The sequence below is a fragment of the Coriobacteriia bacterium genome, assembly GCA_041658765.1.
Taxonomy (GTDB): domain Bacteria; phylum Actinomycetota; class Coriobacteriia; order Anaerosomatales; family JBAZZO01; genus JBAZZO01.
In genome coordinates this window covers 1-57,671 of record JBAZZO010000015.1, presented here as the reverse complement: position 1 = coordinate 57,671, position 57,671 = coordinate 1, and the positions used below count along the sequence as shown (strand labels likewise).

Annotated in this window: 48 protein-coding genes and 1 tRNA gene (1 of these 49 running past the window's edge); 45 read left to right on the top strand and 4 right to left on the bottom strand. The window is 67.4% G+C overall.

The window, feature by feature from the left end; all coding sequences use genetic code 11:
• The 21 genes from WC971_09140 to WC971_09040 all read left to right on the top strand — a co-directional run.
• On the top strand, positions 1-145 hold the 3' portion of the coding sequence (locus WC971_09140) for a glycosyltransferase family 4 protein (GenBank protein ID MFA5844976.1). 977 nt of this gene lie to the left of the window's left edge; the window shows 145 of its 1,122 coding nt (coding positions 978-1,122); the start codon falls outside the window, past its left edge; the stop codon is at positions 143-145.
• Between the two features lie 96 nt (positions 146-241).
• Positions 242-1,645 carry a phosphoglucomutase/phosphomannomutase family protein gene (locus WC971_09135; GenBank protein ID MFA5844975.1) on the top strand — a complete coding sequence of 468 codons (1,404 nt, stop codon included), beginning with the start codon at positions 242-244 and terminating at the stop codon, positions 1,643-1,645.
• On the top strand, positions 1,646-2,779 hold the full coding sequence (locus WC971_09130; protein MFA5844974.1) for a glycosyltransferase: 1,134 nt from the start codon (positions 1,646-1,648) through the stop codon (positions 2,777-2,779). It abuts the gene before it with no gap.
• A 1-nt stretch (position 2,780) separates the two neighbouring features.
• Positions 2,781-4,145: a sugar transferase gene (locus tag WC971_09125; GenBank protein MFA5844973.1), complete on the top strand. Its 1,365-nt coding sequence runs from the start codon at positions 2,781-2,783 to the stop codon at positions 4,143-4,145.
• Positions 4,146-4,154: 9 nt separating this feature from the next.
• Entirely contained in the window at positions 4,155-6,320 is a 2,166-nt protein-coding gene (locus WC971_09120; GenBank protein ID MFA5844972.1) for an O-antigen ligase family protein, read from the top strand.
• A gap of 13 nt (positions 6,321-6,333) precedes the next feature.
• Positions 6,334-6,972: a redox-sensing transcriptional repressor Rex gene (locus tag WC971_09115; protein ID MFA5844971.1), complete on the top strand. Its 639-nt coding sequence runs from the start codon at positions 6,334-6,336 to the stop codon at positions 6,970-6,972.
• Positions 6,973-7,818 carry a tetratricopeptide repeat protein gene (locus WC971_09110; protein ID MFA5844970.1) on the top strand — a complete coding sequence of 282 codons (846 nt, stop codon included), beginning with the start codon at positions 6,973-6,975 and terminating at the stop codon, positions 7,816-7,818.
• Positions 7,819-7,840: 22 nt separating this feature from the next.
• Complete coding sequence (locus WC971_09105; protein ID MFA5844969.1) at positions 7,841-8,938, top strand: hypothetical protein; 1,098 nt, start codon at positions 7,841-7,843, stop codon at positions 8,936-8,938.
• An 11-nt stretch (positions 8,939-8,949) separates the two neighbouring features.
• On the top strand, positions 8,950-9,984 hold the full coding sequence (locus WC971_09100) for a hypothetical protein (protein MFA5844968.1): 1,035 nt from the start codon (positions 8,950-8,952) through the stop codon (positions 9,982-9,984).
• A gap of 41 nt (positions 9,985-10,025) precedes the next feature.
• On the top strand, positions 10,026-10,541 hold the full coding sequence (locus tag WC971_09095; protein ID MFA5844967.1) for a hypothetical protein: 516 nt from the start codon (positions 10,026-10,028) through the stop codon (positions 10,539-10,541).
• Positions 10,542-10,575: 34 nt separating this feature from the next.
• A complete protein-coding gene (locus WC971_09090) occupies positions 10,576-11,973 on the top strand; it encodes a cytochrome c biogenesis protein ResB (GenBank protein MFA5844966.1) in 1,398 nt (465 codons plus the stop codon).
• Positions 11,970-12,803: a cytochrome c biogenesis protein CcsA gene (ccsA, locus tag WC971_09085; GenBank protein MFA5844965.1), complete on the top strand. Its 834-nt coding sequence runs from the start codon at positions 11,970-11,972 to the stop codon at positions 12,801-12,803. The genes WC971_09090 and ccsA overlap by 4 nt, the downstream gene beginning before the upstream one ends.
• 367 nt (positions 12,804-13,170) lie before the next feature.
• A complete protein-coding gene (locus WC971_09080) occupies positions 13,171-21,198 on the top strand; it encodes a hypothetical protein (GenBank protein ID MFA5844964.1) in 8,028 nt (2,675 codons plus the stop codon).
• A gap of 154 nt (positions 21,199-21,352) precedes the next feature.
• On the top strand, positions 21,353-22,999 hold the full coding sequence (locus WC971_09075) for a fused MFS/spermidine synthase (GenBank protein ID MFA5844963.1): 1,647 nt from the start codon (positions 21,353-21,355) through the stop codon (positions 22,997-22,999).
• A gap of 128 nt (positions 23,000-23,127) precedes the next feature.
• A complete protein-coding gene (locus tag WC971_09070) occupies positions 23,128-24,555 on the top strand; it encodes a cytochrome c3 family protein (protein ID MFA5844962.1) in 1,428 nt (475 codons plus the stop codon).
• An 18-nt stretch (positions 24,556-24,573) separates the two neighbouring features.
• Entirely contained in the window at positions 24,574-25,617 is a 1,044-nt protein-coding gene (locus tag WC971_09065) for a NapC/NirT family cytochrome c (GenBank protein ID MFA5844961.1), read from the top strand.
• A 45-nt stretch (positions 25,618-25,662) separates the two neighbouring features.
• The gene (locus tag WC971_09060; GenBank protein ID MFA5844960.1) at positions 25,663-26,430 is read left to right on the top strand and encodes a tetratricopeptide repeat protein; all 768 of its coding nucleotides are present in this window, start codon (positions 25,663-25,665) and stop codon (positions 26,428-26,430) included.
• Between the two features lie 8 nt (positions 26,431-26,438).
• Positions 26,439-27,614: a hypothetical protein gene (locus tag WC971_09055; GenBank protein ID MFA5844959.1), complete on the top strand. Its 1,176-nt coding sequence runs from the start codon at positions 26,439-26,441 to the stop codon at positions 27,612-27,614.
• A 162-nt stretch (positions 27,615-27,776) separates the two neighbouring features.
• A complete protein-coding gene (locus WC971_09050) occupies positions 27,777-28,658 on the top strand; it encodes a hypothetical protein (protein MFA5844958.1) in 882 nt (293 codons plus the stop codon).
• A 298-nt stretch (positions 28,659-28,956) separates the two neighbouring features.
• On the top strand, positions 28,957-29,841 hold the full coding sequence (locus WC971_09045) for a hypothetical protein (protein MFA5844957.1): 885 nt from the start codon (positions 28,957-28,959) through the stop codon (positions 29,839-29,841).
• 72 nt (positions 29,842-29,913) lie between these two features.
• Positions 29,914-30,804 (top strand): hypothetical protein, encoded by an 891-nt coding sequence (locus WC971_09040; protein MFA5844956.1) that lies wholly within the window; start codon positions 29,914-29,916, stop codon positions 30,802-30,804.
• A gap of 229 nt (positions 30,805-31,033) precedes the next feature.
• Here WC971_09040 and WC971_09035 read toward each other — a convergent pair whose 3' ends face one another.
• The 3 genes from WC971_09035 to WC971_09025 form a co-directional block, all read right to left on the bottom strand.
• On the bottom strand, positions 31,034-32,131 hold the full coding sequence (locus WC971_09035; GenBank protein ID MFA5844955.1) for a NapC/NirT family cytochrome c: 1,098 nt from the start codon (positions 32,129-32,131) through the stop codon (positions 31,034-31,036).
• On the bottom strand, positions 32,131-33,099 hold the full coding sequence (locus tag WC971_09030; GenBank protein ID MFA5844954.1) for a hypothetical protein: 969 nt from the start codon (positions 33,097-33,099) through the stop codon (positions 32,131-32,133). Before WC971_09030 ends, WC971_09035 begins: the two co-directional genes overlap by 1 nt.
• Before the next feature lie 272 nt (positions 33,100-33,371).
• The gene (locus WC971_09025; GenBank protein MFA5844953.1) at positions 33,372-35,234 is read right to left on the bottom strand and encodes an O-antigen ligase family protein; all 1,863 of its coding nucleotides are present in this window, start codon (positions 35,232-35,234) and stop codon (positions 33,372-33,374) included.
• Between the two features lie 134 nt (positions 35,235-35,368).
• On the opposite strand from WC971_09025, the gene WC971_09020 reads away from it, so the two are divergent.
• The 7 genes from WC971_09020 to WC971_08990 all read left to right on the top strand — a co-directional run bounded on the left by WC971_09020 (position 35,369) and on the right by WC971_08990 (position 42,195).
• A complete protein-coding gene (locus WC971_09020) occupies positions 35,369-36,451 on the top strand; it encodes a hypothetical protein (GenBank protein MFA5844952.1) in 1,083 nt (360 codons plus the stop codon).
• Positions 36,452-36,483: 32 nt separating this feature from the next.
• On the top strand, positions 36,484-36,891 hold the full coding sequence (locus WC971_09015) for a hypothetical protein (GenBank protein MFA5844951.1): 408 nt from the start codon (positions 36,484-36,486) through the stop codon (positions 36,889-36,891).
• Between the two features lie 118 nt (positions 36,892-37,009).
• Entirely contained in the window at positions 37,010-38,791 is a 1,782-nt protein-coding gene (locus tag WC971_09010; GenBank protein ID MFA5844950.1) for a TIGR04190 family B12-binding domain/radical SAM domain protein, read from the top strand.
• A 2-nt stretch (positions 38,792-38,793) separates the two neighbouring features.
• Complete coding sequence (gene ubiE / locus WC971_09005) at positions 38,794-39,531, top strand: bifunctional demethylmenaquinone methyltransferase/2-methoxy-6-polyprenyl-1,4-benzoquinol methylase UbiE (GenBank protein MFA5844949.1); 738 nt, start codon at positions 38,794-38,796, stop codon at positions 39,529-39,531.
• Between the two features lie 67 nt (positions 39,532-39,598).
• Positions 39,599-40,948 (top strand): amidohydrolase family protein, encoded by a 1,350-nt coding sequence (locus tag WC971_09000; GenBank protein ID MFA5844948.1) that lies wholly within the window; start codon positions 39,599-39,601, stop codon positions 40,946-40,948.
• 149 nt (positions 40,949-41,097) lie between these two features.
• Positions 41,098-41,517: a hypothetical protein gene (locus WC971_08995; protein MFA5844947.1), complete on the top strand. Its 420-nt coding sequence runs from the start codon at positions 41,098-41,100 to the stop codon at positions 41,515-41,517.
• A gap of 42 nt (positions 41,518-41,559) precedes the next feature.
• Positions 41,560-42,195, top strand: a complete 636-nt coding sequence (locus WC971_08990) for a hypothetical protein (GenBank protein ID MFA5844946.1) — start codon at positions 41,560-41,562, stop codon at positions 42,193-42,195.
• A 15-nt stretch (positions 42,196-42,210) separates the two neighbouring features.
• Here WC971_08990 and WC971_08985 read toward each other — a convergent pair whose 3' ends face one another.
• Positions 42,211-42,567: an STAS domain-containing protein gene (locus tag WC971_08985; protein ID MFA5844945.1), complete on the bottom strand. Its 357-nt coding sequence runs from the start codon at positions 42,565-42,567 to the stop codon at positions 42,211-42,213.
• A gap of 147 nt (positions 42,568-42,714) precedes the next feature.
• Between WC971_08985 and WC971_08980 the strand changes: the two genes are divergently transcribed.
• The 17 genes from WC971_08980 to WC971_08900 all read left to right on the top strand — a co-directional run.
• Positions 42,715-43,050, top strand: a complete 336-nt coding sequence (locus tag WC971_08980) for an STAS domain-containing protein (protein ID MFA5844944.1) — start codon at positions 42,715-42,717, stop codon at positions 43,048-43,050.
• 21 nt (positions 43,051-43,071) lie between these two features.
• On the top strand, positions 43,072-43,329 hold the full coding sequence (locus WC971_08975) for a twin-arginine translocase TatA/TatE family subunit (GenBank protein ID MFA5844943.1): 258 nt from the start codon (positions 43,072-43,074) through the stop codon (positions 43,327-43,329).
• Between the two features lie 47 nt (positions 43,330-43,376).
• Complete coding sequence (gene tatC / locus WC971_08970; GenBank protein ID MFA5844942.1) at positions 43,377-44,099, top strand: twin-arginine translocase subunit TatC; 723 nt, start codon at positions 43,377-43,379, stop codon at positions 44,097-44,099.
• Between the two features lie 3 nt (positions 44,100-44,102).
• A complete protein-coding gene (hypA, locus tag WC971_08965; GenBank protein MFA5844941.1) occupies positions 44,103-44,450 on the top strand; it encodes a hydrogenase maturation nickel metallochaperone HypA in 348 nt (115 codons plus the stop codon).
• Positions 44,451-44,478: 28 nt separating this feature from the next.
• Positions 44,479-45,144 (top strand): hydrogenase nickel incorporation protein HypB, encoded by a 666-nt coding sequence (gene hypB, locus WC971_08960; protein MFA5844940.1) that lies wholly within the window; start codon positions 44,479-44,481, stop codon positions 45,142-45,144.
• Positions 45,145-45,155: 11 nt separating this feature from the next.
• Positions 45,156-45,707 carry an HD domain-containing protein gene (locus WC971_08955; protein ID MFA5844939.1) on the top strand — a complete coding sequence of 184 codons (552 nt, stop codon included), beginning with the start codon at positions 45,156-45,158 and terminating at the stop codon, positions 45,705-45,707.
• Between the two features lie 46 nt (positions 45,708-45,753).
• Positions 45,754-48,126, top strand: coding sequence for a DNA topoisomerase I (locus WC971_08950; protein ID MFA5844938.1), 2,373 nt, complete (start codon positions 45,754-45,756; stop codon positions 48,124-48,126).
• 48 nt (positions 48,127-48,174) lie between these two features.
• Positions 48,175-48,816: a hypothetical protein gene (locus WC971_08945; protein ID MFA5844937.1), complete on the top strand. Its 642-nt coding sequence runs from the start codon at positions 48,175-48,177 to the stop codon at positions 48,814-48,816.
• Between the two features lie 64 nt (positions 48,817-48,880).
• Entirely contained in the window at positions 48,881-49,816 is a 936-nt protein-coding gene (gene mdh, locus WC971_08940) for a malate dehydrogenase (protein ID MFA5844936.1), read from the top strand.
• 1 nt (position 49,817) lies between these two features.
• Positions 49,818-50,654: a fumarate hydratase gene (locus WC971_08935; protein MFA5844935.1), complete on the top strand. Its 837-nt coding sequence runs from the start codon at positions 49,818-49,820 to the stop codon at positions 50,652-50,654.
• The gene (locus WC971_08930; GenBank protein MFA5844934.1) at positions 50,615-52,105 is read left to right on the top strand and encodes an MFS transporter; all 1,491 of its coding nucleotides are present in this window, start codon (positions 50,615-50,617) and stop codon (positions 52,103-52,105) included. Before WC971_08935 ends, WC971_08930 begins: the two co-directional genes overlap by 40 nt.
• A complete protein-coding gene (locus WC971_08925; protein MFA5844933.1) occupies positions 52,098-52,661 on the top strand; it encodes a FumA C-terminus/TtdB family hydratase beta subunit in 564 nt (187 codons plus the stop codon). The genes WC971_08930 and WC971_08925 overlap by 8 nt, the downstream gene beginning before the upstream one ends.
• Positions 52,662-52,666: 5 nt before the next feature.
• Positions 52,667-53,302: a dTMP kinase gene (tmk, locus tag WC971_08920; GenBank protein MFA5844932.1), complete on the top strand. Its 636-nt coding sequence runs from the start codon at positions 52,667-52,669 to the stop codon at positions 53,300-53,302.
• A 4-nt stretch (positions 53,303-53,306) separates the two neighbouring features.
• Positions 53,307-54,431, top strand: coding sequence for a DNA polymerase III subunit delta' (gene holB, locus WC971_08915; GenBank protein MFA5844931.1), 1,125 nt, complete (start codon positions 53,307-53,309; stop codon positions 54,429-54,431).
• Complete coding sequence (locus WC971_08910) at positions 54,410-55,531, top strand: stage 0 sporulation family protein (GenBank protein ID MFA5844930.1); 1,122 nt, start codon at positions 54,410-54,412, stop codon at positions 55,529-55,531. The genes holB and WC971_08910 overlap by 22 nt, the downstream gene beginning before the upstream one ends.
• A tRNA-Thr gene (locus WC971_08905) sits at positions 55,522-55,598 on the top strand. Before WC971_08910 ends, WC971_08905 begins: the two co-directional genes overlap by 10 nt.
• 189 nt (positions 55,599-55,787) lie before the next feature.
• On the top strand, positions 55,788-57,671 hold a 1,884-nt coding region (locus WC971_08900; protein MFA5844929.1), incomplete at its 3' end, for a YCF48-related protein.

The window sequence follows — 57,671 nt, the reverse complement described above, 5'->3', positions numbered from 1 at the left end:
CAACGCGGTCGCTTCGCTTCTCGACGACCCCGAACGCGCCGCTCGCATGGGGGCGGCCGCTCGTCATCGCACTATCGACGAGTACTCCTCGACCGCGGCGGTCGCGCGCCACATCGCGCTCTATCGGCGTCTGGTCGCGTCGTGACGATGGCGGCCGTCGGACTTGGTGACGTGTCGGCATCGGCCGTGTCCCCGTCACTCGCCGATGTGCGAGAATACGACCGGCGCTAGGAGGTCGGAAGTGACGCACGACGAGACGATCCGGTTCGGCACCGACGGCTGGCGGGCCGTCATCGCACAGGACTTCACGTTCGCCGATCTCCGCCGCGTCGCGGACGCGGCGGGCAGAGTGCTCGCCGCCGACCATCCGGCGGGGACGGTCATCGTCGGGTACGATACCCGGTTCGAGGCGCCCGCCTTCGCAGCAGCGGCGGCGGAGGTGCTCGCGGGCCACGGACTACGGGTCCGTGTCAGCGACGCATACTGCCCGACCCCCGCGCTGTGCTGGTCCGTCGCGCACGACGAGGAAGCGATCGGCGGGGTCATGCTGACCGCGAGCCACAATCCCTCGAATTGGCTAGGGTTCAAGTTGAGGATGAGTGATGGTGGAGCCTCCCCGGTAGCCTTCACGGACCGTGTCGAAGCCGAGCTGCACGACGGGGCGCCTTCGGTCCTCGGCGACTTCGAGACCACGGACCTCATGGGTCCTTACCTGGCCGCTCTCCGTTCTTCGGTCGACGCGGACGCATTGCGCGCCGCGGGTCTGCGCGTCGCCGTGGATCCTCTCTACGGCGCGGGTCGCGCTCATCTCGCGGGGGTGCTGCGCGATCTCGGCGTCGACGTCACGGAGATCCACGGCGATGCGAATCCGGGCTTCGGCGGTCTGCATCCCGAGCCCATCCCGCCGCACATCGACGAGGTGCGGGCCCTCGTTCGCGGAGCCGGTCTCGATGCGGCGTTCGTCACCGACGGCGACGCGGATCGCATCGGCGCCGTCGACGGACGCGGCGCCTTCGTGAATCCCCATCGCATAATCTGCCTGGTCGCACGCCACCTGTTCGAGGACAAAGGCCGGACCGGGCGCATCGTGAAGACGCTCTCCACCTCGGTGCTCGTCGACCGGCTGGCGGAGCGGCTCGGCCTCGAGGTCGTCACCACGCCGATCGGCTTCAAGTGGATCTACGAGGAGATGGTCGCGGGAGACGTGCTGGTCGGCGGCGAGGAGTCGGGCGGCATCGGCGTCCCGTGGCACGTGCGCGAACGCGACGGGCTGCTCATGTCCCTGTTGCTCGCCGAGATGATGGCGCAGCGCGGGAAGGGCCTGGGCGAACTCGTGGACGACCTGCTGGAACTCACCGGGCCCATGGAGTACAGGCGTGTAGACCTTCACCTTGAACCTGAGGTCAAGGCATCGTTCCTCGCCAGGATCCCCGATCTGGCTCCAGCATCGGCCGGAGGTCTTCCCGTCATCGGGACCGTGCGCTCCGACGGGCTGAAGCTGCTCTTCCCGGACGATGCGTGGCTGCTGCTGCGCCCCTCGGGCACGGAGCCTCTCGTCCGCGTCTACGCCGAGGCGTCGACCGGTGGCGTCGTCGACGACCTTCTCGCGGCGGGCAAGGCCCTCGTGACCGGCGAGGGCGCTTAGATGCGCGTGACGATGGTCAACAAGTACTACCCGCCCCATCTCGGCGGCATCGAGCATCATCTGCGCGACCTCTCCGTCGCGCTCGCGGCTCGCCCGGGTGTCCACGTTCGCGCGCTCGTGTCGAACGAGGGGCGTGGAAAGGTGCTGGAGACGCTCGACGGGGTCGACGTCGTTCGTCTGTCTCGGGCGTTCGCATACGCTTCGACTCCCGTGGCGCTCGGGATGCCCGCCGCTATCAGGCGGCAGGCCGCAGGCGCGGAGCCCGCCGATCTGCTCCACCTCCATTCCCCTTATCCATGGGGTGAGACGTCCTGGCAGATGGCCCGGGCCGGTCTTCCGACCGTGCTCTCGTACCACAGCGACATCGTCCGGCAGAAGGCGCTGCTCGCGGTCTACGGACCGCTTCTGAGACGTCTCCTGGATCGCGTCGATCTCATCATCGCGGCCTCTCCGGACATGGTCGAGCACAGCGAGTTCCTCGCGCCCGTAGCGTCGAAGTGCCGCGTGGTGCCCTACGGTATCGACGTCGGATCGTTCGCGACGCCCGAGGTCCTCGAGCGTGCCGCGCGATTGCGCGACGATCGGCGACGCCCGGTCGTGCTCTTCGCCGGCCGGCTCGTCTACTACAAGGGCGTCGACATCCTGGTCCGCGCGATGGCCGATGTGGACGCGGATCTCGTGCTGCTCGGTCGCGGGCCGCTCGAGTCGGAGTTGCGCGCCGCCGCCGAGCGGCTGGGGATCGCCGATCGCGTGACCTTCCTTCCGCCGCAGCCCGACGGCGAGTTGAGGGCGTGGTACGCGGCTGCCGACGTGCTGTGCCTGCCGTCCGTCGCGCGCTCGGAGGCGTTCGGCATCGTCCAGATCGAGGCTCATGCCGCCGGAACCCCGGTCGTCTCGACCGCGCTTCCCACGGGAGTGCCGTTCGCGAACAAGGACGGCGAGACCGGCATCGTCGTGCCCGTGGGCGATGCGGGAGCCCTCGCGGAGGCGTTGCGCGCGATCGTCGGCGACGCGGGTCTTCGCGAACGCCTCGGCCGCGGGGCGCAAGCCCGCGCGCGGGAGATGTTCGGCACCGAGCGTATGGTGGAAGGCGTTCTGTCGGTCTACCGCGAGGCGCGCGGAGAGGCGGCCTGAAGTGTCCCGCTCCCGCTTCATAGCGCTCTCCGTGGTGCTCGATACGCTACTGGTCAACGTCGGCATCGTCGCCGCGTTCTGGGTGCGGTTCTTCGGGCGTCTTCCATCCTTCAACTTCAGCGCGTACCTCGCTCTATGGCCTCTTCTGACCCTCGTCTACCTCGCCTCGGGATACGTCTACGGTCTCTACGAGCCGGAGCGGACCGAAGGCGCGTGGGGTGTCGCGCAGGCGGCGTTCAAGGCCGTGACCCTCGGAACGGTGCTCACCGTGGCGATCGCGTTCTTCGCCGGCCCGCGGTTCTTCTCCTTCAGCCGTCTCGTGATCCTGATCGCGTGGGTCTTCCACATCGCCCTGCTCGTGGGGTGGAGGGTCGCGCTCCTCGGCGTCATGCACGTCAGCCGCCCGGAGCAGCGGGTGCTCGTCGTCGGCACCGGCCCGCTCGCTCTCGAACTCGCGAGCGAGCTGCAGCGGCTGAAGGGATGGGGGTACCGTGTCGTCGGGCTGCTCGCGCGCGACGAGGAGGAGGCGCGCCGCGACACAGGCGAGTTCCCCGTGCTGGGCACTGCCGCCGAAGCCACCCGGGTGGTGCGCGAGCAGTCCGTCGAGCGCGTCATCGTGGCCTCGCCGGTCGCCCTGCGCGAACTCGTCGAGGACCTCGCGCTCTCCGATGAGACCGACGTGCGTGTCGACGTCATCCCGGGGCTCTACGAGATATTCATCGGGACCGTGGACCACATCGTCAGCGATATCCCGCTCATGGAGCTCACGAAGCCTCCGGCGCCGGGCTGGTACACTTCGGCGAAACGCGCGATCGACGTCATCGGGGCGCTCGCGTTCATGGTGCTCGCGAGTCCGGTCCTGGCCGTCGCCGACCTCGCGATCGTGCTCACGATGGGGCGGCCCGTCCTCTACTCACAGGAGAGGGTCGGCAAGGATCTCGTGCCGTTCCGGGTCTACAAGTTCCGGACGATGGTCCGCGACGCCGAGTCCTCGACGGGACCGGTGCTCGCCGTCGCCGACGACGCTCGTATCACCCCGGTCGGACGGTTCCTGCGAAGGTTCCGCATTGACGAGTTGCCTCAACTGGCTAATATCCTCAGAGGCGACATGAGCTTCGTCGGCCCGCGGCCGGAGAGGCCGTTCTTCGTGGAACGGTTCCTGACGGAGATCCCCGGTTACCGGGAGCGCTACAAGGTCAAGCCGGGTGTGACGGGCCTCGCACAGGTCTCCGGCTCGTACGCCACCACGCCCGAACGCAAGCTGAAGTACGACCTCATATACATGTACCATCAGAACCTGCTCATGGATGTGCAGATCCTCGTCGAGACGTTGCGCGTGGTCCTCACGGGCCGTGGCGCGCGATAGGGAGGCCACGTGGCCGCGAAGTCGAAGAAGCCCGACCCGAAGAAGCAGGCGGCCGCGAAGGCCGCCGCGCGCGCGGCCGAGTCCCCGACGGCGGGGATGGACCGCGGCGAGAAGGCGGTCTGGTTCTGCCTCCATCTGCTCGTGATCCTCGTGCCCGTCGCCATCTCGAACCTGACCTGGCTCGGCATCGGCGGTCGCATGCCGCTCACCTACGACCAGTTCGACATCGCGAAGGTCTTCACGATGCGAGTGATCACCCTCGTCGCGGCGGGTCTGTGGGGCTGGCGTGTCTTCACGCGCGGCGGGACCCTGCGCAGGACGAAGGTGGACTGGCTCGTACTCATCTTCCTGGCGTGGGTAGCGCTCACCACGGTGACGTCGATCCATCCGCCGACGGCGATCTTCGGCAAGTACCGCCGGTTCGAGGGACTCATCTCGTTCGTCAACTACGCGGTCGTCTTCTTCCTCGTCGTGCAGATGGTCGACCGCCCGTCGAGGATCCGATCGCTTGCGCGCAGCCTCGTCTTCGGCGGGCTTCTCGTCTCGCTCTACGGCGTCGCCCAGTACTTCGGCAAGGACATCATCCCGTGGGGCTCGCTGCCCTTCGAGGTCAACCGCTCCTTCGCCTCGTACGGGAACCCCGACCTTCTCGGCGGGTACCTGATGTTCCCGCTGCCCATCGCGCTCGCCCTCGCGCTCTCGGAGCCGCGCGAGGGCTGGCGTATCTTCTACTGGTGCACGTTCCTTCTGGTCATGATGTCCTGGCTCACGGCGTTCGTGCGCGGAGCATGGATCGGCGGGGCCGTCTCCATCGTCATCGTCGCTTTCGCCGCGTTCAGGGCCCGCAGCAAGCCGAACGCGATCGACTGGGGCTTCATGGCGTTCATCGGCGCCGCGGGGATCGGCATCGTCACGCGCAGCGCCGGATCGAGCAACAGCGTCACGAACGTCGTCTCCCGCCTCAAGTCCATCGGCGACGTCAAGGGCGGCAGCGCGCTGACGCGTTTCCAGATCTGGCAGGCGGCGTGGGACGCCGTCAAGGCGCGCCCGATCGTGGGGTGGGGGGCGGACACCTTCCGCCTCATCTTCCCGCGCTTCAAGCCGGTGGAGTACACCGGGACGGCCGGGTTCCTCTCGGTCGCCGACAACGTCCACGACTATCCGCTCCAGATCATGTCCGCGCTCGGCATCCCCGGCTTCGTCCTCCTGTACGGGTTGTTCGGCTGGGCACTGTGGATCTCCGCTCCTGCGGCGTTCGCCAAGGGCAAGGGAGGCGACCGTCTCCTGCTCGCGGGGTTCTGGGCGTCGGCGGTCGGCTACCTCGCCCACCTCATGTTCGGTCTGTCCGTGACGGGGTCGACCATATTCCTGTGGATCGTCCTCGCGGTCGTCCTCACGCCTTTCGCGACCTCGCGCAACGTGCGCGCGCCCTCGTGGGGCGGTCTGGCCGCCATAGTGCTCGTCGTCGTGGTGGTCCTCGGTCAGATCGGCAACCTGGTCTACGTGGTCGCGGACCGGTACTACCTCATCGGGCGCATCGGTTCGAACGGACAGGCGCGTATCGACGCGATCAAACGTTCCATCGAGCTGAACCCGTACAACGACATGTACCTCGCAGAACTGGGCCTCGCGCACCAGGACCTCGCCATCAACTACCTGAATGCGGCGCAGACCGAGCAGTCCGCCGGACGCGATGGATCCCAGTACCTCGCGCAAGGGAAGCAGGAGTTCCTCCTCGGCGAGCAGGCGCTCAAGCGCACGATCGACTTCGTGCCGTCCGAATACGACAACTACGTCTTCCTCTCGAACCTGTACAACATGGCCGCCGACTACTTCGATCCCATCTATCGCCCGATGGCTCTCGACATCGCGATGAAGGGCGAGAAGGTCGAGCCGTTCGGTCCGGCCATCCGGTTCCAGGCCGCCGTCGCGTACGAGCGGCTCGGCCAGCGCGACAAGGCCATAGCCGAGCTACAGACCGCATTCAGCCAGGACACGAACTACGCCGAGGTGCGCGGCATGCTGGTGAACCTGTACACGCAGACCGGCCAGACCGAGAAGGCGAAACAGGTCTACATCGACGCTCTCAAGCGCGACCCGGCGAACGGTACCCTTCTCTCGGGGCTCGCTTCGCTCGAGGGCTCGGGCTCGAAGCCTGCCACGGCGACGAAGTGAGGTCGGCTCCTAGATGACCCAGGCACCGATCCCGCAGACGACGATCCAGCGTCTTCCGGTCTACCTGCGCTGCCTGCTGCAGGCCCAGTCGATGCACATGCCCGTGATCAACTCCATCGGCATAGCCGAGATGGCGGGATCGAACGCTGCGCAGGTGCGCAAGGACCTGTCGTACCTCGGCGAGTTCGGGATCCGCGGCATCGGCTACGACGTGGAGGACCTCATCGGTCACGTCTCTCGGTGGCTCGGGGTCTCGGTGAGTCGTCACGCCGCGATCATCGGCGTGGGGCGCCTCGGTGGCGCACTGCGTTCGTACGGGGGTTTCGAGGACCGCGGCTTCCGCATCGTCGCGCTCTTCGATACCGATCCGGAGAAGGTCCGCTCGGATGTCGGCGGGCTGCCTGTCGACCCGATCGAGGATCTCGAGGAGGTCATCGCGCAGCGCGGAGTGGAGGTCGTCATCCTGACCACCCCGCCGGAGGCGGCGCAGGCCCTCCTGGGTCGGCTCGTGTCCTCGGGAGTGAAGGCGATCCTGAACTTCGCCCCTGTGCGGCTCGACGTTCCCGCCGACGTCATGGTGCGACAGGTGGACTTGGCCGTGGAATTGCAGGTACTCTCATTCCACCTGGCGAACAGGGATGAGGAGCGGTAGATGGACGTCTTGGGCTTCCGCGAAAAGGGCGGCATGGAAGAGCCGATCCCCGACACGGGGCTTCTGGCGGGTGCTCACGCGAACGTGCTCTCCCCGGATCCGATACCCGCAGCCGTGTCGCACGCCGTCGCCTCGCGGGCGGAGGGAGTCGAGTCTCAGCGGTCGCTCCCGGCTGTCGACGCGGTCGAAGACTCCCCTGATGCCCCCGCCGACGGTGAGCGGGAGCTCGTCCCGCTGTGGCTCGCCGGTCTCGTCCTCCTCCTGCTGCTCGGAGTGCTCGGGGCAGCGGGCTTTGTCGTGAACTCGATACTCTCGGGCGACGGCAGCGCGTCGGCTTCCGAGGCGCGCACCAGGGCCGCTCAAGGCAAGGTCCGCCAGGACCCGGCGAGCGCCGAGACCCACGTCGAGCTCGGATTCAGCTATCAGCGCGAGGGCAAGTTCGACAAGGCCCTCGACGAGTACGAACTCGCCATGAAGATCGACCCCCGCAACACGGCCGCCCTCTACAACAAGGGCATGACGTACATGCAGATGCATCGCTGGCGCGAGGCGGAGCAGACCCTGTGGCAGGTGCTCGACATCGAACCCGAGCACGCCCTCGCCGCGAAGGCGCTCGGCGAGTACTACGCGGCGAAGCGCCAGTACCGTTCGATGGTCATAGCGCTGACGCCCGCCGCGAACGCGAATCCCTCGATGGCCGACATCCAGTACCTTCTGGGATTCTCGTACGAGAAGCAGGGCAAGCGCACGCTTGCGATCTACGGGTACCGCGCCGCGCTCAAGTACGTCCCGGACATGAAGGAGGCCCGCGACGGCCTCCTCCGTCTCGGCGTGCAGCCCGACTGACCTTAAGCGACGGGATGACGCCATGAGTCCCGCCCGCCCTCCGCGGCGGCCTTCACCGCGCACCGTCTTCCTGGGGCTCGCGGTCGCGCTCACGTTCGTCCTCACCGTCCTCGTACTCGCGCTCCTGGGCTACCTGCGGATCCCGGGCTTGTCCGGCCGGGCGCACGAGCTCGCCGGACTGCGTTCGATACTCGAGATACGGGGTCCCGGAGTGGGCCCCCGGCCGCTCTTCAAACGTCCGATGGGTGTCGCGGTGAGTCCTCGCAGGCGCATCTACGTGACCGACACGGGCAACGATCGCGTGTGCGTCTTCTCGCTAGACGGCAAGTTCCTCTTCGAGTTCGGCGGGTCCGGCGTCGCGAAGATCTTGCCGGGCGGGATCAAGACCTGGCGCCCGGGCAGACTGAACTACCCGGTCGGGATCGACTGCGACGAGGAGGGCAACGTCTACGTCGCCGATTTCCGCAACGACCAGATACAGGTGTTCGACGCGGACGGGCGGTACTTGCGCGTCTTCCCCGACCGCGACTCCATCGTCGGACGTGGCGGCTCGGGGCAGGACGGTACGGGCATCGCTGTCACCGACGTCGCGGTGAGGGATGGCAAGGTCTATGCTACCGACACCTATCAGGTCTTAGAGTTCTCGACCGACGGGAACCTGATCCGTCAGTTCGGCAGACCCGGGCGCGGCCCAGGTGATCTCGACCACCCGAACGGGGTCGCGGTCGGGCGTGACGGTACCGTGTACGTTTCGGACTCGAACCACGCTCGGATAGTCGCCTTCTCGGAGGAGGGCGAAGTGCTCTGGGAGCTCGGCCGCATCCCGCGCGATCTCTCCGACGGCGCCATCGGCGATTTCAGCCTCCCGCGCGGGCTGACGGTGCTCAACGACGGGTCCCTCGTCGTCGCGGACGCGTTCGACTTCTCGTTGGTGATGGCTTCCCAGCACGGCCGGCTTCTCCAGCGGTTCGGGCAGAGGGGCGAGACGGCCGGCGAGTTGAACTTCCCCAACGACGTCGACCGGTCGGGACGTTACTTCGTGGTCGCCGACAAGGAGAACGACCGTGTGCAGGTGGTCGAGCTGCTCCGGTCCGCGGTAGAATCGCAGCAGCCGAAGTAGTGCGAGGAGCGATGAAGACGGCGAAGAGGATCATGCTCGCGGGCTTCCTGGCGGCGCTTCTGGCGACCGCCACGCCGGCGTTCGCGTTCAACGAGAGCGGCACCGTCGACCCGTTGTGCGTGGTGTGCGCGGATTGCCACGACGGCGACTATTCCTCGGGCCCGCATCGCGGGTATCTCACAACCACGCGCCGGTGCGGCACGTGCCACAGCATGCACAACGCCCCTGGGACATCGATCAGGCTTCTCCCGGGCACGACGATCACAGATTCGTGCGAGGTATGCCACGACGGGACCGGAGGCCAGGGCGTCTACGGTGCCCTCGCGGCGCGCGGCCTCACGGTCATCTCGCGTCATCGCACGGAGGCCACGCGTGTCGTCCCGGGCGGCGACGTGGGCTCCGGCGGCTCCTCGGTCGCCACGTTCACGGGATTGAACTACACGCTGTCTTGTGACGACTGCCACAGTCCGCACGGCGCGAACACGGTGGCATCCTTCACGGGCGACCGTGTGAGGACCGCTTCGGACACGGTGTACGTCAGCGACAGGTTGCTCAAGAAGCGCCCGACGAGTTCGAACATGACGGTGGCCGTCTACGGGTCCGACTGGTGCGGTGGTTGCCACCAGGGCCGGACTTCGCAGACGCAGATCATCCACAACCATCCCGTCGATACCCTCAACGTGACCGCGACGCCGTACTACTACAACTACGTGCCGGTCTTAACGACGGACACCAATCCGACGCAGACCGCGATGGGGCCGCTTGGCCGCACGAACCGTGGCTACCTGATGATCTGGCCGCGAACGCCGCAGCAGTCCGGGCACAACCCCATCTGCATGCAGTGCCACGAGGACCCCCGGCAGGTCGGAACATCGCTCACGATCGACCCGTTCCAGGTCACCACGCTGACGCCGAACGGCGTGGTGTCGACGGATAATCCGCGGTTCCAGGTCTTCCCGCATGAGGCGACGACTACGCGCATGCTCTTGCAGACAGGCGAGGACCTCTGCACGAACTGCCATCCGAACGGTTCGTCGATGTGGTGATGCACGCTGCCGGGCCGACAGAGAGACCTGACAGGGGAGTCATGAGAGCGATCTGCCGTGCGATGGGTGTCGTCGTCCTGTTGGTGGCGGTGACGCTACCGGCCTCGGGCTGCGGCCGTGCGTCCGCCTCGCGTACTCCCGAGCCGGTCAAGCCGACCATGCGCGACCAGTCCGCGCCGGCGAGCGCGACCGTCACTTATCTCCAGTGGGTGAGCTACTCGTATCTCGTCAGAGATTCCGAGGTATCGTCCTTCACCTACACGCCGAACCACTCCGTGCGCATCAACTCCTACATCGAGGCGAACCGCGAGCAGGCTCGGGGGATCGACGAGCGGCTTCAGCGCTTCGTGATCAAGGGGACGCAGATATCCGGTGATCACGCGCGGATCACTGCGCGCGAGGACTGGAAATACAGGTACTTCGACCTGGCGGGCGGCAAGTATCGGTCATCCTGGTACACGGTCTCATACGATTCGAACTACTACCTGGAGCTTACGCCGGACCGGCGCTGGGTCGTCGATGTCGTCGACGCGCAGGCGCGCGGCACGGTGAAGTGACGTGCCCTCTGGGCGCTCCCGAGTCCGCCGGGTATTGCGTTCGCCGAGGCTCGTCGCGTGGCTCATCGCCGGCATCGGGGTCTACATCGTTCTAGCCACTCTCGTCCCGCACGGTTCGGCGACCGAACCCAAGGTCGCCGCGTGGGCCGTGCGCCATCCTGTCGCGGAGCGATACGTCGCCTCGCTGGGGCTTCACCGTCCGTACACCAATCCGGTGTTCCTGCTGCTCGTCGTGCTCCTCGAGGCCTCGACTATCGTGTGTGCCTGGGAGCGGACCGTGTCGGCCGCGCGGGGATCGAGGGCCGTGGGTGTGGTGACCCCCGAGTTGCTGGCGCGTTTGCGCGAAGCCGATGGACGGATCCTTCTTCCGGCCGGCAAGTCGCGTGAAGAGGCCGCCGACGCCGCAGAACGCGTTCTGCGGCGGTTCCGGATGCGGGTTCGCCGGGGTCCAGTGTTGCTCGAGGCGGACTCCTTTCGTTTCGCAGCTTTCGGCAGTCCCGCGTTCCACTGGGCGCTCGCCGCCATCCTGGCGCTGATCATGGCCGGACAACTGACACGCGCCGAGGGGAAGATCGGGATCCGCGTCGGCGAGGCCTCTCGCGAGACGCATGCGTCCTACGGCCACGTCGAGGAGGGCCCCCTCTTCCTCGAGCGTCATACGGGGCTCGATCTCGCGGTCAGCGATCTCGATTCCGAACATCGCGCCGGAGGCCATGACCGTGGTCCTTCACCGTTCGTGTCTCTCCTGCGCGAAGGACGGGTCTTACGTCGGCAGTGGGTCTACCCGAACAACCCGTTGCGTCTCGGACGTCTGTTCGTCCACTACGACGATTACGGGCTGTCTCCGGCAGTGACGGTCTTGGCGCCGGATGGTTCGGTCGTGGCGACGGGGGCGTTCTTCGCCGATTTCGCCAACATGCGTCAAGACGGTCTCGTGCCGGTCGAGGTCACCCTTGCCCAAGGTGCGAGCGACGAGCTTTTCCTCCGTCTCGCCATAAGACTCGACCCCGGTGAGAAGCCGGGGTCGTTCATCCGGGCGATGCCCTCCGGTCAGGCGGTGGATCTCTCCTGCAGGCTTGGGACCTCGCCGACGTTCACGGCTCCCGCGCGCCTCGAGCCGGGCCGGGACGTCGTTCTGTCCTCGGGGTTGCGGGTCCGCTACGATGGGACCAGGTATTACGCTCGGCTCGTTGTGGTCGACGACTGGTCGATACCGTACCTGTACGTTGCGTTCGCCGGGGCATGCATCGCGACGGTGTTCACGCTGATCCTGCCGCCACGGACCGTGTGGGTGCTCGCGGAGGAGTCACCCGAGCGACGGCTGCTGGTGCGCGTACGCGCCGGACGCAGCGACCCGGCGTTCAGAGGACTCGTGGCGCGGAGGCTCGCCGAAGCCGTCGGCTCCGGACCCGACGGGGAGGTCCCTTCATGACGCTCATTGTCGAGGTCGTCATCATGTCCGGCGCCGTGCTCGTCTACGCGATCGCGTCGATGGGGTTCGTCGTCGCTCTCATGTTCGGGAAGAAACAGGCTCGCCTCGCCGGGATCGCGTCCGCGTGCGCCGGTCTCGTCCTGCATGCCGTCGCGATACTCGGAAGGTGGGTGCGCGTCGGTCACGGACCGGCGGTCGGGTTCTACGAAGTCGCCTCGCTCCTCGGCTTCCTCACGGTCGCGTTCTTCCTGCCGCTCTTGTGGCGCCAGCGAGGGCTGTGGGTGGTCGGAGTCGGCGTGATGCCCTTGGCGTTCTTGCTCCTCGGCGGCGCGATGCTCGCCGGCAAGGAGGCGCAGGGGATAGAGGGCAGCCTCGTGAGCTACTGGCTCGGCATCCACGTGGCTTTTGCCAACCTCGCGTACGGTGCCTATGCGGCCTCGTTCGCGCTCGCCATCGCCTTCCTGTTGCGAGAGAAGGGGAGCACCCGGTTCGCGACCGTTCTGGCGAAGCTCCCCGACCAGTTGGTCATCGACGGCCTCATGTTCAAGTTTGTCGGCGCGGGCTTCCTCTTCCAGGGCATCATGATCGTCTCGGGCGCCATCTGGGCGAATGAGGCGTGGGGGCGGTATTGGGCCTGGGATCCGATGGAGACATGGTCGCTCATCGCCTGGATGATCTACGCAGGATACCTGCACGTCAGGCTCACGCTTGGCTGGAGCGGCAGCCGCGCCGCATGGATAGCGGTCTTCTCCCTCCCGGTCATCGTCTTCACGCTGCTCGGGGTCCCGAATGTCTACAAGACCATCCACGGGGCGTATCTCCAGCGCTGACGGCTTGTCGCTCGCTCGCCCGACCGTCCATCCATCGCCTGTTAAGTGACGTTCATCACTGAGGTGTTCAAGTCACCCGGGAAGGTGACGATATACGGGGTGGAGGTCCCTTGAAAGCGGCAGGGCGTGTCCCCCAAGTGATGGACTTCACTATTGACCGGGCACGCTGCTGGCGCATATAGTCTAGTGTGACTATACCTGTGGGCGTAGTGTGCCGTGCGCCAGGGGACAGGTACCAGGTCTGCGTACCGATGCCGGCGGCGACCGACAAACACTGCGCTCGTCCGCGCGGTCCGCAGACAGCTCCTGCTGGGGGAGCGGTTAGTCATATGGCCTGGGAATGACGGACCGAGGAAGTGGACGGGCGATGAACAGACGAACGCTTGTGCTGATGGCGATCGCCGTGCTCACGTTGACGCTGGCAGCGTCGACCGTTGCATGGGGCAATCCCGGGGATCCGACCGATCCCTACGCGAACACGAGTTGTCGCTACTGTCACGAGGACACGGCTGACCGTGTCTCCGCGACGAACACGGTGAACTTCCACGTGCCCGCGGTGGACTATGCGACCGCGTGCAAGAAGTGTCACTGGGTCCAGCCGTCCAGTCACCCGTACCACAAGTCCAACTACAAGTGCGCCAGTTGCCACTTCGGTTTCGAGAACGGCAACCGTGCGATGTTCCCGTCCGTCGTCAGCAGCTCGGGCGCCTACTTCGCCTCTGCGGGTTCCGTGACCACCACGGACTACGCTCTCCTGCACACGATCCACGGGACCAGCCGCTGGCCGACGAACGCGCGAGCCACGAACAGCAAGTGCGCAAGCTGCCACGCCCGTGCAGCCTGCCGCGTCTGCCACGCCGGCGTCATCCCCCAGACGCATGGCGACCACACTTGGGACCAGGTCTCCCAGTCGTACAACTCGTCGTTCACCCCGCCCGCCACTCGCGTGTGCACCGGTACCCAGGTCGGTGTCGAGAACCAGATCTCCTCGGCGGTCATCACCGAGACCTGCTACATGGCCGACTGTCACAACGTCTCCACCTCGACCCCCGATGCCGAGCGGGTCGAGGAGAACGACGGTTCCGTCGCCTACGCGCCCGCCCTTGGGGCCGACACCCGGTACAACTGGGTCCAGCGGTCCGACTACCGCATGACCAACAGGCTCGACGCATCGGCTACGTTGACCTTCTACGGGATGAAGGCCAGCGTCATCGGTTGGAAGGGCCCCCTTTGCAGCGCCATACAGGTATACGTCGACGGCGTCTCCCAGGGGACCTTCGACAACTTCCAGTCGGGCGCGACCGTGAAGGGCCAGATCCTCTACACCACACCGACGCTCTCGAAGGCCACCCATACCCTCACGCTCGTGGTGAGACAGGGCGTTTCCGGTTCGAGCAGCCACTACACGATGCTCGATTACTTCACCGTCTACCCCGCCCTCGCGACGCTGAAGGGCAATTGTTCCGATCCGTGTCACGTCGTCAAGCTCTACAACCACGATCCGAACTCGTTCGACCACGTTTCCGGAAGCGGTCCGTCGGTCGAGACGACCGTCAGCGGCGGCTCCAAGAACTTCACTTGCGCTGACTGCCACAACATGCAGGTCTCGTCGATCGGCGGCGAGCACGGACGTGCTAGTTCAGTGTCATCCCCCGGCGCCTTGCCGATGGACTGCACGACCTGCCACCCCGCCTACGCCGACAACACGTCGATCCCGCTGAGCGTCAACGCGTGGAACTCGACGACCCCGAGTCGCACTTGCTACTTCCTTGCATGCCATTCCCCGTCGTCTCCGCGCGCCGCCCACAAGCAGATGGCGTCCGATCACGCGACCCCGACGGCGTCGAACGCACGGTTGTGCATGGGCAGGTGCCATGCTTCTAGTATCGCCACCATGCACGCCAACGCCGTGAAGATCGGCGACGCGACGCGCACAAGCTGCAAGGTCTGCCATACCTCGAACCAGATGCCCGTCGCGGGCAACAATTGCATCGACTGCCACTACGTGATGGAAGGTCATTACTACACAGGCTCCGAACCGACACACACCATCACGAACGCCGAGGCCACCTCCACCTACCTCGGTTTCGCCTGCAACAAGTGCCACCTCACCCAGCTCAATCCCGAGCACCAGAAGGCGAGCTCGCTCGCGACCACCGGAGCGACGCCGGGCTGCACGTACTGCCACGAGCGGTCGTGGTTCCCGACGACCGCGTGGAACAAGACGTGCGGCGCCTGTCACGCTGGCGGTGGCAAGGCTCCGGCCTCGCATACCGCCACACTGACGAAGCATGACTACACCTCGTCGAACGCCTTCTGCGGCGGCAGCGACTGCCACAGCGTCACGGACGCGTCGGTGACGCACCAGACGCCGCGCAGCGACTGCATCAGCTCCTGCCATACGACAGCCACCGTCGTGACCACGGCCACGACGTGCTACTCCGGCACGTGCCACAACGGCAACACCGCTTACCATCCGACCACTGCCGCGGCCCACGTGGGCACGCAGACCGCGTGCATCACCGGCTGCCACGACCTCTACCTCGACACGGCGGTCGGTCACGGCGGCTCCGGCTTGTGCGCCAAGTGCCATGCGAACGCGACCCTCACCGCGGTGACCGGCTTCGTGAAGGGCTCTTACTCGAACCTGTGCACCGGATGCCACAAGTCCGGCGGGGGCGGGCTGAGTTCTCACAACTACCTGCCGGTCGATCCGAACCACAGCACGGGCAACGACACGTCGCACACCGCGACGGGTGACGCTTCGACCGGCAGAATCTACGCCGGCAACGGCGACACGTCGGGCACCGCGTGCACGAACCTGTGCCACGTCACCGCACTCGCTTCCGAGCACGCCACGGTAGTGGCGCAGGGTGCCGGTGCGTCGGCCAACGGCCAGGTCACCTGCGTCGAGTGCCACGCCGACAACAGCTACAACAGTTCGGTCACCGTCCACGCGAACTGGACGCAGCGCAGGTGCTCGAACTGCCACGATTACGCTGCACACGTCACGCACGACACGACGAGCACGCTGCACAACCTCAGCGCCGACGCGTCGAACACGGCGTGCGCGAACACCGGCTGCCACAGTGCGATCACTCCCTCGGGCCTTGCGAGCGACATCGCGGCGCTGCACTCGAGCGCATCCACCTCGACCTTCACGAGCTGCAACGTCTGCCATCGCAACGACGGCAAGGTCCTGGGCATCCGCTCAGGCGGTACGGTCACGAAGTGCGTCAACTGCCATGTCGACCACAGTGCGACCGGCATCCCGTCGCATGACTCGACCTCGTCGAGCGACGGCTGCTCGCAGGCGGGCACCGGCTGCCACGGTGTCAGCTACGCGAACTACGGTGCTGGCTCCAGCCACCGCTGGGGCGACATGTCCTCGCTCGGCGGCGGTTGTGGTGGCAGATGCCACAACAGCTATTACGCGAACATCGTCATCGCGACCTGGAACTCCGGCTTCAACTGCGTGACCTGCCACAAGGCCGGCGCGGGCTGGGTCGGCGGTCACGACTACACCCCGGCCGATCCGAACCACAGCACCGGCAACGACACGTCGCACACGGCCACCATGGCGTACAACCAGTACTCGACGGTCGCCACCGGCGGCGTGGCCTGTAACCTGTGCCACACCGCGACGATGAAGTCGGTCCACACGACGACGAGCGTCGGAGTCGTGAGCTGCAACAGCTGCCACAACAACACCTCACTCGGCTCTACGGGCGTCGTGAAGACGAGCTGGCCGGCGAAGAAGTGCACCGACTGCCACGCCACAAGCCACGACGCCTACGCCTCGGCTCACACGACGGCGACAGGCTGCACCGTCTCCGGCGCGGGTTGCCACAACAGCTCCGACGTGAAGGTCCTGCACTCGAACGCCGCTACCGGCTCGCTGACCGGTTGCCGCGTCTGCCACAAGACGGCCGACATGCTCGTCGGCACGCTCTCCTGCAGCGCGGTCGGCTGCCACACGCCGTATCTGGCGAGCTACACGCCGACCGATCCGGCGCACTCCACCGGTAACGACACCTCGCACACGGCGAACATCACCGCCGGTCTCTACTCCGGTGTCGCGACCGACGGCGTGGCCTGCAACCTGTGTCACACCGCGACGATGAAGTCGGTCCACACGACGACGACCGTCGGCATCGTGGGCTGCGCCAGCTGCCACAACAACACGAGCCTGAACTCCACCGCGGTCGTGAAGACCAACTGGACGAACCGCCTGTGCACCGCGTGCCACGCGAGCAGCCACGACACCTACGCCAGCTCGCACACGACGACGGTCGCCGGCTGCACCAACTCCGGCGCGGGCTGCCACGCCAGCACCGACGTCAAGGTCCTGCACTCCACCGCCACGACCGCCGGTCTCACCGGCTGCCGCGTCTGCCACAAGACGACCGACATGCTCGTCGGCACGCTCTCCTGCTCGGCGGTCGGCTGCCACACGCCGTACCGGGCGAGCTACACCCCGACCGATCCGACCCACTCCACCGGCAACGACACCTCGCACACGGCGAACATCACCGCCGGTCTCTACTCCGGTGTCGCGACCGACGGCGTGGCCTGCAACGTCTGCCACACCGCGACGATGAAGTCGGTCCACACGACGACGACCGTCGGCATCGTGGGCTGCGCCAGCTGCCACAACAACACGAGTCTGAACTCCACGGCGGTCGTGAAGACCAACTGGACGAACCGCCTGTGCACCGCGTGTCACACCTCGTCTCACGACGCCTACGCGTCGGTCCACACGACGACGGTCGCCGGCTGCACCAACTCCGGTGCGGGCTGCCACGCCAGCACCGACGTCAAGGTCCTGCATTCGACCGCCACGACGCAGGGCGGCACGCTCACCGGCTGCCGCGTCTGCCACAAGACGACCGACATGCTCGTCGGCACGCTCTCCTGCTCGACGGTCGGCTGCCACCAGCGCACCGTCTTCTCGCCGGTGGATCCGCAGCACTACTACGGCACAGAGACCTCGCACTCCGCGACGGGTGATGCCGCGACCGGTAAGATCTACTCCGGCGCGGGCGACACCTCAGGCACGGCATGCACGAACCTGTGCCACAGCACCGACCTGCGCGCGGAGCACGCTACCGTCGTGGTCCAGGGTGCGGGTGCTTCGGCCGACGGCGTCGTGACCTGCTCCGAGTGCCACAACGACACTTCGCTCAACAGCACCGTCCAGGTGAAGACGAACTGGCCCGCCCGCACGTGCGCGGTCTGCCACGATTACGCTGCCTACAACACGCACGACACGACGAGCACCGCGCACAACCTGAGCGCCGACGCGTCGAACACCGCGTGCGCGAACACGGCCTGCCACAGTTCGCTCATAGCGAGCGGTCTCGCCGGCGACGTAGCGGCGCTGCACTCGACGGCCGGCACCTCGACCTTCACGACCTGCAACGTATGCCACCGCAACGATGTCAAGGTCCTGGGCATCCTCTCGGGCGGTACTGTCACCAAGTGCGTCAACTGCCATGTCGACCACAGCGCGTCCGGTATGCCGGGCCACGTCGCGGCGAGCGCCGTCAGCTCGAACTGCGCGGAGGCCGGCGCCGGCTGCCATAACAGCCTCGACAACATCGTCGTCCATCCGTGGGGCACCGGCGGAACGCTCGGCGGCGGCTGCGGCGGACGTTGCCACGACGGCACGACGTACTCCGGCATCAAGACGTGGACCCCGAAGATGGAGTGCGAGACCTGCCACATGGCCGGTCGCGTCAAGGGCCACACCTACACGCCGATCGACCCGAACCACAGCACCGGTAACGATACGTCGCATACGGCCACCATGGCGTACAACCAGTACTCGACGGTCGCCACCGGCGGCGTGGCCTGCAACCTGTGCCACACCGCGACGATGAAGTCGGTCCATACGACGACGAGCGTCGGTATCGTGACCTGCGCCGGCTGCCACAACAACACGTCGCTCAACAGCACCGCCGTCGTGAAGACGAGCTGGCCGGCGAAGAAGTGCACCGACTGCCACACCACCACCCATGCCGAGTACGCTTCGGATCACACGACGACGGTCGCCGGCTGCACCGACGCCGGCGCGGGTTGCCACAACACCACGGACGTCAGGGTCTTGCACTCCGCCGCGACGACGCAGGGCGGCACGCTCACCGGCTGCCGCGTCTGCCACAAGACGGCGGACATGCTGGTCGGCACGCTCTCCTGCTCCGCGAGCGGCTGCCACACGCCGTACCTGGCGAGCTACACTCCGACGGATCCGGCCCACTCCACGGGCAATGACACCTCGCACACGGCGAACATCACCGCCGGTCTCTACTCCGGTGTCGCCACCGGCGGCGTGGCCTGCAACCTGTGCCACACCGCGACGATGAAGTCGGTCCATACGACGACGAGCGTCGGTATCGTGACCTGCGCCGGCTGCCACAACAACACGAGCCTCAACTCCACCGCGGTCGTTAAGACCAACTGGACGAACCGCCTGTGCACCGCATGCCACAGCAGCAGCCACGACGCCTACGCGTCGCTCCACACGACCGCGATCGCCGGATGCACCGCCTCCGGCGCGGGCTGCCACGCCAGCACCGACGTGAAGGTGCTGCACTCGACCGCCACGACGCAGGGCGGCACGCTCATCGGCTGCCGCGTCTGCCACAAGACGGCGGACATGCTGGTCGGCACGCTCTCCTGCGGCACGGTCGCATGCCACCAGCGCACCGTCTTCTCGCCGGTCGATCCGCAGCACTACTACGGCACCGAGACGAGTCACGTCTCGCTGCCCGCCAGCATGGGCGCGTACGTCACGACCGCGGGTGCGACCTACAAGAAGACCTGCGCCGACTGTCACTTCGCCTCGCGCGGCGTGACGACCACCGTCGATCTGCGCTCCGAGCACGCGACCCTGCAGACCGGGTACACGGCGCCGAACATGTCGTGCGAGGAGTGCCACAACGACACGTCCCTGAACTCGACCGCGGTCGTGAAGACCAACTGGGTCTCGCGCACCTGCGGCGCATGCCACGGAAGCACATCAGCCACACACACCACGGCGGCGAACGTCGCCACGGCGACCGGCACGCGCCACAACTTCAGCGCCGACGCGTCGAACACGGCGTGCGCTTCTGGCGGCTGCCACACCGGCTTCACGGTGGGCAACATCGCCCGTGGGCACTCGCTCGGGACGACGATGTCGGCCCAGCGGACCTCATGCAACGTCTGCCACGACGACGCCGACACGAACCTGCACACCGTGACGAAGTGCGCCGACGGTCGCTGCCACCTCGACAAGGTGCCCGCCCACGGGCCGTCCCACGACGGCAGCATGGCGCTCGGCGCCCAGGTCGGCATCCTGACCGGTCAGACGTACAAGCTCGGTAAGAACGTCGGCTGCTTCGGCTGTCACTTCTCCGATCTCGTGCGCGAGCACGGCCCGGCGGCGTACATTCCGTCGATCAACGCGACCGGCGCCGGCCGTAGCATGAACGGCGGCAACGGCGGCACCGACGGTTGCGGCGTCTGCCACAACAACAAGGGCACGCCAGGCTCCTACTCCTCGAACGCCTCGATCACGGCCGCGATCACGAACAAGGACCACCGCTGCACCTCGTGCCACAACGGCGCGTCGAGCGGCACGAGCGCTGCGCACGTCCCGACGGTGTCGACCACCGTGAGCTATCTGTCCACGGGCACCATCTGGAAGAATCCGGCGAACGAGTTCGTGGACGGTCCGTCCCGCGGCGGGCACAACTCGATGGGCGTGTGGTTCCCGAAGAGCGCGAACCTCAACGCGACGACCACGGTCTGGCCTATCCCGGCGGACGCCACCTTCGGCATCGGCGGTACGACGCCTTGGGTCGCCAACGGCTACACGACCACGGCCACCCCTGTGCTCTGCTCCGATTGTCACGACTTCGGGACGTGGCTCGCCGGTCCGCAGGGCGCGAACGTGAAGATCACCATCGCGCAAGGCTACTCGCCCTCCCAGTACTCCTCGCCGACGGCGTCTAACTGGACTGCCACGGGCAATAACCGGATCATCTGCGACAAGTGTCACCCGTTGACCACCGTCGTCAACCTGCCTGCTGGTGCGCACACCAACCATGACACCAGGGCAGGCGCGGGCGACACGTGCATCGACTGCCACATCCGCGTGCCTCACGCATGGGTCCGGCCGCGTCTCCTGCGCCGTACGTACGGTGGCGCGGTCGGCAGCGGTGCGGCCGTGAAGGGTGGTGCGGCATTCGGCGTGGCCGCCGACACGCTGCCCTACGCCGACCCGAACCGCTTGGTGCTCGTCGGATTCCAGTGGAAGGCCGACATGACGACCTGGAGCGCCGGAACCGACTGCGTCACCAGCTGCGGCAAGCACCTGGTCAACGTTCCGGCGAACGGGTTCTGGCCGTAGGATCCCGCACGACCGATCCGACCGATCGGTATCAGGGGTCCGGGAAGCGTGAGCTTCCCGGACCCTTTCCTCTCGCCCGATGGACGCGGACCGTGCAGGGCGGCATGATGGTTGCACTAGGTGACCTTGTGCTTCCGGCAGAGCGGAGGTCCCGTTGGCGGTCGACGCACCACCTACCGATCGGCTCCGCCGTTTCGTGACGGTCGTCTTCGCGTTCTCGGGCATGGCCGCTCTCGTCTACGAGGTCGTCTGGACCCGCGAGCTCTCGCTGGTATTCGGGTCGACGGTCTACGCCGTCTCCATCATGCTCGGCGCGTTCATGTCCGGTCTCTCCCTAGGGGGCTTCCTGGGAGGGCGCTGGGCCGATTCCTCACGCGATCTCGGCGAGCTCTTCGCCAAGCTCGAGTTCGGGATCGCGATGTTCGGGCTTCTCTCCATCCCGCTTATCCGCGGACTGCCGACCATCTACTTCACCGTCTACAACACCTTGCACCCGTCGTTCGTCTTCTTCTTCGGGATCCAGCTGGCGTTGTCGTTCCTCGTGATGATCGGTCCGACGACGCTCATGGGAGCGACCTTCCCGGTCGTGTCGAAGATCGCATCGTCGTCCCTGGACGCCATCGGTCGGCAAGTGGGCTCCGTCTACGCGGTCAACACGCTGGGGTCGATAGCCGGGTCCCTGCTCGCCGGGTTCCTGTTCATCCCGTTCATCGGGGTGCGCGGGACGATCTTCGTGGCAGCAGGCATCAACCTGGCCGTCTCGGGGGCGATGATGTGGGCCACGCGCAACGCAATCGCCGCCCGGCGGGTCGCCATCGGAGCGGCCATCCTCGCGGTCGCGGTCTCGGGGAGCCATTTCCTGCCCGAGCCGGCCGTCGCCCTAGGGTTCTATCGGCTCGGGCGCGTGGACTCCCTGGCGTCGTATCGCGAGGCGGCGAAGCGCATGAAGACCGTCTTCAGTCGCGAGGGCGTCTACAGCGATGTCGCGGTCGTGAAGGACTCCGACGGGGGCTTGAGCCTGCACAACGGCGGCATGACCGAGGGCTCCAGCTACAAGGAGGACGGCCAGACGACCCACTTGCTCGCGTACCTCCCCGTCGCCGCGGCTCGAGACCCGCACTCGGCCCTCGTGATCGGGCTCGGCACAGGGTACACGTCGAAGTCGCTGCTCGAGCTTCCGCTGGTGCGCGTCGACACCGTCGAGATCAACCCGGCGGTCGTGCCCGCCTCGCGCTTCTTCGTGGGGGAGCTCTCCGACGATCCGCGCTGGAATCTCCACGTCACGGACGGCCGCAACTACCTGTACAGGACGCGGCGCACTTTCGACGTCATCACCTCGGAGCCGAGCTGGCCGCTGAACAGCGGCGTCTCGCATCTCTTCACCGAGGAGTTCTTCGTTCTGGCGCGCGAGCACATCAACGATGGCGGCGTCTTCTGCCAGTGGCTGCCGAGGTACCTCCTCGAGCGTCGCGACTTCATGATGATGTACAAGACGTTCCACGAGGTCTTCCCTCAGTCCTACGTCTGGTCGCTGGACAGCCCGTCGGTAGGTTCGAACGAGCTGTTCCTGGTCGGGGTGAAGGGCGGCGAGCGGATCGACCAGGATGAGGTCGGCCGGCGTGTCGACACGCTCCTCGCCGATCACGGCTTCGCGCAGACCCCCTTCCACCCGTTCGAGTCGGTCCAGACGATGGCGGACAGCCTCACCGATCCTACGGTGCCGCTGAACACCGACGATCACCCGTATCTGGAGTTCAACGTCGTCAAGAACAGGATCCGCTGGTTCAACGCGAGGCGCTGAACGAACGTTAAGTTCCCTCGTCCGAACGGGTCTACGAGCCTCTCCGGCGTGCTATTCTGGAGGCGCCGATACTGCCGTGCGGTATCGCGCGCTGTCATGCGCCTGCACGCACATGCCGCGGAGGTTCAGTGACCGACCTGGAGGACGCGCTCCTCGATCTAGAGGGCGAGATCGACGACGGAAGTATCCGGCCTTGGCGCCGGAAGTCGCTGACGGTCGTACTCATCGCGATGCTCCTCACGATGTGCGCGGTCACCACGCTCGTCGACACGTGGATCGCGAGCGGCCCCACCTCGGTCAAGACCCTCGCCTCGGACCTGCCGTGTCTGCGGTGTCACATCGAGTTCATCGCGAAGATGAAGATGGCCTCCGTCCACTCGCCCCTGGTGAACAAGGAGTGCACCATCTGCCATACCCCCCACGGCGATCGCGTGGAGAAGCAGACCATCCGCGGGATGTCCACTCGCTGGCAGCAGACGAAGACGGCGATGCAGTGGCTTCCGCTGCAGTGGTTGTTCTCCGTGTACAAGACACCTGTCGGGCGGCTCGGGGTCGTGAGCAAGGGCGGAGTGGTCAAACGGTCGTACGCCAACGTTAAGGGGGCCGACTCCGTCCTGACCGCACCACGCGACCAGGTCTGTTGGATATGTCACGGGAACCTCGGTCCCGAGAAGAACATGCCCTACCAGCACCCGCCGTTCGAAAGGGGATACTGCACGAACTGCCACGACCCGCATTCGTCGGACTACCGCGTCCTGCTCAAGTACGACGAGCGCGACCTGTGCGTCTCGTGTCACCGCGTGGGGGACGAGATGTCCCGCAAGCAGGTGCATCCGCCCTTCGCCGGCCGGTTCTGCACGAACTGCCACCTGCCCCATGCATCGAACTACCGCGCGATCCTCGCGCTCGACCAGCGCGACCTGTGCTTCACGTGCCACCCCACCGTCGCCAGTGTGAGCATGAAGCCCGTTCAGCACCAACCGTTCTCGCAAGCCAATTGCACCGGCTGTCACGAGCCGCACGGGTCCGACGACCTGCCACTGCTCCGTGCAGCGCAGCCGGACCTCTGCTACGGCTGCCATCCGGGCGTTCGGCTCGACTTCCTCAAGCCGAGCCACCATCCCGTCGAGGCCGCTGGGCTCGTGCTCTGCGCCGCGTGTCACGATCCGCATGCGAGCGACTACGAGAAGCTCGTCATAGCTCGCGACAACGACCTGTGCTTCCAGTGTCATGCGCTGCGCATCGAGGCGAACTACCAGAAGTCCGGGCACGGCAAGGCGCTGTGCATCCGTTGCCACACGCCGCACGGCTCGGACTACACGCCGATCCTGCGCCTTGAGAACACCGCACTATGCATGACCTGCCATAACGTGCGTTTCACATCGAACAACACGCATCCCGCTGTCGGCTGGGACGTCCGAGCGCGCCGGACCCTCTCGTGCTATTCGACGTGCCACGACCCGCATGGTACCGTCTTCACGTTCATGCTCCCGTTCCCGAGCGGCCACGACGCTCTCTGTCTCGAGTGTCACACCCGCATCGGCGTCACCGACTAGGGACGCGAGAGACCACCCGTGCGCAACCCACTCGATGGCTTCACCGACCCTGCGCGCCGTCCGAGGTACATCCTGACGGCGGGAGTCGTCGTCCTGCTGCTCGTCCCGCTCGTGATGACCGCGCTCGCGGTGGCGTCGAGCCGCTGGTTCTGCGCGAACGCCTGTCACAAGGTCCAGGACGACACGATCGTGGCGTACAACCACTCCTCCCACGACAAGGTCTCGTGCATCGCGTGTCACGTACCGGCCGGCGCCGACCCTGTGACGTTCCTCATCGACAAGTCGAAGAAGGTCGGTGAGCTCTACCTCACGGTCACCGATCGCTACTCCCTGCCGCTGAACCCGGAGTCCGAACTCGCGCAGAGCGAGGAGATGCCTTCCAGGCAGTGTACGCAGTGCCACTCCGGCAAGCGGCGCGTCACGCCCTCGAGGGGCGTGATCATCGACCACGACGTCCACGCCAAGAAGGGCATCACGTGCGCGATGTGCCACAACCGCGTCGCGCATCGTGAGGACTTCACCCTCAAGCTCCCGGGCAACCGCAAGCACGAGGACTTCGCCACGATGGAGGGATGCGTCCGCTGTCACGGGCGCGGGACCGGCTCCAAGGCCCCCGGCGCCTGCTCGACGTGTCACCCCAAGGGATTCGAGCTCAAGCCTCTCAGCCACCTCGTGCCGGGCTTCTACACGAAGGGCGGCATCGGCTCCGCTTCACGAGGGCACGCCGACCTCAAGAAGGAACGCCCGGAGTATTGTAAGATGTGTCACGATGAGCCGGCGTTCTGCACGGCGTGCCACGGGCTGCTCATGCCGCACCCCGAGGGATTCACGCGCGGTCACGGGACGCTCGGCAAGACAAGGACCGATGTCTGCCTGAGGTGTCACGGTACGGTCGCGGGCGGCAAGGAGTTCTGCAACGCCTGTCATCACAAACAGGCGGACCCGCGGTATCCGTGGCTGCCTCAGCATCCCGGCATCGTCCGGCAGACCGGCACGGAGCCCTGCTTCGCATGCCACAAGCCGTCATATTGCGCGCACTGCCATGTGCGGAGGATCCAGTAGGGCCGCGGACACGCGGGCCGAAAGGCGACAAGGAGCTCGATAATAGTGACCGACGAACGCGCACCATACGAGCCTGACGAGGGGAACGACGAGTACTACGACGACGGCTACGACGTCCGGCCGCATCGTGACTGGCAGGACGCATGGCTGCTTCGCGTCGCGCTCATGCTCCTCGTCGTCTTCCTCGCGAGCGGTATCTCGCTCGTCCTCTACACGCTGTCGATGCGCGGCGCGCCCCGCACCGGGCTGGAGAGGGCGGTGACCATGGACGAGGTCGCCGTGAAGGAGAACCCGAAGGACATGCAGAACTGGGCCAGGCTGGCGCTCGCGTACAACCAGTCCGGCCGGTTCAACGACGCCATGCGCGCGCTCGATCAGGCCAGAGAGATCGAGCACTCGCCGGTCATCGACCTGACCGAGGCCGACATACTCAGGATCGCGAAGCGCTATGACGAGGCACTGAGAGCCTACAACGCTCTCGAGAAGTTCACGAACTCCGAGTACGACAGGTACGTGAAGGAGCGCAAGCGCAGGGGCATCATCGTCACCGGTCAGAACGAGGTGCTCTACCTGTGCCTCTACGGCAGAGGCCAGGTCTACGACGCCCTCGACGACAACGACCGCGCGATCGCCGACTTCCGCAAGGCCGCGGGCATCATGCCGACCGACGCCGAGGTATGGGTCGAGTTCGCCAAGCTGCTCGTCAAGGACGGCCGCGACAAGGAGGCCGCCGACGCTTACCGTCAGGCGCTTCGCTATATCCCGGACTACAAGCCGGCCCTTGACGGGCTCAAGCGACTCGGCGAGGAGTAGAGGCTGACATGGATCGCATCCCGACTGAACAGGAGCAGGGCGCAGGAAGGCTTCGAGTGGTACTCGTCGCCATCCTCCTACTTCTCACCGCGCTGCTGGCGGTACTGGGTTTCTTCTTCGTGCGCGTCCTTCATCCCGCCGGGGCGCCCACAAGGCGTGTGCTGGCGTCCGGCGGCATCTCGTGGATCCGCTCGATGTACGGGTTCGGACCGGCAGCCGACGAACAGCTGCTCGATCCGACCTCGGTCGCCTTCGCGCCTAACGGTGACGTATATGTCTCCGACCCCCAGCGCTCGCGTGTCATGCGCTTCGCCGCGGGCGGCGCGTTCAAGAACCTCGTGCACACGGGGATGGGCGGGAGAGGTCAGGGGATGCTCGGTCGCCCCGAGGGCATGGACACCGATGCGGCCGGCAATCTCTACATCGCCGACAGCGGCAACGACAAGATCGTCGTCTTCAACAACGCCGGGAGGTTCGTCCGCGAATGGGCCGTGCAGGCCCCGCGCGGGCTCGAGGTCGAAGGGAACAACGTCTACGTCCTCGCTCCCGGTGCCGTACAGGTCTTCGACCTGCAGGGTCAGCCGCAGGGGCGCTTCGGCCGGCGCGGACGCGGTCCGGGCATGATCGACGCCTATCAGGGCATCGAGACCGACGGCAAGACCATCTATATCGCGGACTCGCTCAATCGCCGCGTCGAGGCGTTCGACTCGACGGGGAAACTGCTGTGGACGAGCCCCGGGATCGGCCCCGACGGTGCGCCCAATGCGGGCAACGAGGACATGTTCGACCTGCCGCAGGACATCACGTTCGACGGCAAGGGCCGGCTCGTGGTCATCGACGCGTTCAAGTTCCAGATGATCCTGCTCGACCCCAAGACCGGGAAGCTCATCAACGACTACGGCGACTACGGCACCGACGACGGGACGTTCTTCTACCCGACCGGGATCGCGTACGACAGAGCGCGCGACTGGTTCGCCGTCGCGGACACCCGCAACCTCAGGGTCCAGCTCGTCCGGTTCCCGGGGTCCGGCGGGTCCGGTGCGTCGGCGTTCCGGCGCGCCATCTACAGCCCGTACAGGTACTGCTCCGTGCCGCTCCTGCTCCTCTTGATCGCGGTGATCGTCGCCGTCATGAGCAGGCGCAGCATGGCCAGACGGGCGGCGTATGAGGAGCAGTACGCCTGAACGACCTGGTGGTGGCGCGAAACGGTGACTGTTCTTAGGGAATCTGAAGGCGCGCTATTGCAGCGGACCCTGCGAGGTTGATAGAATCAAGATGTAATGGGCGGTCTCTAGCGGCATTGCGCCGCCTGTGACGCTATTCCAACGCAAAGGAGGTGCAAGAATATGAAGAAGATTGCTTTGGTATTGGCTCTAGTGGCGGTGTTCGCGCTTGCGATGTCCGCTGCGGCTTTCGCCACGTACGGCGACAGTTCGTACCTCTCGTGGCCGTCGGTCTCGGCCGACAACTCGGCTGTCAACGGCTCGCAGTCTCCGCACGGCGCCTACGCTCAGAACACCAAGAAGTGCGTGGTCTGCCACGCGGTCCACAACGCGGGCGTCAACGGTGACGGTGCGAACTCCGAGGCCCTGTTGCTCTCGACCCGTGCGAACGCGTGCACGTACTGCCACGTCACTGGCAGCGTCTCGAGCAAGAAGGTCTATGGTAGCCTCGCCGCGAACTACGAAGGCGACAGCAACCAGGCTCACGACACCAGCGGCTGGGCGAGTGCGTTCGGCTGCAAGGACTGCCACCAGGTCCATGGTGCCACCGCCGACATGACGGGCAACACGTACCTGAATCAGAAGATCCTGAAGAAGGGCGCCGCGTACGACGAGGGCATCGTGACCGCCGCGAATCCGACGACGGCCGCCGCCATCTCGAACGAATCGTCCAACGGGGTCGCGGTCTCGAAGTGGTGCACCCGCTGCCACCAGTACTTCAACGACCAGCAGGATCGTGATTCGCACGTCATGACCACGACGCTCGACAACGGGATCACCTACTCCATCACCAACACCTGTAAGTCGTGCCACAACAGCACGAAGGTCACTGGTGTGGTTGTAGCCTCCGCGTTCCCGCACTACACCGACGGTGCGCGGTTCCTGACCGGTTCCTCGAACGCGAGCGGCACCGGGTCTGTTGAGACCACCGACTCGAAGATGGACGGCATCTGCCTCCGTTGCCATCGTGACGGCAGCGCGGCTGGTGTGGGCTGGACCGAGTAACACCAGCTCAACAGGGTATCTGATGTGCCGCTCGGCTCAAGCCGGGCGGCACATCTGCGTCTCCCGGGGACTGCGCCGCAGGTGGGCATGGTTCTTGCTTGTTAAGAAACCTGAAGGAATGGTCCCTTCTATGAGCGAAGCCGCAGGTGGGAGGTGTCGCTTAATGATGCTAAACGGTCGTTGACGCACCGCGGGTCGTCTGGTAGTGTTTGAATGCACAACTGTACAAGTGGATGTGTGTCTTCTCGCGGGGTCTGCGTTGAACGGGCCTCAGCCTCACGAGGAAGGAGGTGTGGTTTTGACAAGGAAGACGATACTCGCCTTCGTCCTCGTCGCGGCGTTCATCCTGGCTCTAGCTGGGATCGCGAACGCCACGTACGGTGACAGTTCGTACCTGAACTGGGGCAGCGTCTCGGCGTACAACTACAGCGTCGACGCGAGCTCCACTTCTCCGCACGGCAGGTACACGCCGAACTCGAAGAAGTGCGTTGTCTGTCATGCGACCCACAACGCCGGCGTCGCCGGTAACGGCGTGGGTTCCGAGGCTCTGTTGCTCTCGGCACGCGCCGACGCATGTACGTACTGTCACATCACCAGCAACACGAGCTCTCTCAAGGTCTACGGCGGAGTACAAGCGAACTACCAGGGTACCGACTGGAAGAACGCTCACAACTACACGCCTGGCCAGTCCGTGCAGTGCAGCTTCTGCCACCAGGTGCACGCGGCCAAGAACCTCATGACGCCGAACGCGTACCTGACCCAGAAGATCCTGTACAAGCAGACTGCGGGTTCGTACTCTGCGAACGCCGGCACGCCTACAGCGATCGACTCGCCCGATGTCGCCGTCTCCAAGTGGTGCACGTTGTGCCACACGGAGTACTACAACCCGACTTCGGGCACGGCGGACTGGCAGTCGCACCCGCTCGTCGCGGCCGACAACCAGCACGCGTTCCTAGGTTCGACGACGTGTGTGGCGTGTCATGCCAGCAACACGATCAGCAGCGTAGTACCGAGCGCTTCCGCGTTCCCGCACTACACCGACGGGGCGAGGTTCCTTGTCTCCGCGACCGCTTCGTCCGGTGCGGGCTCGACGCCTGCTACCGATACGAAGATGGACGGTATCTGCATCCGGTGCCACCGGAACGGATCCGCTCCTACGTCCGGCGTCGGGAACACGTTCTAGTCGCAATGCACGTGCATGACCATCACCTGTCGGCCAGAAGGGCCGGCATGGGGGAATAGTGAAGGTGGATCGATGAAGAAGACAGCTCTTGTCATCGCCCTCGTGGCCCTGTTCGCGCTGGCCATCACCAGCAGCGCGTTCGCCACGTACGGCGACAGCTCGTACACCGCGTGGAGCAGCGTCAAGGCCGACAACTCGGCCGTCAACGGCTCGCAGTCCCCGCATGGCGGCTACGCACAGAACACCAAGAAGTGCGTCGTCTGCCACGCGGTCCACAACGCCGGCCCCTCTGGTAACGGCGTGGGTTCCGAGGCTCTCTTGCTCTCGAGCCGTGCCGATGCATGCACGTACTGCCACATCAGCAACGCTGTCTCGACCAAGATCGTCTACGGTGGGACCGCCACGAACTACAACGGCGGCTCCAACGTGCGCGCTCATGACGCCAGCGGTTGGGCGAACCTGTTCGGGTGCAAGGACTGCCATCAGGTCCACGGCGCCACGGCCGACATGACGGGCAACACTTACCTGAACAGCAAGATCCTGAAGAAGGGTGCCGATTACGACTGGGGCATCGTCACCGCCGCGAACCCGACGACGGCCGCTGCCATCGCGAACGAGGCTTCGAGCTCGGTCGCGGTCTCGAAGTGGTGCACTCGTTGCCATCCCTACTTCAACGATCAGCAGAACCGTGACTCGCACGTCATGACGACGACGATCGACAACGGCGTCACGTACTCCATCACCAACGCATGCGAGTCGTGCCACAACAGCACGAAGGTCAGCGGAGTCGTCGTAGCCTCCGCGTTCCCGCACTACACCGACGGTGCGCGGTTCCTGACCAGCGCCACGTCGACGACGGGCGCGGGTTCGGCTGACTCGACCGACACGAAGATGGACGGCATCTGCCTCCGTTGCCACCGCGACGGTCAGGTCTCCGCCCTTGGTGTCGGTGTGACCGAGTAACACCGCTTCTCCTGAGCGCCTAGAGCGCCTCAGCGATAGCGACGAAGGGCCGTCCGGCGGATACGCCGGGCGGCCCTTCTCTCGTGTCCGGATGCCGTGTCGTGTGACGCATCGCGACTGGGTCGTGCCGATAGTGTGTGCGGGATAGCGTGGGGGACGCACGGAGCGCCAACGCCCGGAGCGCTCCACGACGGGCCGCTCTCCCGGGCCCGTTCCGGTCGTGTCTCGCCTACCGGGTCTTCGGGTGGCACACCCCGCAGAAGTCCGGCGTGTGATGGCACGCCTCGCAGTAGAGGGTGTCGGTCGGGTAGGTCTTGTGGCGCTCGAACCAGTCCGAACCGTGGGCGTTGAAGTCCTGGTGGCACTGCTGGCACTGCAGGGGCGGATGACAGCGGAAGCACAGCCGGTCCTTGCCGGTGAACGCCGCAGCGCGCGCGTGTGACCGAGGGTCGGCGTAGTTCGCGGGGTGGGGCATGCGCAGCCCGTGGCAGGCATCACAGCGCTTCTGGGCGTGGCAGCCGCCGCAGGTGGGCTTCTCCGGAAGGTTGATCTTCCCGAAGGTGGCGTTCCGTGGACGGATCGACACATCGGGGCCCCTGAGATGGCACAGAGTGCACTCCACAGAGACTTTCCGGCCGTCGTGGCAGCGCAGACAGGGTCCCATCCCGACCTGTGAGCTCTTGCCGTGTCCCGCCCCCCGATGGCAGTCTTCGCACGACGCCCCGGCGGAGAGTATCTCCTTGTGCGAGACGGCCACGGAGTTCGCGGTCACGATGGTGCGACGTGCGATCTCGCCGTGGCAGTCGAGGCACAGCAGCGAAGATACGGCGGTGACCCCCTCGACGCGCGTGGCGGTCAGCTGCAGGTAGACGCTGTGGGTGCGCCCCACGAACGCTTGCCCGATGGAGAAGCCGGGTCGCCCTTCGTGGCAGCGGATGCAGCGGATCTTGGCGTGGCGCGACGCTTTCCACGAATCGGAGAGCGACAGCATCGTATGGCACGAGCGCCCGCAGTAGGTGTTGGTGGACGTGCTGACGTAGGCGTAGCCGAGCGCCACGACGACGAACAGCACGGAAGGCACCCACAGGAGCCACATGGGAAGCGATCTCCGGGCCGGCCTGGAGGGCGGCCCCGGCCCGTCGAATGCGCCCGGGCGTCTCGACTGGGGCCTGCGCCGGTCGTTCGCGGGAAGCGCCCAGGCGAGCAGGAGCAGGATGATGATCAGGGCGAGGAGCGTGATGATGGCGAGACCGATCGCCGTCGCGACGAGGTTGCTCGTCGGGTCGCGCAGCAGCAGGCGGATCGCCTCTAGGTATCGGGATGCCACTATTCGGCGCCTCCCTGCGGCACCTGGGGCAGGATCCCCTGAAGGTTGCCGTCCGTGGCGCCGGGGTGCGCGTGCCTGACGTGGCAGTTGGCGCAGTCGAAGTCGGTGTGGCACTTGAGGCACACGGGGTCGCGGGCATCGCGCGCGATCGTAGGATGCTGCTTCAGGAAAGCCTTCGGGTGGGGCATGTCGACGCCGTGGCAGTCACGGCACCAGCCCTTCACATCGTGGCAGGTAGAACAGCGGGATTCGGGGAGGACGGCTTCGCGTCCGTGCTCGGCGGAGAAGTTGCCTGAGTGGGGTATGCGCGTCCGGTGGCAGGTGACGCATTTCTGAGGCGGGTGGCACGTCACGCAGGTCTGCAGGTCGCCGATCCCATGCGTCCGCTCCCAGTTGCGGCCGTGAGTCACCTGCCACGGTCCGGTCTTGATCCGGTCCGTCTCGAGCTTGCCGGTGTGGCAAGCGTCGCACTTGAGAGAGGCGCGCCGCTCCAGATGACATACGACGCAGTCGTCCATCACCGGCTCGCGCGCCCAGCGGACCGCGCGGCCGTGGGCCACGCTCGTGTGGCACGCGTCGCACGGCGTGGGCTCCCCGGCACACTGCCAGTGGACGATCACGAGCCCGTGCACCTTGGTCTTGCCGCCCACTAGCACCTTCTCGTGGCAAGACGCGCAAGCCGTCCGTGAGATGCGCGGACCGGGTCCGGAGAGCTTGCGACCCACGATGGCCGCGGGATACATCCTGAACCACTCATCCGCTTTCGCGGCCGGGAACGACCACATCCCAGCGGGCAGGTGGCAGCGATAGCAGGTGACGCCGTCGTGGGCGGACGAGTGGAGCGCGTCCGCCTGGGGTCCATGGCACTTGGCGCAAGCGAAGGGCTGCGAGGACAGGTCGATCGCCACGACCAGCGCCGTGAGCAGCACCGCGGCGACCGCGGCCGAGGCGATGGCGGCCCGCTTCACCTTCGGAGACAGGGGCGGCTTCGGTCGGCGCGGCGGGCGCGGCGGGCGCGGGGTGGTGGAACGGGGCGCCCGCGGGGGTCTTGGGGGTCGCGGAGGCCGGGGGCCGCCGGGGCCCATGCGCGGACCGCCCGCGCCCGCGGGCGGGCGGGCCTTCGGTGGTTTGAGCTTGAGCTTGGGCAGGCGGAATCTCACGTGTCGGGCTCTCCGAGCATCACAAAAAGGGGTGGTCTTCTATGGCCACCCCCGTCTGGCGTCGCTCCCGTGCCCGTATTCTACTCGCCGGAGGGTGGTTTGTCAGCGCGCGCCAGGGCGCGCATCCGCTGCCGCGGCTGTTCGGGGAGCGGGAACTCCATGGCGGCGCGGGCGTACGAGCGCGCGAGGTCCGGACGTCCGGTGCGGGCAGCCTCGATCGCCGCGGCGTAGTCCCAGAGCCCCGTCGCGGGATCGGCCTCCTTGCCTGCTCGGACGGCGCGCTCGAAGAGCGCCCAGGAAGGTCTCCCGGTGAGCATGTCGAGCGCCTGTGCGACATCCGCGATCGTCAGGGCCGTGGCGACATGCCAGCGTGCGGCGTCGCCGGCCCCGTCGGCCAGCGAACGCGCCTGAGCGAGCGACGAGGCCGCCGAGGCGGGCTCCGCGACGGCACGTCCGACGAGTCCCTCCATCACCGCCACGGAGTACGTCGGGTCCGGCCAGATGAAGAAGGCCTCGGACGCCGCGGCTAGGCGGCCGGTGCCGGACGCGGCCCGCACCCACAGGGACTCGGCTCGCAGTGGCCGGAGTCCGAGGGCGGCGACCGCCAGCGCGAGTGACGCCGCAACCGCAGCCGCGCCGACCCGCCAGGTCGCACGCCGAGGAGCCGGGTCGGCCGAGGCCGGTCTGGCGGCTCCGACCAGCGAGCCGGCGACCGCGGCCGCCGTCAGCGACGGGAGCACGCCCACCCACGCGAAGAGCAGGGAGACCGACCATGCGGCGAGCCCCGCGACAGCGCAGATCACCGCGCGTGACGAACGGCTCGCGCGCACGGCGCCGGCGAGCGCGAGCCCGACGGCCGAGGCGGCGACGATCCCGAGCGCGAGACCGACGAAGCCTCCCGAGGCCGCAAGACCGAGTACGGCATCGTGAGCGTCATACGCGCCGGATGCGGAGAGTGTCCCGGAGGCCGAGACGTCCCACCGCCAGAACGCGGAGAACTGCTCGGGTCCCTTCCCGAACAAGGGGTGGATCATCGCCGTGCGGGCAGCGGCCCTCCAGAGGTCGATCCGGTTCGTCGAGACGGCGCGAAGGACAGCGGGAACGCGCTCGGAGATCGCCAGGGACGCTATGACACCGATGGTGACCAAGGTCCCGAAGATCGTGACGGCGATGCCGAGTACGCGACCGAGACGGCCCCGAGCGGCGTCGCGAACGAGGATCGTGCCGGCCGCGACGCCCACCGCGAGCCCGACGAATGCTCCGCGCGAGGAGGCGAGCGCGATCCCCAGCCCGACGATCCCGAGCGAGCCGATCGCGGCCGCGCGCTCGCGGGGATCGCGGGCGAGCAGCGCCCAGGCCCCGGCGCAGCCGATCGCGACGAGCAGGCCTTCCGCGAGGGTGATGGAGTTCTCGAACACGCCGGAGGGAGCGGTGGCATAGCGCTCGGCGTAGGCGAGCAGCCCGAGCCTGTCGGCGACGGCGGAAAGCGAAGCGAGCGCGCCCGCCGATGCGACGACCCGCAGCACGCGCCGGCAGTCCCTCGGGCCGCCGTAGAGCGCATAGGCCGCGAACACCGACCAGGCCGCGACGGACGCGAGCAGGCCACCGTGCTGTCCGAAGAGCCCCCATAGCGAGATGCGCGGCTCGGGCGCGAGCGTCGTGCAGACGGCGAGCCAAGGGAGCGGGATCCCGGCGAGCGCCACGAGGAGGAGCGTCGGGCGATGGACGGGCCGCGTGTCCAGCAGCGCCAGCGCCCCCGCGGCTCCAGCGGTCCCAACGCTCGCGAGCAGTGCGACGAGGGGTCCCATGGAACGCGGAGAGAGCGCCACCGCCGCCCAGGCGAGTGCGATGCACCCGGGCAGGACCCAGTCCTTGAGCGCCAAGCCGGCCGTCGACGGTGCGCCGGCGACTTCGGGCGTCTGGACTTGGCGCTCATCGTACATGCGGCACCTCACGGTCGGATCTGCCGTCTGGAGCGTATAATCTCGGTGCGAGCCCGCCAGTGAGAGAGAGGCGGGCCGCCGAGCGAAAGCATAGCGCAGCGGGGCCATACCGGCACCCGGGCGCATGGAGGCGGATGAAGAGATTGATGCCGTGGAGGGTCAGGAGTGGGGGCGATGCCGGCGTGACGCGGCGGGTCTCCCTGGCGGTCGAGCCCTCCACGTTGTGGAAGTCCCTCGCCGCGCTCCTCATGTTCGGTCTGGCCGCGATCATCATCGTAGCTCTGCTTCCTAGGGAAGACGGCTCGGTCGATCTCGCCGAACCGCCCGCGGACGTGACCGCCGCGGTGACGCCGGCCGGGCACTTCCCTTCGCGCGCGTCAGAGCGCCTGCGAAACCCGCGCGGCATCGCGGTCTCGGACTCTCGGGTGTACGTTGCCGAGGCCGATGCCGGAGTCGTGCGGGTCTTCACGCTCGCCGGGGGCCGGGTCGCCTCTCTTCCCGTACCGCCCGCGCCGGGGACGCGCACGGCGTATCCCGTCTCGGTGGCGGCGCTTCCAGGGGACCGCATCGCGGTCGTGGACACGGCGGGGAGCCGCGTGGTCATCCTAGGGACGGGTCCGGTGCGCGCGGGGCGGGTCCTCGGCGTTCTCGGGGCACCCGGGACGCCCGGGGCGATGCAGCGGCCGACGAGTGTGGTGTCCGAAGCGGGACGCGTGCTGGTGGCCGACGCCGGTGACCGGACCATCCATGTCTTCGGGGACGATGGCCGTTCGCTCGGATCCCTTGGCGCGGATTTGATACCTCGAGTGGGATTCGTCGGCGGGATGGTCGTCGGTTTCGGGAAGCTCTGGGTGTGCGATTCCACCGCGGGCCGCGTGAGGGCGCTGTCTCTCGCGGGCGGCAAGGAGATCGCCACGGTGACGGCCACATTCCGGCTGCCTCGCGGGATAGCCGTCGGTGGCGGGCGGGTCATGGCGGGGGACACGTTCGAACAGGCCGTCGTGCTCCTGTCTCCGGCGGGGGACTGGATCGAGAGCGTCGGCCCGCACGGACTGCGCGCCGTCCCCGGTAGGCCTCCCGAGCCCGGTCTGCGGATCGACGTCGGGCGCCCCGAGGGTTTGGCGTGGCACACGGCGAGCGGTCGTCTCTACATAACCGATGCGGAGGCCGGAGTCGTGCAGGTGCTCAACGTCCGTTCAGCGGGCGCGGATCGATGAACGGGAGCCGGAGTCGAGCCATCCTCGCGATCGTGTGCTTGATGCTCGCGGCGTCCGCTTCGGGCTGCTCTCGGGGCGCGGCATACGAGCATCCCGCGGCGAAGGTGGTGCAGCGACTGCTTGAGACGCGCCAGTCCCGCTCGACGGACGCCTCCGACTACGCGCCCTTCTTCGCGGACGGCGCGCTGGCGGCCCAGGTCGCGGCGGGGACCGCACAGCAGGCGAGATCGGGGAAGGACCCTCTGCCCGACTGGTCCCGCCCCTACGTCGCCACCGTGACCGCCGACGCCGCAGACGTCGTGGTGCGCTGGCGCAGGTCGGAGGGCTTCTCGGAGTGGCCGCCCGCGACCCGTTTCTCGGTCGAGAGGCTCGAGTCGCGCTGGGTCGTCATCGACGCCGTCTCCCTGGGCACCGGCAAGCTGCCGTCGCCCGGCAGGTGAGCCCGGCGCGCGGTCCTCGCGCGACCCCCGGATGGTATACTCAGCCGGTCGCACGTCCGACGCCGATCTGCCGGGTTCGGGGCGGCGGGCGACCGGGGTAGAAACAGGGGAATCCCGCATGCCGAAGGTCGACCTGGTGCTTCTTCATGCACCGAGCGTCTACGACTTCCGGGAGAGTTCCATCATGTACGGGCCGGTCTCGGACATGGTCCCGTCGACCCCGGTCTTCGAGATGTACCCTCTCGGCTTCACCACGATCGCCGAGTACCTCGAGCGCAGGGGATTCCGCGTCCGCATCGTGAACCTCGCGGTGCTCATGCTCACGAAGCCCCGTTTCAACGTGGAGCGCGCGATCCGGGAGATGGATCCCGCCGCGTTCGGGATCGACCTTCACTGGCTGCCTCATGCCCACGGCTCCGTCGAGATCGCGAAGCTCGTCAAGAAGATCCATCCATCGACCCCGGTCATCTTCGGCGGACTGTCCGCGTCGTTCTTCCATGAGGAGCTCGCGTCGTATCCGTGCGTGGACTACGTCGTGCGTGGCGACTCCACCGAGGAGCCCATGGCCAGGTTGATGTCGGCGATCACGCGAGGAGGGTCCGTCTCGGACGTGCCGAACCTCACGTATCGCACCGCGGACGGCTCCGTCGTCGCGAACGACCTCTCGTGGGTGCCGGACGACATGAACGACATCTCTCTCGACTACTCGTACAACATGCGGGCTGTGATCCGGCATCGGGACATGATGGGCTTCGTGCCTTTCAAGGACTGGCTCCAGTATCCCGTCTGCGCCTCGCTCACGTGCCGCGGCTGCACGCACGACTGCGTGACGTGCGGCGGGTCCGCGTACTCGTTCAGGACGCACTTCGGCAGGCGGAAGGTCGCCTTCCGCGACCCCGAGCTCCTCGTTCGCGACATCGCCAACATCCAGCGCTACATCCCAGGGCCGATCTTCGTCCTGAACGACTTCCTACAGGCCGGCCGCGACTACACGGCCGCGTTCATCAGGGGTGTGGGCAAGCTGAAGCTCAAGAACCCCATCGCGTTCGAGTTCTTCAAGCCTCCCGCGGAGGAGTTCTACGCCTTCCTGAGCGAGAACCTTCGAGACTGGAGTTGCGAGGTCTCGGTCGAGAGCCATGACGACGATGTGAGACGCGCGTTCGGCAAGCAGCACTACGTGATGGCCGACGTCGAGGAGTCGATCGCCGCGGCGCTGAGGCAAGGGTGTTCCCGGTTCGACCTCTACTACATGACCGGGCTTCCGACGCAGACCGCGGAATCGGTCATCGGGACCGCGGAGTACTCGGAGTCGCTCTACTCGAAGGTCGGGAACGACCGCAGGCTTCTGCAGTTCGTCTCGCCCATGGCGCCGTTCCTCGACCCCGGCTCGATGGCCTACGATGATCCTGCACGGTTCGGGTATCGGCGGCTCGCCGACACCCTCGAGGAGCACAGGCAGCTGCTCGTCGAGCCCTCGTGGAAGCAGATCATGAACTACGAGTCCCTGACGATGACGAAGGACGAACTCGTCGACGCGACGTACGTGGCCGCGCTCGGGCTCAACCGCGTGAAGGCGCGAGCGGGCATCGTCTCGACCGAGGTCGCCGCGACCACCGAGAGCCGGATCCTCTCCGCGAGGGTCGCCATGACGCGCATCGACGCGTGTCTCGACCTGCCCCCGGCACAACGCACGGCGGGTCTCGCCGCATTGAGGGAAGAGGTCGCCAGGCTCAACGAGTCGACCGTGTGCGAGAAGTCCGAGCTGAACTGGCCGGCGAACGCCAACCTCCGTCACGTCGTCAACGTCATCGGCCTGTGGTTCCGGGAAAGCCTCGCCTCGCTGTTCTCGCCGATCACGATCGCCCGACGGCGGTTCGCGGCGCGTCACGCGGGGGCGTGAGCGTGGCGGCGCCCGCAGGAGACCCTACGGGCTCTTCGCCGGCCGGGACGCCGACCACAGACGGGGTGCGCTCCATCTTCTCGCGCATCGCGGGCAGGTACGACCTGCTCAATACCCTCATGAGCCTGGGTCTCCATCGCCGGTGGCGTGACATGACCGTGCGCGTCGCGTCCCCGACCTCCGGCACGGCCGCACTTGACCTGTGCTCCGGAACGGGTGATCTCGCCCTCGCGCTGGCGCGCGCGGGAGCCGGCCGAGTCGTGGGCACCGACTTCGTGCCCGAGATGCTCGAGGTCGCTCGCCGCAAGGCGGCCGCGGCGGGATCTCCCGACGGCGTAGAGTTCGACTTCGCGGACGCGCAGGACCTGCCGTTCGGCGATGGGTCCTTCGACGTGGTGACGGTCGGCTTCGGAGTCCGCAACCTTCCCGACCGCGCCGCGAACTTCCGTGAGGTGATGCGGGTCCTGCGACCGGGCGGCCGCTATCTCATCCTCGAGTTCACCAGGCCGCCGAACAAGGTCTTCCGCGCTCTTTACCATGCTTATCTGCGCGTCGTCGTCCCGGCTCTCGGCGCGCTCGTCGCCGGCGACCGGGACTCGTACCAGTACCTGGGCGACTCGATCCGGCGTTTTCCCGACCAGGCGGCCCTCGGTGGAGAGCTGCGCGCCGCGGGCTTCTCGCATATCGTCTGGAGGGACCTCGCCTTCGGAATCGTCGCGCTGCACGTGGCAACGAAGTAGCCGCCTGCGGCGGATGTTCCTCCGTGCGATACTTGAGCCGTAGAACGCTCTAGCTCCGGAGGCCACCATGCTGCTCGCCGCCCGCTACGTCCTGCCCGTCTCCTCGCCCCACATCGAAGAGGGCGCCGTGCTGGTGCGCGACGGCCGGATCGATGCCGTGGGGACGCGGGAGAGACTTGTGGCCGAGAATCCCGAGGAGCCGCTGCGTGACTTCGGCTCCGCGGTGCTCATGCCGGGATTCGTCGACCTTCACACGCATCTCGAGTACTCGATCTTCCGCGGCGCGGTGGACGACGTGCCGTACAGCCAGTGGAAGATGCAGGTCGTCCACAAGGAGGCGTCGCTCGAACCTCGGGACTGGGAGGACTCGGCGACCCTCGGCGCCATGGAGACGATGCAGTCGGGCATCACGACGATCGCGGACATCACGAACTCCGGGGCGAGCCTGCGCGCGGCCGCTGGAGCCGGGTTGCGTGGCGTGGTCTACCGCGAGGTCTCGACGATGGACAAGACGAAGGTCGATGCGAAGCTTGCGGCCGCCCGTGCCGATATGGACGAGTGGAGAGCGACGGCCGACTCCGCCCTGCTCTCGATAGGCATCGCGCCGCACTCGCCCTACACGTGTCATCCGTCACTCTTCCGTCGCGTCGCCGACCTCGCGCGCGACGAGGGGCTGAAGGTCGCCATCCACCTTGCGGGCAGCAAGGACGAGTGGGACTTCGTCATGTACGGCTCGTCGCCGCTCGCTCAGGACTTCCGGGAGCAGGCGGGCTGGACCGACGTCGCGTGGATGCCTACGGGTGTGAGCCCGGTGCGATACGTGCTCCAGTGGGGATTGTTCGACATCCCCGGAGTGCTTGCCGTCCACTGCGTGCAGGTCGACGACGCCGACATCGACGTACTCGGCTCGCATGGGGTCGCCGTCGCGCACTGCCCGCGGTGCAACGCCAAGCTCGGGATGGGCATCGCGCCTCTCCACCGTCTGCTGGCGCGGGGCCTGCACGTGGGCATGGGGACGGACTCCCCGGCGTCGAACAACACCGTGGACACGTTCGACGAGATGCGCATCGGCCTGCTCCTCCAGCGCGGGCTGACGGGCGAGGCTTCGTTCTTCACCGCGGAGAAGTTCGTGCGGATGGCTACTCTCGAAGGCGCCAGAGCTCTTGGGATGGAGGACCGCGTCGGATCGCTCGAGGCCGGGAAACGCGCGGACATAGTCGCGGTCGACCTCTCGTCGAGCCACATGGTACCTACGCAGGACCCGTACAGCGCGCTCGTCCATACGGCGAACCAGGAGAACGTCGTGATGACCATGGTCGACGGCGCCGTCCTCTACGAGCGCGGTGAGTATCTCACCGTCGACGCGGAGGCGGCCCTCGCGGCTGCGGAGAAGACGCGCGGCAAGTTGCGCGGCTAGGCGCACGGCTGTTCGCGACCGCCCGGGAACCCGCACGGCGGAAGGCGCGTCTTACCCTTGGCCTGGCGCGTGCTATAATCCCGTTCCGAATGCGACGCGCGAGCCGGGAATGCTCGTGCGTGACCCATGTCCTAGGAGGTATCGACGCAGTGAGCGACCAAGACTTCTTCTTCGACGACGACGAGACCGCTCCGGCCAAGGCGGAGGCAAAGCCCGCGAAGACCGCGAAAGCGGCCGCCAAGTCCGCGACGAAGCCCGCGACCGCGAAGTCGGCTACCGCGAAGGCCGCGCCGGCCGTGGCTCCCGAGCCGCAGGACTTCCTCTCGCAGACCGTGCCCATGTCGATCGCCAGCCTTCTGGCTGTGTGCGCTCTGCTCGTCGGCGTGATAGTGGGCGTCATGCTTCCCGTCGGCGGCGCTTCCACGGGGAGCGGTTCGACCGCGGGCCTGCCCGGCGGCAGCCTCAGCCCCGCGCCTCAGTTGAGCCAGGACCAGATCAGCCAAGGCCAGTTGCCCGCAGGTCATCCGAACATCGGCGGCGGCTCCACGGCGGCGACTGCGGCCAAGTAGTGCCGGCCACGCTCCACACCGCGCCGCGACAGGAGAGGGACCATGGCACTCGATAAGAGCAATTCGTCGTTGTGGGTGAAGGTCGTCATCGGGATCGTGGCAGCCTCGTTCGTGCTCAGCCTGATCCCGTCGGTCTTCGGCTCGGGAGGGGCTTCGAACACCGCCCAGCAGCCCGCGGCCACGACGGGAGCGACCGGTGTCGCGGCGATCAACGCCCAGTACCAGCCGCGGGTCGACGCCGCTGAGGCGGTCTTGAAGAACGATCCGAACAATCGAGAGCTCCTGGTGTCCCAGGGCAACAGCTACTTCGACTGGGCTCTCGAGGTGCGCAACGCGTCTCCCGACGACCCTTCGGTCTCGGAGCCGATCTGGACGGCCGCGACCAAGTACTACGAGCGGGCTCTGAAGATCAAGGGCGACGATCCGGCGGTCCTCACCGACAAGGCGATCTCGCACTACTATGCCGGCGATCCCATCACGGCGTCGGCTTTCGCCGAGAAGGCCCTGAAGATCGATCCGAAATTCGCGCCCGCGCTGTTCAACGGCGGGATCTTCTACAAGGACACCTCGAAGCCGGCGCAAGCGCTCGACCTTCTCCAGCGGTATCTCGTGGCAGACCCGAATGGGACCTACGGCGATCGCGCGCAGGCGCAGGCGTGGGTGAAGGAGCTCCAGTAGCCCTTCCCGGCAGCCCTACCCGGCGGGCGCGGTGTCGGCGAGCATCTCCGCCGCGGCGTGTCGCGTGGCCGCTGTGGAGAAGATGCCGTTCAGACGAGTGAGCTGCAGGATGCTGTCGACCGTCTCGTTCGTGACGAGCACGAGCCGACCGCCCTGCGCGGAGTACTCCTTCGAGAGACTCAGCAAGAGGCCGAGCCCAGAGCTGTCGAGGTAGTCGAGACCCGAGATGTCGACGATCGTCGAACCTGGACCCGACTTCAGGATGCGGTCGATGTTCATGCGGAACGTCGCGCACTCGCTGTAGTCGAGGTCGCCGGTGAGGGCTAGTGACCAGTAGGGCTCGGTCTGTTCGAGTTCTATGTTGAGAGCCATGCCGACCCCTTGCTGTCGCGAGGGCGCGGGTGTCCTATCAGAGGATATGCTACCCCAATCGGCGTCGGCCTATGCGCGCCGGTCGCCAGGAGGGAGCACGGGCGCTACAATCGTTCCACGTGAAGGCGGATGGAAGACGAGGACCGAATGGAACTCGAGATAGCGACCGAGAAGGACGGCTCCTCTTGCGTCCTGGCACTATCGGGCGAGGTGGATGTCTACACGGCGCCCACGCTCAAGGACCGTCTCGTCTCCGTCGTCGATGACGGCTGCGTGGATATCGTCGTGGACCTGGAGAAGGTCGCCTTCATCGACAGCTCCGGACTCGGGGTGCTCGTAGGCGGCTTGCGCCGCGCGAGAGAGAAGGACGGCTCTCTGCGGCTGATATGCACGCAGGACTCCATCCTGAAGATCTTTCGCATCACCGGTCTCGACAAAGTCTTCCCGGTCTTCGCCTCGCGAGGCGAGGCGCAAGGCTTCTAGGCCCGGCCGTCTGGAGGGCCCGTGTTCGGAATCAGCGGCAGCGAGCTGCTCATCATCGTCGCGTTCGGCTTCTTCATCTTCGGACCCGACAAGCTCCCACAGGTCGCCCGGACCATCAGCCGGATGATGACCGAGTTCCGCCGCGCCCAGGACACCATGGAGGCGACGATCCGCGCCGAGCTCTGGGAGAGCGGCCGCGCCGACGCTCCGATCATCGAGTCCGGTCCCGAGGTCCCGACAGTGACCGATGAGAGCGACGACGAGGAGGACGAGGAGTAGGCCCCGCGGGCCGCTCCCGGACGCCGATGCCGATCACGCCCAGGCACATGCCCTTCCTCGACCACATCACCGAGCTTCGCCGCCGGCTGATGATCATCGCCGCGGTCGTCTTCGTCGGCAGCATGGTCGCCTACGCTTGGGCGCCGTGGTTCTTCGACGTGGTCCTGCGCCCCATCCTGCCCCTGCTGCACGGGCAGAAGCTGCGATGGTCGGGACCGTTCGAGGGATTCGGGCTCCGCTTCAAGGTCGCGCTGTACATGGCGGTCATCTTCGGCAGCCCGGTCATCATCTGGCAGGTGATGGCGTTCTTCCTGCCCGCGCTCAAGCCGAAGGAGCGCAAGTACGTCATCCCGACTTTCGGGGCGATGGTCGGACTGTTCGCGCTCGGCGTCTTCTTCTGCTGGTCCACCGTCCTGGGGGCGGGGTTCGGCTGGATGCTGTCGCAGGGGTGGGAGACGGTGGCGCTGCTCCCCAGCGCGAGCCAGTTCTACCAGGGCGCGACACTGCTCATGATCGGCTTCGGCGTCGGGTTCCAGCTTCCGGTGGTCGTGTTCTACCTGGTCGTCTTCGATATCGTGCCTTACGTGAAGCTGCGCGAGCAGTGGCGGGTGGTCTACGTCGGCCTGATGATCGTCGCGTCCGTCGCGACGCCAGACTGGTCCCCCGTCACGATGGGGGCGCTCTTCGGCGCGCTGGTCGTCCTCTACGAGCTGAGCATGTTCTTGGCACGGACGCTGCTGCGCAAGCGCATCGCGGCGCAGAAGGTCTAGACCATGCACGAGATGGGGATCACGGAAGGCATCCTGGCCGCCGCCGCCGAGGTCGCGCAGCGCGAGGGCGCGTCGCGGATCACCGAGATCCATGTCACGGTGGGCGACCTGACCGACATCGTCCCGGACTCACTCCAGTTCGCCTTCGAGGTGCTGCGCGAAGACACGCTCGCCGCGGACGCGGTGCTGATCGTCGAACGGCTCGGCGCGCGCTCCAAGTGCGGAGAGTGCGGCGAGGAGTTCGAGCACGGACGCTTCGAGGCCACCTGCCCCGCGTGCGGCAACTTCCTGTGCGAACTCGTGCAGGGGCGCGAACTGCGCGTCGACAGCATCGACATCGACACGGACTGAAGACGGGTCCGACCGAAGGAGACACGAAGTGGCGCGCATCGACATCGCGAAGGGCATCCTCGACAAGAACGACCGGCTCGCCGAAGAGAACCGTGCGCTCTTCGCGGAGCATGGCGTCTTCGTCGTCGACCTGATGGCGAGTCCCGGAGCCGGGAAGACGTCGACCATCCTCGCGACGATCGCCGCGCTTCGCGATCGCTACCGCATCGCGGTCATCGAGGGCGACATAGCCTCCAGGGTCGATGCGGAGAAGATATCGGCGCATGGGATCCCCGCCGTCCAGATCAACACCGGCGGCGCGTGTCATCTCGAGAGCGCGATGATCCGCAAGGCTCTGGGCGCGCTCGACCTCTCGTCGCTCGATCTGATCATCATCGAGAACGTGGGCAATCTCGTGTGCCCGACCGACTTCGACCTCGGGGAGCACGCGAAGGTCATGATCCTGTCGGTCCCCGAGGGCCACGACAAGCCGCTCAAGTACCCGAACATCTTCGCCATCTCGGAGGCGGTCATCCTGAACAAGTACGACACACTCGGAGTCTTCGACTTCGACGAGCAGGCCTTCCGCGAAGTCGTACACTCGCTCAATCCGGCCGCGCCGGTCTTCCCGGTCTCGGCGACGAGGGGCGACGGAGTGGCGGACTGGGTGGCGTGGCTCGCACAGCGGATCGAGGCGGCGCGAGCCGTCGTCTGAGGGGAGCGCGGATGGACCGCGAACAGGCATTGTCGCTCGTGAAGGAGCACGTCCCGCAGGCGAACCTCGTCAACCATTCGGTCGCCACCGGCGCGATAATGCGCGCGCTCGCGCAGCGCCTCGGCCAGGACTCGGCCGACGCCGACCGCTGGGAGGTCGCGGGTCTCCTCCACGACCTCGACTACGCGACGACGGCGGACGATCCGGCGCGCCACGGCCTGGTCACCGCCGAGTTGCTCGACGGGCGGGTCGACGACGAGAGCGTCCACGCCATCCTCGCGCACGCGCAGAAGGCGCCGCGCGAGTCGGCGATGGACCACGCGCTGTACGCCGCGGACCCGACCACGGGGTTCATCGTCGCGGCCGCGCTCGTGCGGCCGGAGAAGCGGCTCGACGCCGTCGACGTCCCGGCGCTTCTGAAGCGCTGGAAGGAGAAGGCGTTCGCCAGAGGCGCGAGCCGCGACCAGATGGACACGTGCGAGGCCTGTGGCCTGGGCCGCGAGGAGTTCCTCGCCCTCTCTCTCGCCGCGATGCAGGCCCGGTCGAAGGACCTCGGACTCTGAGTCAGGTCTTGCATCGGCCGGCCGCACGGCGTATATAGTGTCACCCATGCGACTCATCATCTCCGAGAAGAACATCGCCGCGCGCCGCATCGCCGAGATACTGGCGGTCGGCAAGTCCGCGACCGACAAGGTCTACACGACCCCCGTCTACACGTTCCGCCGCGACGGCGAGGACTGGGTCTCCATCGGGCTCAAGGGCCACATCATGAAGGTGGACTTCCCCGAGCAGCACTCTCCGAAGAAGGGCGCTCCCGCAGTCGATCTGAAGAAGTGGCGGCTCGACGCCCTGCCCACGCTCGTCGATGCGCCGATCCTCAAGCTTCCCGCCGAGAAGGGCATCATCCAGTCCCTGCGCAGCCTCGCCAAGAAGGCGGACGAGGTGGTCATCGCTACCGACTTCGACCGCGAGGGCGAGCTCATCGGCGCCGACGCGCGATCGGTCGTGCGCGACGTCAACGCCGACGTGCCCGTGCACAGGGTGCGCTTCTCGGCCATCACGAAGGGGGAGATCGAGCGCGCCTTCGCCGAGGTCGGGGAGATATCGGACGCGCTGGCGCAGGCCGGCGAGTCGCGGCAGGACATCGATCTCGTGTGGGGCGCGACGCTCACCAGGTACCTGACGCTCGCGAACCAGCGCAAGTCGAGGAAGCCGTTCGGGGACGTGATCTCGGCCGGACGCGTGCAGACTCCGACACTCAAGCACATAGTCGATCGGGAGAAGGAGCGCGACCGCTTCGTCCCCGAGGACTACTGGACCGTCAAGGGAGCTTTCGCGGCCGGAGGTGGCTCCTTCACCGCCGGGCACGCGACCGACCGCTTCAAAACGGAGGACGACGCTCTCGCGGTCATGCGGGCCGTCGAAGGCGCCGGGACCGGGACGGTCGTCGAGACGAAGCGCACGAGGCGCAAGGTCGATCCGCCCGTGCCCTTCAACACCACCTCGCTGATGGCCGCGGCGGCCAACGAGGGGGTCGCGCCGGCCCGCACGATGCAGGTGGCCGAGTCCCTCTACATGAGCGGCCTCATCTCGTACCCGCGCGTCGACAACACGGTCTACCCTCCGAGCCTCGACCTGAAGGCCCTGCTCAACACCCTCTGCGAGGTCCCCGTCTATCGCGAGCATGCGAAGCGCCTGCTCGGCGGTGCGCTCACTCCTACGCGCGGCCCGAAGGAGACGACCGACCACCCGCCGATCCACCCGACGGGCGTCGGAGACCCCGACAAGCTCGATGGCCAGGCGTGGAAGATCTACAACCTCGTCGCGCGGCGGTTCCTCGCCACACTCTCGGGTCCGGCGTTCGTCGAGGCGACGAGGGTCGATCTCGACGTTAGCGGTGAGCGCTTCGTCGCGAAGGGCGATGTCGTCTCCGAGCCGGGATTCCGCGCCATCTACCCCTACGGCCTGAAGAAGGACGAGCACCTGCCTCCACTCGCCGAGGGCGACACCGCGTCCTTCGAGGGCGCCACGATGGAGGCGAAGCAGACGCAGCCCGCGTCGCGCTACACGCAGGGCAAGCTCATCCAGGAGATGGAGCGCCTCGGTCTGGGCACGAAGGCGACGCGCCACGACATCATCCAGACGCTCTACGACCGCAAGTACGTCGTCAACGACCCCGCCGAGCCTACCTGCAAGGGCAGGGCGGTCATCGACGCCCTCGAGCAATACGCCGAGCGCATCACCACGCCGGGCATGACGAGCGACCTCGAGGCGGACATGGACGCCATCGCGGACGGCCGCGCGGGTCGCGAGGAGGTCGTCGACCGCTCCAGGCATCTGCTCGGGGGCGTCATCGCCGCCCTCCTGCCCGACGAGACGGTCCTCGCGGTCGGCGAGGCGCTCGAGGTAGCGGCGCTGGACGACTCGAAGGTCGGTCGTTGCCCGGCCAGCGGCCACGACCTCGTCATCAAGTTCTCTCCCAAGACGAAGTCCTACTTCGTGGGGTGCAGCGGCTATCCGGACTGTCCGGTCACCTTCCCGCTCCCCAAGAAGGCGAAGTTCTCGGCCGTGGAGGAGGCCTGCCCCGTCTGTGGGACCCCGCAGGTGCTGGTCATCCAGTTCAAGAAGCGGCCCAGGACGATGTGCCTGAGTCCCGATTGCCCCACGAAGAAGGGCCCCGAGATCGAACTCGGATCGTGCCCGAAGTGCGACGGGGGAGTCTTCTGGGTGCGGTATTCCGCTGTCGGCAACCGGTACGCGCGGTGCACGAACCACGAGGGCGGGTGCCCGAAGCCGTTCATGCCCCTGCCGCAGAGCGGAGACATCGAGGCGACGGGCGAGACATGCCCGTGCGGTTATCCGGTCGTCATCGTGCAAACGAAGAAGGGGCCGTGGCGAATCTGCATCGACCCTGACTGTCCGACGAAGGCGGCGAAGCCGAAGAAGCCGAGCCGGAAGGCGAAGCCGAAGCCGAAGAAGTAGCGGCGCGCTCCCTCTCTTCGGGTAGGAACCCATCAGGGGGTGGGACCGATGCGCATCGCCGTGGTGCAGCACCGACTTCGTGACGGCATCGAGGCCGACAGGCTCGCCCTTGCCGATGTCGTGGATGAAGCGGCGCGCGCGGGCGCCAAGGTCGTCATCGTCCCAGCGCTGTCCGGCTCTTCGGCGTGTGATGAGACCTCGGCCAAGGTCGTGGACGGTCTCACGGTGGTCTCCGTGGGTGACGGCGCCGAGCCCCCGTTCGACACGCCGCTGGGGAGGACCGCCGTCCTGTGGGGCGATGCTTGCGCAGAGGCCGGTGTTCTCGCGCGTCTCGCGCGAGAGGGCGTCTCCGCGATGGCATGGAGACCCGAGCCGGAGTCGGCGATCCAGGCCGAGGCCTTCCGCGAGCTGGCCATAGGCGTCAGCCTGGCGGTCGCCGGGCTCGTGCTCGTCACGGCGGTCGTGGACGGAAGCCCCGAACGCCCCGGGTGCGCCGCCATCGTCGTCGCGGGGGACGTCGTGGCGGAGGCGGGCGACTCGGAGGAGGTGCTCTTCGCCGACGTCGAGGTCCCCGTCGCGCTCGGCGTCCGCGAACGGCAGCCCGAGGTGCCGCCGATCCTGCGCCAGCGGCTCGCGGTCCATGGCGGCACGCGCTCCGCGCAGCCGTGGCCGACCGATGCCACATGGTAGAATCCCGGTGACGACGGGCCCTCCCGTCGGATCCTCGGTCCTATCGCGACAGGAAGGCATCACGTTGGGCTACCCCAAGGTCACCGTCGTCGGAGCCGGCCAGGTCGGAGCGACCGCGGCCTTCCTCCTTCTTTTGAAGGGCATCGCGGACGTCGTGCTCGTCGACGTCGTCGAGGGCGTTCCTCAGGGCAAGGCGCTCGACATGAGCCACAGCCGCAGCGTCGAGCGGTTCGGTCCGAAGGTGACGGGGATCAACGGCTACGACGGCACCGAGCGCTCGGACGTCGTCGTGGTGACGGCTGGACTGCCTCGCAAGCCGGGGATGACACGTGAGGACCTCCTTGCGGCGAACGCGGGTATCGTGCGTTCGGTGATCGGCGAGGTGGCGCCGCGATCCCCCGACGCCGTTCTCCTGTGCGTCACCAACCCCCTCGACGTCATGACCGATCTCGCCTGGAAGGTCTCGGGCATGCCGGCCGGGCGCGTGCTGGGGATGGGCGGCGTGCTCGACTCCGCCCGCTTCGCGTTCTACATCGCCGAGGAGACGGGCGCGGCCATCGACGAGGTGGAGGCGCTCGTCGTCGGCGCGCACGGCGACACGATGGTCCCGCTTCCCCGCCATTCGAGCGTGGCCGGCAAGGCCCTGATCGACGTCCTCGCGCCTGGGCGCGTCGCAGAGGTCGTGCGTCGCACCGTCTCAGGCGGAGCCGAGGTCGTGGCGCACCTGAAGACGGGGAGCGCCTTCTACGCTCCCGCGGCGTCCGTGGCGGCGATGGTCGCCGCGATCGTCGGCGACACCGGCGCGGTGCTGCCGAGTTGCGTCCGCCTGGAAGGCGAGTACGGTATCGAAGGCGTCCATCTCTCGGTGCCCGCTTCGCTCGGTCGGTCCGGCGTGCGCGGGGTGCCCGAACTCGACTTGGACGACGCCGAACTCGCGGCGCTGCGCGCGTCCGCGGACGGTGTCGCCGCGCAGGTGGCGTCCCTGGGACCGGAGGTCTAGGGTGCTCGAGGCCGCAGCGGTAGCGTCCGCCGTGGGGTACGCGATCGGGCGGGCCGCGACGGCCCTGCGCGAGGACGTGCGCGACGCCATCGCCGCAGCATGCGAGAGCGAGTCCTCGGAGCGCGGCAGGGCGGTACTGCGCATGCTCCTCGAGAATGCGGGGATCGCCGAGCGCGACGACGTGCCGATATGTCAGGACACCGGGACGGTCCGGGTCCACCTCGAGATCGGCACCGACCAGGGTGTGGGGGGCGATCTGGCCGCGGCCGTCGACGAGGCGGTCGCCATCGCATACCGCGAGAACGCCTTGCGCATGAGCGTGGTACGCGACGCGGTCTTCGACCGGTCGAACACCGGGGACAACACACCCGCGTTCCTCGACGTGACGCTCCGTCCGGGGCGTGGCGCGACCGTCCATGTGATGCTCAAGGGCGGAGGATCGGACAACGCATCCGTCCTGGCGATGCTCGACCCCGCGGAAGGCTTGGAGGGTGTGCGTCGCGTCGTACTGGAGACCGTGGACGCCAAGGCGACGGGCGCGTGTCCGCCGCTCGTCATCGGCGTCGGCGTCGGGTCGACGTTCGACGGGGTCGCGCGTCTCGCGACGCGCGCGCTGATGCGCCCGCTCGGGCCCTCTCGGGACCCGCGCGCCGCGGCGCTCGAGGCCGAGCTGCTCGAGGCGGTCAACGCGACAGGGATCGGCCCGGCGGGATTGGGCGGGACCACGACCGCGCTCGGCGTGCACGTCGAGACGGCGCCCTGCCACATCGCCGCACTGCCGGTGGCCGTGAACCTAGGGTGCTGCGCGATGCGCTCGGCGAGCGTGGACGTGCCCTGATGGTCTCGGCGGACCTTCCCGCACTCTCGCGAGGGGCCTACCGCCGCCTCGCGGCGAACCCCCGGTTCAGGCGCCTGTGGGTGAGCCAGTTCGTCTCCGGTGTAGGGGACTGGCTCGTCATCGGCTTCCTCATGCCACTCGTGACGTCGCTCTCGGGCGGCTCGTCGTTCGCCGTCGCGGGCATCCTGATCGCCAAGATCATCCCGTCGCTGGTGTTCTCTTCGGTGACGGGTGTCCTGGTGGACCGGTTCGACCGTCGCAGGCTCATGATCGCCTGCGACGTCGTGCGCGCCGTCCTGGCGCTCGCGCTCATGACGACGAACAGCTTGGCGCTGATCTACCTCGTGGTACTGCTGATGGAGACGGCGAGCATCTTCTTCTTCCCGGCGAAGAGCGCGCTGATCCCGTATCTCGCCGAGGAGGGCGACATCACCTCCGCGAACGGGCTGTCGTACACCACGCAGCAGGCGAGCATGCTGGTGGGCCTCACGGCTTCGGGCGCGATCCTCGCGGCGTTCGAGCGGGCGGTACGGCTCGTCCTCGCCGCGAAGCTGCCGATAGTCTCCCGTTTCGTGGGCCTGTTCGCGCCCGCCCTCCTCGGTCCCCGAGCCGGCGTCATCGTCGACAGCCTGACGTTCCTCGTCTCCGCGGTGGCGATCTGGCGCATCGGCAAGGTCGCGCGCTCCGTGCGCGGCTCGGGCGCGCGGCTCGACCTGTCGCTGATCGGGAAGGACGTCCGCGAGTCCTTCGCCTTCCTGCGCGACCACCGCGAGCTGCGGGGCCTCCTCGTCACCATCGGGTTCGCGATCCTCGGAGGCGGCACCATCGTGCCGGTCGGTCTGGTCTACGTGCAGCACAACCTCACCGGAGGAGTGCCCATACTCGAGCGCATCCAAGCCCTGCGGACGCTCGTCGCGGCTCCGCAGACGTTCATCCTCGTCTTCCTCGCCTTCGGCATGGCGAGCGGCGCGCTCCTCGTCCCGCGTCTGTCGCATCGCGTGCCGCTCACGTGGCTCTTCGCGGGGAGCGTAGCGGCGTTCGGGGTCTCGATGCTCGCGTTCGCGAGCGTGGGGATCTACTGGATCGCCGCGTTGTTCGCGGTCGCGGCTGGATTCTCGATCGCGATGGTGACCGTCGCGGGCAACACGTACGTCGTCCAGACGACCGCGGACGAGCTGCGCGGGCGTGTCTTCACCGCCCTCGAGTCGGTGATCAGGGTGTCGCTGCTCGTGTCGATGATCGTCATGGCGCCGCTCGGGGACGTTGCGAGCCGCATCGTGAAGCGCGTCATCGAACAGCGCCACCTCGCCCCCGAGCACGTCGTGCTGACGGGCCCGCGCATCACGCTGCAGCTCGCCTCGCTCATCGTGCTCGCGGCCGCGTTCTATGCGTTCCGCATGCTCAGGGACGGCCAGGGTCCCGTGCCGGCGAAGGGGGGTGCGGGTGTCTGAGCCGCTGCGTCTGAGTCTGCCCGCGGACCGCGATACGCTCGCGAGTCTGCGGGCCGGCGACGAGGTGCTCGTGACGGGGACCGTCTTCACAGCGCGTGACGCCACTCACGAGCGGCTCCTCGCCGAGGCGCGGGCCACCGGCGCCCTGCCGTACGGCCTGGCGGGGCAGGCCATCTTCTACGCGGGACCTACGCCGGCCGCCGCCGGTCGCGCGATCGGCGCGATCGGTCCGACGACGGCGAGGCGCATGGACCCTTTCACGCCTGAGATGCTCGCCGGCGGCGTGACCGTCACGATCGGGAAGGGCGCGCGCTCCTCCGCCGTCCGCGCCGCGTGCGTCGCCAACGGCGCCGTGTACCTCGCGGCGGTCGGCGGGGCGGCGGCCCTTCTCGCGGAGCACGTCCGGTCGGCTCGCACGGTCGCCTATCCAGAGTTGGGCACCGAGGCGCTCGTCGAACTCGAGGTCGAGGACCTCCCGGCGTTCGTCGCCATCGACACGCTCGGCGGCGATCTCTACGCCGAGGCCCGGGTCCAGTGGCGTCGGGAAGGACGGTGACGGGCATGGGCGGATGTCTCGTCTCCTTCGAAGGGGGCGAGGGTTGCGGGAAGTCGACGCAGCTCGCGCGAGTCGCGTCGCGCTTGCGCGCGGCGGGCGTCGAGTGCACGTGCGTCCGCGAGCCGGGAGGCACTCCTCTGGGCGATCTCGTCCGCAGGCTCCTCCTCGATCCGGCGCACGAGGGCATCGAGGCCACTGCGGAGTTGCTCTTGTACGAGGCGAGCAGGGCGGAACTCGTCGCCAAGGTCCTGCGTCCGGCTCTGGCGAACGGAGGGGTTGTGCTCGCCGACCGGTTCGCCGACTCGTCGACGGCCTACCAGGCCGCTGGGCGCGGTCTGCCGCTCTCGCAGGTCCTCGAGTTCAACGCATGGGCGACCGGAGGTCTCACGCCCGATCTGACGGTCCTGCTCGACGTCGACCCGCGCGTAGGTCTGAAGCGCGCCACCGGCGCGGGAGCCGACCGTCTCGAACTGGAGGACATCGCATTCCACGAGCGCGTGCGATCGGGGTTCCTGGAGCTCGCGAAGGCCGAGCAGGAGCGGTTCCGCGTGGTCGACGCGTCGGCGGACGAGGGCGCTGTCTTCGAGGGAGTCTGGGCCGCGGTAGCTCCGGTCCTGCGGTCGCGCGGAACGGCGGTCTGAGAGCATGGGCCGAGACGTCTGGGACGACCTCATCGGACAGCCGCGAGCCGTCGAGGTCCTGAGGACGCAGGCGCGCGAGGGTTCGGTGGCGCACGCGTACCTCTTCGTCGGTCCCGCGGGTACGGGCAAGAAGAAGGCAGCGAAGGCGCTGTCGTGCGCGATCTTCTGCGAGGACGGATGCGGAGGCTGCCCGACGTGCGCGCGGGTGAAGCGCGACACCCATCCTGACATCCACGTGCTGCAGCCGGAGGGGACGGCCACCTACCTCGTCGATCAGGTGCGCGACCTCATCCACGACGTGAACCTTCGACCGGTGGAGGCCTCCCACAAGGTCTACCTGATCGAGCAGGCCGACGCGCTCAACGCCGAGTCCGCCAACGCGTTCCTGAAGACACTGGAGGAGCCCCCGGACGATGTGGTCTTCGTGCTCCTCGCCCGGATGGTCGAGTCGGTGCTGCCCACCATCGTCTCGCGTTGTCAGGTGATCAGGTTCCGCCCGATGCCGCCGACCGCCGCCGCGGCCCTGCTGACGGAGCGCACGGGGGCGGGCGAGGACGAGGCACGCGCGGCGCTCGCGGCCGCCGGGAGCGTGATGCCGCAGGCGCTCGAGTTCCTCAGGTCGCAGGGGCGACGCGCCGCGCGCGACGCCGTCGTCGGCGTGTTGCGCGAGTTGCCGTCGATGGACGCGCACGACGTACTGGTCGCCACGCGCTCGCTGCTCTCCACCGTCAAGGTGCCGCTCGACGAGCTCAAGGCGTCCCAGGCCGAGGAGCTGCGCGAACGGCGGGAGTTCGTCGGGGGCTCCGAGCGCGCCGTCGCGGACCGGCACAAGCGGGAGATGACCGCTCGGGAGCGCGAGGGTCTCGCGGAGATCCTCAACGTCACGGACAGCTGGCTCCGGGATTGCTTGGCAGTGGCGAGCGGGGCGCCGGACGCCGTCGCGAACCGCGACGGTTTGGACGCGATGATCGCGCTTTCCACGGTGCCGGCGGGCCGGTTCTTGTCCGCCCTCGCGGCAATCGGTGAGTCCCGGCGCCGCATCTCGTATAATGTGAGCCCCCAGTCGGCCGTAGAGGCCATGCTGCTCGACATACAGGAGGCGTTCCAGTGCCCACAGCCGTGGGAGTGAGACTTCGGTTCGCGCCGAAAGTGATGTTCTTCGATCCGTGCGACGCTTCGCCCGTCGAGGGCGATCGCGTCGTCGTGACGACCGACCGTGGGACCGAGCTCGGCGAGGTCGTCGCGGCACCGTTCGAAGTAGAGAAGCCGCCGGCCGGCTTGCGTCCCGTCGTCCGGGTGGCGACCGAGGAGGACCTCACGGTCGCCGCGGACCTGCTCGAGAAGGAGCGGGCCGCGATGCGCCGCTATCGCGAGCTCATCGGCAAGCACGGTCTCGACATGAAGCCCATCGGCGTCGAGTACCTGTTCGACGGATCCAAGGCGGTCTTCTACTTCGTCGCCGAGGAGCGGGTGGACTTCCGCGATCTCGTGCGGGATCTGGCGTCCGAGAGCAAGGCGCGCATCGACATGCGCCAGGTGGGCGTACGTGACGAGGCGCGGATGGTCGGAGGGCTCGGCCATTGCGGCGAGCAGCTCTGTTGCGTGCGGTTCGGCGGCGAGTTCCAGCCCGTCTCGATCCGCATGGCGAAGGAGCAGGACCTGCCGCTCAACCCCTTGAAAATCAGCGGCCTGTGCGGCAGACTCATGTGCTGTCTGCGCTACGAGTACGAGGCATACAAGGACTTCAAGTCCCGTGCCCCGAAGCGTGGGACGCCGGTGGAGACGCCGGCGGGCAACGGCAAGGTCTCGGACCTCAACACGCCGCACGAGATGGTCACAGTCCGGCTCGAGGAGGGCGGCGAGCTCAAGGTGCCGCTCGAGGCGATGGAGTGTCCCGGACACGGGTGTCCGTGCCGTGTCGATGCCGAGAAGCTGCACGACTCGGAGAACGAGTCGATGGTCGCGTTCGTCGCCTCCCTCGCGGAGCGGGAGGCCGCGCCGCCGAGGCCGGCCGCCGCAGCCGAGCGCGGCAGGGGCGGCAGACGGTCTTCGGGACGCGAACGGAGCGCCGAGGCGCCGCCGGAGCGCGCGAAGGAAGCGCCGGCCCCGGAGACTCCGGCAGCGGAGGTCTCGGAGCAGGCGGGTCAAGGCACGGGACGACGGCGTCGCCGGAGAAGGCGCGGTGGCGGCGGGGCGTCAACGGAGAAGAACGGCAGCACGCCGACGTAGCTCAGCTGGCCAGAGCACCGCACTCGTAATGCGGGGGTCAAGGGTTCGAATCCCTTCGTCGGCTCCATAATCTACCTGCGGGGACTTCGGTCCCCGCTTTGCTTGTCTAACATTAAGGATCGCCCGCAACTCTCCCTCAAGGCGACCTTGAGTACGGCCGATTGTATGACTAGGAGGAGTGGCTCGATCGAGCCACTCACCTTGCACTGCGAGCGAAAGGTCCAACTTGCGAGTAGCGAGAAGTCTCACCCGCCTCATGCTCGTGTCGGTTCTGGTGCTGGCGTTCTGTCCACTCGGGGCCAGTGCCGCGGTCCCGGTCGGCACTTTCGCGATCAATCTCGGCGCCGGGTCGACGACATCGGCCGCGGTCTCGCTGGATTCGACCGTGACCGGCGCCACCGAGATGCGCTTCGACGTGGGCGGTGGCTTCGGCGACTGGATGCCGTATGCGTCGACGATCGCCTCGACGCTCGTCGGAGCCGACGGCATCCGGACGGTCCAGGTCGAGTTCCGCGATGCGGTAGGGGACGTGCTCCCGCTCTCCGACACCATCGGACTGGACACTTCGGCGCGTTGGGCGGCGCAGACATCGGGCGTCGCGACGATCCTGTACGCAGCCGAGTTCGTCGACACCACGCACGGCTGGGTGGGCGGAGCGAGCAACGTGATGCTGGCGACCGCCGACGGTGGCGCCACCTGGGGACCTCAGACATCGCCCGCCGCCGGTACCACCATCATCAGGTCGATCTCCTTCGTGAACGCTTCCGACGGGTGGGCGGTCGGGTCGAGCGGGGTGATCATCGCCACGACCGACGGTGGGGCGACATGGACGTCGCAGACCTCGGGGACCGCACAGCTCCTCAACGGGGTCTCCTTCGTCGACGCATCCCGTGGGTGGGCCATCGGCAACATCGGCACCATCCTCGCGACGACCGACGGTGGAGCAACCTGGACGCCTCAGACATCCGGCACGACCTCCGCCCTGTACTCCGTCCACTTCGCCGACGCCACGCACGGCTGGGCGGTCGGCGCCGGCGGCATCATCCTCGCGACGGCCGACGGCGGGACGACCTGGACGGCGCAGACCTCAGGCACCGTGCAGGCCCTATGGGGCGTCCGCTTCATCGACTCCACGCACGGCTGGGCGGTCGGTGGCGCGGGAGCCATGGTCGCCACCACGGATGGCGGAGCGAACTGGACAGTGCAGGCCTCTGGCACGGGCAACCTCCTTTATTCCATCCGGTTCACCGATGCCACGCACGGCTGGGCGGTCGGCGCCTCGGGGATCATCGTCGCCACGACCGACGGGGGGATCACCTGGGGCGCGCAGGCTTCCGGGACGGTGCAGCATCTCTACGCATGCGACTTCGTCGACGCGACTCACGGTTGGGTGGTCGGGAAGGCCGGCGTGATCCTGCGCTACGTCCCGCCGAGGGACTTCGTGCCCCCGGAGACGACCGTATCCGGCATCCCGGGCGGGTGGGTCTCGCGCGACGTCACCGTCACCCTCACCGCCACGGATCCCGCCGGCTCCGGCGTGTCGAACACCTACTACGCTCTCAACGGCGGGGTCGGCAACCTCTACTCGCTGCCGGTCACGGTCTCCGTCGAGGGCACGACGACGTTCGGGTACTGGTCGGTCGACGCTTCCAGCAACGCCGAGACGAGTCACACGGCGAACGTGCTCATCGACAAGTCGGTTCCGATAGGGTTGTCGCTGTCGAGCTCGACGCACGTCGCCTCGACGCCCACGAGCGCCACGACGCTGACCGTCTCCTTCTCGGGCGCGACGGACGTGTACTCGGGCGTGGCGGGCTACTCGGTGCTCGTCACCACATCCGCCACAGACGACCCCGACACCGTCATCGACCAGTCCGCTGCGACCACCAGCACGCCGCCGCTCGCCGACGGCACCTGGTACCTCGCAGTGCGGGCGATCGACTCCGCCGGCAACGCGGGGGGCGTCGTCCGCTTCGGCCCCGTCGTCATCGACACCACGCCCCCGGACACGACGCCCCCGGAGACGACCGTATCCGGCATCCCGGGCGGGTGGGTCTCGCGCGACGTCACCGTCACCCTCACCGCCACGGATCCCGCCGGCTCCGGCGTGTCGAACACCTACTACGCTCTCAACGGCGGG

Bases quoted from the DNA above. Each gene is read 5' to 3' on its own strand.
- WC971_09040 (MFA5844956.1), top strand. From the start codon at position 29,914: ATGAAGAAGACAGCTCTTGTCATCGCCCTCGTGGCCCTGTTCGCGCTG.
- WC971_08985 (MFA5844945.1), bottom strand. From the start codon at position 42,567: ATGGCTCTCAACATAGAACTCGAACAGACCGAGCCCTACTGGTCACTA.
- WC971_09055 (MFA5844959.1), top strand. From the start codon at position 26,439: ATGGATCGCATCCCGACTGAACAGGAGCAGGGCGCAGGAAGGCTTCGA.
- WC971_08950 (MFA5844938.1), top strand. From the start codon at position 45,754: ATGCGACTCATCATCTCCGAGAAGAACATCGCCGCGCGCCGCATCGCC.
- WC971_09115 (MFA5844971.1), top strand. From the start codon at position 6,334: ATGACCCAGGCACCGATCCCGCAGACGACGATCCAGCGTCTTCCGGTC.
- WC971_08955 (MFA5844939.1), top strand. From the start codon at position 45,156: ATGGACCGCGAACAGGCATTGTCGCTCGTGAAGGAGCACGTCCCGCAG.
- WC971_09010 (MFA5844950.1), top strand. From the start codon at position 37,010: ATGCCGAAGGTCGACCTGGTGCTTCTTCATGCACCGAGCGTCTACGAC.
- hypA (MFA5844941.1), top strand. From the start codon at position 44,103: ATGCACGAGATGGGGATCACGGAAGGCATCCTGGCCGCCGCCGCCGAG.
- holB (MFA5844931.1), top strand. From the start codon at position 53,307: ATGGGCCGAGACGTCTGGGACGACCTCATCGGACAGCCGCGAGCCGTC.
- WC971_09100 (MFA5844968.1), top strand. From the start codon at position 8,950: ATGAAGACGGCGAAGAGGATCATGCTCGCGGGCTTCCTGGCGGCGCTT.
- WC971_09020 (MFA5844952.1), top strand. From the start codon at position 35,369: ATGAAGAGATTGATGCCGTGGAGGGTCAGGAGTGGGGGCGATGCCGGC.
- ccsA (MFA5844965.1), top strand. From the start codon at position 11,970: ATGACGCTCATTGTCGAGGTCGTCATCATGTCCGGCGCCGTGCTCGTC.
- WC971_09105 (MFA5844969.1), top strand. From the start codon at position 7,841: ATGAGTCCCGCCCGCCCTCCGCGGCGGCCTTCACCGCGCACCGTCTTC.
- WC971_09095 (MFA5844967.1), top strand. From the start codon at position 10,026: ATGAGAGCGATCTGCCGTGCGATGGGTGTCGTCGTCCTGTTGGTGGCG.
- WC971_08980 (MFA5844944.1), top strand. From the start codon at position 42,715: ATGGAACTCGAGATAGCGACCGAGAAGGACGGCTCCTCTTGCGTCCTG.
- WC971_09000 (MFA5844948.1), top strand. From the start codon at position 39,599: ATGCTGCTCGCCGCCCGCTACGTCCTGCCCGTCTCCTCGCCCCACATC.
- WC971_09130 (MFA5844974.1), top strand. From the start codon at position 1,646: ATGCGCGTGACGATGGTCAACAAGTACTACCCGCCCCATCTCGGCGGC.
- tatC (MFA5844942.1), top strand. From the start codon at position 43,377: ATGCCCTTCCTCGACCACATCACCGAGCTTCGCCGCCGGCTGATGATC.
- tmk (MFA5844932.1), top strand. From the start codon at position 52,667: ATGGGCGGATGTCTCGTCTCCTTCGAAGGGGGCGAGGGTTGCGGGAAG.
- WC971_09110 (MFA5844970.1), top strand. From the start codon at position 6,973: ATGGACGTCTTGGGCTTCCGCGAAAAGGGCGGCATGGAAGAGCCGATC.
- WC971_09025 (MFA5844953.1), bottom strand. From the start codon at position 35,234: ATGTACGATGAGCGCCAAGTCCAGACGCCCGAAGTCGCCGGCGCACCG.
- WC971_09080 (MFA5844964.1), top strand. From the start codon at position 13,171: ATGAACAGACGAACGCTTGTGCTGATGGCGATCGCCGTGCTCACGTTG.
- WC971_08990 (MFA5844946.1), top strand. From the start codon at position 41,560: ATGGCACTCGATAAGAGCAATTCGTCGTTGTGGGTGAAGGTCGTCATC.
- WC971_08945 (MFA5844937.1), top strand. From the start codon at position 48,175: ATGCGCATCGCCGTGGTGCAGCACCGACTTCGTGACGGCATCGAGGCC.
- WC971_09050 (MFA5844958.1), top strand. From the start codon at position 27,777: ATGAAGAAGATTGCTTTGGTATTGGCTCTAGTGGCGGTGTTCGCGCTT.